General features: G+C 56.9%; 54 protein-coding genes and 1 pseudogene (1 of these 55 only partly in view). 30 read left to right on the top strand and 25 right to left on the bottom strand.

Annotation, left to right across the window (positions count from 1 at the left end; all coding sequences use genetic code 11):
• Together JJN09_RS29735 and JJN09_RS19115 are read left to right on the top strand one after the other, a co-directional pair.
• Positions 1-325, top strand: partial view of a TniQ family protein gene (locus JJN09_RS29735; protein ID WP_368388964.1) — the 3' end only. Its footprint begins 797 nt before the window's first position; only the last 325 of its 1,122 coding nucleotides appear in the window; the start codon falls outside the window, past its left edge; its stop codon occupies positions 323-325.
• Positions 326-995: 670 nt separating this feature from the next.
• A complete protein-coding gene (locus tag JJN09_RS19115) occupies positions 996-1,757 on the top strand; it encodes a hypothetical protein (protein ID WP_249483067.1) in 762 nt (253 codons plus the stop codon).
• Positions 1,758-1,879: 122 nt separating this feature from the next.
• Here JJN09_RS19115 and JJN09_RS19110 read toward each other — a convergent pair whose 3' ends face one another.
• Both JJN09_RS19110 and JJN09_RS19105 read right to left on the bottom strand, forming a co-directional pair.
• Entirely contained in the window at positions 1,880-2,098 is a 219-nt protein-coding gene (locus tag JJN09_RS19110; RefSeq protein ID WP_249483066.1) for a hypothetical protein, read from the bottom strand.
• A gap of 92 nt (positions 2,099-2,190) precedes the next feature.
• A complete protein-coding gene (locus JJN09_RS19105; RefSeq protein WP_249483065.1) occupies positions 2,191-3,960 on the bottom strand; it encodes a hypothetical protein in 1,770 nt (589 codons plus the stop codon).
• Positions 3,961-4,380: 420 nt separating this feature from the next.
• Here JJN09_RS19105 and JJN09_RS19100 point away from each other — a divergent pair, with 420 nt between their 5' ends.
• The 6 genes from JJN09_RS19100 to JJN09_RS19075 all read left to right on the top strand — a co-directional run bounded on the left by JJN09_RS19100 (position 4,381) and on the right by JJN09_RS19075 (position 11,232).
• Positions 4,381-5,226: a GAF domain-containing protein gene (locus JJN09_RS19100; protein WP_249483064.1), complete on the top strand. Its 846-nt coding sequence runs from the start codon at positions 4,381-4,383 to the stop codon at positions 5,224-5,226.
• Complete coding sequence (locus JJN09_RS19095) at positions 5,226-5,657, top strand: hypothetical protein (RefSeq protein WP_249483063.1); 432 nt, start codon at positions 5,226-5,228, stop codon at positions 5,655-5,657. Before JJN09_RS19100 ends, JJN09_RS19095 begins: the two co-directional genes overlap by 1 nt.
• Before the next feature lie 1,079 nt (positions 5,658-6,736).
• A complete protein-coding gene (locus tag JJN09_RS19090; protein ID WP_249483062.1) occupies positions 6,737-8,947 on the top strand; it encodes an ATP-binding protein in 2,211 nt (736 codons plus the stop codon).
• Positions 8,944-10,140: a hypothetical protein gene (locus JJN09_RS19085; protein ID WP_249483061.1), complete on the top strand. Its 1,197-nt coding sequence runs from the start codon at positions 8,944-8,946 to the stop codon at positions 10,138-10,140. Before JJN09_RS19090 ends, JJN09_RS19085 begins: the two co-directional genes overlap by 4 nt.
• A 10-nt stretch (positions 10,141-10,150) precedes the next feature.
• Positions 10,151-10,813: a hypothetical protein gene (locus tag JJN09_RS19080; protein ID WP_249483060.1), complete on the top strand. Its 663-nt coding sequence runs from the start codon at positions 10,151-10,153 to the stop codon at positions 10,811-10,813.
• The gene (locus JJN09_RS19075) at positions 10,810-11,232 is read left to right on the top strand and encodes a very short patch repair endonuclease (protein WP_368388963.1); all 423 of its coding nucleotides are present in this window, start codon (positions 10,810-10,812) and stop codon (positions 11,230-11,232) included. The genes JJN09_RS19080 and JJN09_RS19075 overlap by 4 nt, the downstream gene beginning before the upstream one ends.
• Here JJN09_RS19075 and JJN09_RS19070 read toward each other — a convergent pair.
• Together JJN09_RS19070 and JJN09_RS19065 are read right to left on the bottom strand one after the other, a co-directional pair.
• Entirely contained in the window at positions 11,201-12,250 is a 1,050-nt protein-coding gene (locus JJN09_RS19070) for a DNA cytosine methyltransferase (RefSeq protein WP_249483058.1), read from the bottom strand. The two genes, JJN09_RS19075 and JJN09_RS19070, sit on opposite strands and share 32 nt — an antisense overlap.
• Positions 12,251-12,263: 13 nt before the next feature.
• Positions 12,264-12,623 (bottom strand): hypothetical protein, encoded by a 360-nt coding sequence (locus JJN09_RS19065; protein ID WP_249483057.1) that lies wholly within the window; start codon positions 12,621-12,623, stop codon positions 12,264-12,266.
• 635 nt (positions 12,624-13,258) lie between these two features.
• Here JJN09_RS19065 and JJN09_RS19060 point away from each other — a divergent pair.
• The 3 genes from JJN09_RS19060 (at position 13,259) to JJN09_RS19050 (ending at position 14,272) form a co-directional block, all read left to right on the top strand.
• The gene (locus tag JJN09_RS19060; protein ID WP_249483056.1) at positions 13,259-13,564 is read left to right on the top strand and encodes a hypothetical protein; all 306 of its coding nucleotides are present in this window, start codon (positions 13,259-13,261) and stop codon (positions 13,562-13,564) included.
• Positions 13,542-13,952, top strand: a complete 411-nt coding sequence (locus JJN09_RS19055; protein WP_249483055.1) for a type II toxin-antitoxin system PemK/MazF family toxin — start codon at positions 13,542-13,544, stop codon at positions 13,950-13,952. Before JJN09_RS19060 ends, JJN09_RS19055 begins: the two co-directional genes overlap by 23 nt.
• Positions 13,953-14,038: 86 nt before the next feature.
• The gene (locus JJN09_RS19050; RefSeq protein ID WP_249483054.1) at positions 14,039-14,272 is read left to right on the top strand and encodes a hypothetical protein; all 234 of its coding nucleotides are present in this window, start codon (positions 14,039-14,041) and stop codon (positions 14,270-14,272) included.
• A gap of 204 nt (positions 14,273-14,476) precedes the next feature.
• Here the strand turns inward: JJN09_RS19050 and JJN09_RS19045 are convergent, their stop codons facing one another.
• From JJN09_RS19045 to JJN09_RS19030, 4 genes and pseudogenes are all read right to left on the bottom strand, one after another.
• Positions 14,477-15,925 carry a hypothetical protein gene (locus JJN09_RS19045; protein ID WP_249483053.1) on the bottom strand — a complete coding sequence of 483 codons (1,449 nt, stop codon included), beginning with the start codon at positions 15,923-15,925 and terminating at the stop codon, positions 14,477-14,479.
• Positions 15,922-20,931 carry an AAA domain-containing protein gene (locus JJN09_RS19040; RefSeq protein WP_249483052.1) on the bottom strand — a complete coding sequence of 1,670 codons (5,010 nt, stop codon included), beginning with the start codon at positions 20,929-20,931 and terminating at the stop codon, positions 15,922-15,924. Before JJN09_RS19040 ends, JJN09_RS19045 begins: the two co-directional genes overlap by 4 nt.
• 304 nt (positions 20,932-21,235) lie before the next feature.
• Positions 21,236-22,078, bottom strand: a pseudogene (locus JJN09_RS19035) (YifB family Mg chelatase-like AAA ATPase); the annotation flags it as partial.
• Between the two features lie 757 nt (positions 22,079-22,835).
• The gene (locus JJN09_RS19030; RefSeq protein ID WP_249483051.1) at positions 22,836-23,096 is read right to left on the bottom strand and encodes an accessory factor UbiK family protein; all 261 of its coding nucleotides are present in this window, start codon (positions 23,094-23,096) and stop codon (positions 22,836-22,838) included.
• 413 nt (positions 23,097-23,509) lie between these two features.
• Here JJN09_RS19030 and glnK point away from each other — a divergent pair, with 413 nt between their 5' ends.
• From glnK to sutA, 4 genes are all read left to right on the top strand, one after another.
• Positions 23,510-23,848, top strand: a complete 339-nt coding sequence (gene glnK / locus JJN09_RS19025; protein WP_002555808.1) for a P-II family nitrogen regulator — start codon at positions 23,510-23,512, stop codon at positions 23,846-23,848.
• A gap of 37 nt (positions 23,849-23,885) precedes the next feature.
• Complete coding sequence (locus JJN09_RS19020) at positions 23,886-25,223, top strand: ammonium transporter (RefSeq protein WP_249483050.1); 1,338 nt, start codon at positions 23,886-23,888, stop codon at positions 25,221-25,223.
• A gap of 215 nt (positions 25,224-25,438) precedes the next feature.
• Positions 25,439-25,864 (top strand): secondary thiamine-phosphate synthase enzyme YjbQ, encoded by a 426-nt coding sequence (locus tag JJN09_RS19015; protein ID WP_119426781.1) that lies wholly within the window; start codon positions 25,439-25,441, stop codon positions 25,862-25,864.
• A 101-nt stretch (positions 25,865-25,965) separates the two neighbouring features.
• Positions 25,966-26,295 (top strand): transcriptional regulator SutA, encoded by a 330-nt coding sequence (sutA, locus tag JJN09_RS19010; RefSeq protein WP_249483049.1) that lies wholly within the window; start codon positions 25,966-25,968, stop codon positions 26,293-26,295.
• 65 nt (positions 26,296-26,360) lie between these two features.
• On the opposite strand, the gene JJN09_RS19005 is transcribed toward sutA, so the two are convergent.
• From JJN09_RS19005 to JJN09_RS18980, 6 genes are read right to left on the bottom strand one after another with little or no spacing between them, the layout of a single operon-like run.
• The gene (locus JJN09_RS19005) at positions 26,361-27,065 is read right to left on the bottom strand and encodes an HAD family hydrolase (RefSeq protein ID WP_249483048.1); all 705 of its coding nucleotides are present in this window, start codon (positions 27,063-27,065) and stop codon (positions 26,361-26,363) included.
• Positions 27,062-27,961 (bottom strand): tyrosine recombinase XerC, encoded by a 900-nt coding sequence (gene xerC / locus JJN09_RS19000; RefSeq protein WP_085708922.1) that lies wholly within the window; start codon positions 27,959-27,961, stop codon positions 27,062-27,064. The genes JJN09_RS19005 and xerC overlap by 4 nt, the downstream gene beginning before the upstream one ends.
• A gap of 2 nt (positions 27,962-27,963) precedes the next feature.
• Positions 27,964-28,689 carry a DUF484 family protein gene (locus JJN09_RS18995; RefSeq protein WP_114886291.1) on the bottom strand — a complete coding sequence of 242 codons (726 nt, stop codon included), beginning with the start codon at positions 28,687-28,689 and terminating at the stop codon, positions 27,964-27,966.
• A gap of 13 nt (positions 28,690-28,702) precedes the next feature.
• Positions 28,703-29,533: a diaminopimelate epimerase gene (gene dapF / locus JJN09_RS18990; RefSeq protein ID WP_249483047.1), complete on the bottom strand. Its 831-nt coding sequence runs from the start codon at positions 29,531-29,533 to the stop codon at positions 28,703-28,705.
• 4 nt (positions 29,534-29,537) lie between these two features.
• Complete coding sequence (gene lysA, locus JJN09_RS18985) at positions 29,538-30,785, bottom strand: diaminopimelate decarboxylase (RefSeq protein ID WP_249483046.1); 1,248 nt, start codon at positions 30,783-30,785, stop codon at positions 29,538-29,540.
• Positions 30,786-30,794: 9 nt separating this feature from the next.
• Positions 30,795-30,974: a lipoprotein gene (locus tag JJN09_RS18980; RefSeq protein WP_249483045.1), complete on the bottom strand. Its 180-nt coding sequence runs from the start codon at positions 30,972-30,974 to the stop codon at positions 30,795-30,797.
• Between the two features lie 239 nt (positions 30,975-31,213).
• Between JJN09_RS18980 and cyaY the strand changes: the two genes are divergently transcribed.
• The 3 genes from cyaY (at position 31,214) to rnk (ending at position 32,314) form a co-directional block, all read left to right on the top strand.
• Entirely contained in the window at positions 31,214-31,546 is a 333-nt protein-coding gene (gene cyaY / locus JJN09_RS18975; protein ID WP_007951887.1) for an iron donor protein CyaY, read from the top strand.
• 4 nt (positions 31,547-31,550) lie between these two features.
• Positions 31,551-31,775 (top strand): DUF1289 domain-containing protein, encoded by a 225-nt coding sequence (locus tag JJN09_RS18970; RefSeq protein ID WP_249483044.1) that lies wholly within the window; start codon positions 31,551-31,553, stop codon positions 31,773-31,775.
• 128 nt (positions 31,776-31,903) lie between these two features.
• Entirely contained in the window at positions 31,904-32,314 is a 411-nt protein-coding gene (gene rnk / locus JJN09_RS18965) for a nucleoside diphosphate kinase regulator (RefSeq protein WP_065258140.1), read from the top strand.
• A 7-nt stretch (positions 32,315-32,321) separates the two neighbouring features.
• Here rnk and JJN09_RS18960 read toward each other — a convergent pair whose 3' ends face one another.
• From JJN09_RS18960 to JJN09_RS18950, 3 genes are all read right to left on the bottom strand, one after another.
• The gene (locus tag JJN09_RS18960) at positions 32,322-35,165 is read right to left on the bottom strand and encodes a class I adenylate cyclase (protein ID WP_249483043.1); all 2,844 of its coding nucleotides are present in this window, start codon (positions 35,163-35,165) and stop codon (positions 32,322-32,324) included.
• Between the two features lie 194 nt (positions 35,166-35,359).
• Positions 35,360-35,605 (bottom strand): TIGR02647 family protein, encoded by a 246-nt coding sequence (locus tag JJN09_RS18955; protein WP_249483042.1) that lies wholly within the window; start codon positions 35,603-35,605, stop codon positions 35,360-35,362.
• A gap of 191 nt (positions 35,606-35,796) precedes the next feature.
• On the bottom strand, positions 35,797-36,081 hold the full coding sequence (locus JJN09_RS18950; protein ID WP_249483041.1) for a hypothetical protein: 285 nt from the start codon (positions 36,079-36,081) through the stop codon (positions 35,797-35,799).
• 123 nt (positions 36,082-36,204) lie between these two features.
• On the opposite strand from JJN09_RS18950, the gene JJN09_RS18945 reads away from it, so the two are divergent.
• A complete protein-coding gene (locus tag JJN09_RS18945; protein WP_249483040.1) occupies positions 36,205-36,864 on the top strand; it encodes a glutathione S-transferase family protein in 660 nt (219 codons plus the stop codon).
• Positions 36,865-36,984: 120 nt separating this feature from the next.
• On the opposite strand, the gene argH is transcribed toward JJN09_RS18945, so the two are convergent.
• Entirely contained in the window at positions 36,985-38,379 is a 1,395-nt protein-coding gene (argH, locus tag JJN09_RS18940; RefSeq protein ID WP_249483039.1) for an argininosuccinate lyase, read from the bottom strand.
• A gap of 471 nt (positions 38,380-38,850) precedes the next feature.
• Here argH and JJN09_RS18935 point away from each other — a divergent pair, with 471 nt between their 5' ends.
• From JJN09_RS18935 to rsd, 7 genes are all read left to right on the top strand, one after another.
• Positions 38,851-39,597, top strand: coding sequence for a LytTR family DNA-binding domain-containing protein (locus JJN09_RS18935; protein WP_096817349.1), 747 nt, complete (start codon positions 38,851-38,853; stop codon positions 39,595-39,597).
• A 138-nt stretch (positions 39,598-39,735) separates the two neighbouring features.
• On the top strand, positions 39,736-40,677 hold the full coding sequence (gene hemC / locus JJN09_RS18930; protein ID WP_249483038.1) for a hydroxymethylbilane synthase: 942 nt from the start codon (positions 39,736-39,738) through the stop codon (positions 40,675-40,677).
• The gene (locus JJN09_RS18925) at positions 40,674-41,441 is read left to right on the top strand and encodes a uroporphyrinogen-III synthase (RefSeq protein WP_249483037.1); all 768 of its coding nucleotides are present in this window, start codon (positions 40,674-40,676) and stop codon (positions 41,439-41,441) included. Before hemC ends, JJN09_RS18925 begins: the two co-directional genes overlap by 4 nt.
• 16 nt (positions 41,442-41,457) lie before the next feature.
• Positions 41,458-42,597: a uroporphyrinogen-III C-methyltransferase gene (locus JJN09_RS18920; protein WP_249483036.1), complete on the top strand. Its 1,140-nt coding sequence runs from the start codon at positions 41,458-41,460 to the stop codon at positions 42,595-42,597.
• The gene (locus JJN09_RS18915) at positions 42,594-43,832 is read left to right on the top strand and encodes a heme biosynthesis protein HemY (protein WP_249483035.1); all 1,239 of its coding nucleotides are present in this window, start codon (positions 42,594-42,596) and stop codon (positions 43,830-43,832) included. Before JJN09_RS18920 ends, JJN09_RS18915 begins: the two co-directional genes overlap by 4 nt.
• Before the next feature lie 217 nt (positions 43,833-44,049).
• Complete coding sequence (locus tag JJN09_RS18910) at positions 44,050-44,601, top strand: disulfide bond formation protein B (RefSeq protein WP_249483034.1); 552 nt, start codon at positions 44,050-44,052, stop codon at positions 44,599-44,601.
• Between the two features lie 185 nt (positions 44,602-44,786).
• A complete protein-coding gene (rsd, locus tag JJN09_RS18905) occupies positions 44,787-45,245 on the top strand; it encodes a sigma D regulator (protein ID WP_249490827.1) in 459 nt (152 codons plus the stop codon).
• Between the two features lie 59 nt (positions 45,246-45,304).
• Here the strand turns inward: rsd and JJN09_RS18900 are convergent, their stop codons facing one another.
• Positions 45,305-45,970 (bottom strand): FKBP-type peptidyl-prolyl cis-trans isomerase, encoded by a 666-nt coding sequence (locus JJN09_RS18900; RefSeq protein WP_249483033.1) that lies wholly within the window; start codon positions 45,968-45,970, stop codon positions 45,305-45,307.
• 192 nt (positions 45,971-46,162) lie between these two features.
• Between JJN09_RS18900 and JJN09_RS18895 the strand changes: the two genes are divergently transcribed.
• Complete coding sequence (locus JJN09_RS18895; RefSeq protein ID WP_249483032.1) at positions 46,163-47,338, top strand: AlgP family protein; 1,176 nt, start codon at positions 46,163-46,165, stop codon at positions 47,336-47,338.
• Here JJN09_RS18895 and JJN09_RS18890 read toward each other — a convergent pair.
• The gene (locus tag JJN09_RS18890; RefSeq protein ID WP_249483031.1) at positions 47,335-47,796 is read right to left on the bottom strand and encodes a TIGR02444 family protein; all 462 of its coding nucleotides are present in this window, start codon (positions 47,794-47,796) and stop codon (positions 47,335-47,337) included. The genes JJN09_RS18895 and JJN09_RS18890 overlap by 4 nt on opposite strands.
• A 50-nt stretch (positions 47,797-47,846) precedes the next feature.
• On the opposite strand from JJN09_RS18890, the gene JJN09_RS18885 reads away from it, so the two are divergent.
• The 3 genes from JJN09_RS18885 to JJN09_RS18875 all read left to right on the top strand — a co-directional run bounded on the left by JJN09_RS18885 (position 47,847) and on the right by JJN09_RS18875 (position 51,085).
• The gene (locus JJN09_RS18885) at positions 47,847-49,757 is read left to right on the top strand and encodes an ATP-binding cassette domain-containing protein (RefSeq protein ID WP_249483030.1); all 1,911 of its coding nucleotides are present in this window, start codon (positions 47,847-47,849) and stop codon (positions 49,755-49,757) included.
• Positions 49,757-50,338, top strand: a complete 582-nt coding sequence (locus JJN09_RS18880) for a mechanosensitive ion channel family protein (protein WP_096817368.1) — start codon at positions 49,757-49,759, stop codon at positions 50,336-50,338. Before JJN09_RS18885 ends, JJN09_RS18880 begins: the two co-directional genes overlap by 1 nt.
• A 114-nt stretch (positions 50,339-50,452) precedes the next feature.
• Positions 50,453-51,085: a LysE family transporter gene (locus tag JJN09_RS18875; protein WP_249483029.1), complete on the top strand. Its 633-nt coding sequence runs from the start codon at positions 50,453-50,455 to the stop codon at positions 51,083-51,085.
• Between the two features lie 60 nt (positions 51,086-51,145).
• On the opposite strand, the gene JJN09_RS18870 is transcribed toward JJN09_RS18875, so the two are convergent.
• From JJN09_RS18870 to JJN09_RS18850, 5 genes are all read right to left on the bottom strand, one after another.
• Positions 51,146-51,889: a penicillin-binding protein activator LpoB gene (locus JJN09_RS18870; protein WP_249483028.1), complete on the bottom strand. Its 744-nt coding sequence runs from the start codon at positions 51,887-51,889 to the stop codon at positions 51,146-51,148.
• Positions 51,890-51,892: 3 nt separating this feature from the next.
• The gene (gene lpoB, locus JJN09_RS18865; RefSeq protein ID WP_249483027.1) at positions 51,893-52,480 is read right to left on the bottom strand and encodes a penicillin-binding protein activator LpoB; all 588 of its coding nucleotides are present in this window, start codon (positions 52,478-52,480) and stop codon (positions 51,893-51,895) included.
• 36 nt (positions 52,481-52,516) lie between these two features.
• Positions 52,517-52,891, bottom strand: a complete 375-nt coding sequence (locus JJN09_RS18860) for a YcfL family protein (protein ID WP_249483026.1) — start codon at positions 52,889-52,891, stop codon at positions 52,517-52,519.
• A 15-nt stretch (positions 52,892-52,906) separates the two neighbouring features.
• Positions 52,907-54,301: a COG3014 family protein gene (locus tag JJN09_RS18855; RefSeq protein ID WP_249483025.1), complete on the bottom strand. Its 1,395-nt coding sequence runs from the start codon at positions 54,299-54,301 to the stop codon at positions 52,907-52,909.
• A 206-nt stretch (positions 54,302-54,507) separates the two neighbouring features.
• The gene (locus JJN09_RS18850) at positions 54,508-55,908 is read right to left on the bottom strand and encodes a COG3014 family protein (protein ID WP_249490826.1); all 1,401 of its coding nucleotides are present in this window, start codon (positions 55,906-55,908) and stop codon (positions 54,508-54,510) included.
• Positions 55,909-55,947: the final 39 nt, after the last annotated feature.

The raw sequence follows: 55,947 nt of genomic DNA, 5'->3' as shown, positions 1-55,947 counted from the left end.
TCTCCAGCCGATTCCGTTGGGGTTGCCTCTTGAATACCTCTCTCCCGCTGATCGCTCTGTGCTGCTCAGTATGGCGTGGGTAATAATGTCGGCTGGGCCAGAAAAATTTATCGAAGCGGCACGACATGAGTTGCTTCCAGCCTCGACTCTGCACTTTTCCCCCAATAGTGCGCCTCCAGTTCTGCTGGATTTGGTCGCAGCACTCCAGTCGCCTAGGCATCACTTGGTAAGTGGTGTTGGCCGTCAACATTCCAGTAGCCCCGCGCAGACGCTGCGTATGTGGCTACGACTGAAGCGAAAGGTCAGACGACGTGGCATCCGTTGAACATTTGGATCGCTGTGAATGCGACGGCTGCGGCCGTGTCGTAGCGCAGCCCAAAAGGGTTTACCAAGAAAAGCGCTATTGCGGGAACTGCTATCCACGACTGTTCAAGCGTCGACTCTGTCCTGGCTGCGGCAATTTCTCCAGGCTCCCGACATTTGACAAGGCCGCGCGCTGCAGTGCCTGCTTAAGGAGTGGACCATGCGCCCGATGCAACAAAGTCGATTTCAAAGTCGGGCGCATCACCCCCTATGGGCCTGTGTGCAAACCCTGCGCAGTGCACTTTCGTGAGCCAGCAATCTGCGAATCCTGCGGGACGCATTCACAGCGAACAACGAGGAACACGCTGACTGGCAAATTGCTCTGCCCAAAATGCAGTGGTCCTGCTGCCGAGACATGCCCTGACTGCCGGCGACATCGCGTGCTGATTGCGAGATCTGATGGTCGCCGGCGCTGCAAGGTCTGCATCACAGCAGGTGTGCATGCGTGTGTGACTTGTGGTGTCAGTACACCAGCCGGGCGTGGCGAAGAATGTGAGCAATGCTATTGGGAGAGAACCTTCCACAAGCGCTTGGCAATTAACCTTGCCGGATTGAGCGTTCAATCCATGGCGCAGCGGTTTCAGCGATTCGGAAGTTGGACTTTGCTTGAGCTTGGGCCCAAGGCGGGAGCCTTGAAGATCAACACTTATTACGAGTTCTTCAAAGAGCTCGAAAACGTCTGGCAGGATGTGCCTCCGTACGTTCAACTGCTGCGGCATTTCTCGGCTGAAGGATTGCGCCGTGCCCGCGTTCCGATGCGTTGGCTGAGCGAGGTCGACGGTTTGATGGTATGCGCGCAGGCCCGCGAAACAGATTCTGAGCAGCGACGTGTGCAGGGCATCATGGAGCAACCCCGAGAACCCTGGAACCAGCAATTGATTGTCGGTTATTACCGCATGCTGCAAAGCCGCTTGGCGGCCGGTGACATTAGCCTAAGATCAACCAGGCTCGCCTTACGATCTGCCTCTGATTTGCTGGGACACTCGCGGCTGAAGGCCGCCGCCATGGTTGACCAGAAAGCGCTCGATAGTTATTGGCGTAAGTCGCCGGGGACGGTGGCAAGTGTCACCGGCTTCATCGGGTACTTGAACAAGGTTTACAGCGCGGGACTGAACTCTCGTCCGGATGCGAATTGGGCAAGACAACAGAAACTAGCGAAACGCGAGCGAGAGCTTGTCGAGTTGCTGCCACAACGCGATGAGACAAGTGATTTTGAGTCTCGATGGATTGTTAAGGCTTTGGCCTATTTCCATGGTCTCGGCAGGATCAGTCGCAAGGCACTCGTCTATGTTCCGGCAACGTATCAGGGGACTGCAGGATTCAACATTGAATGCCCACGAGGGGTGCTGTGGGTGCCATCAGCGGGTACCTATGAGCGAACCATCGTCGATTAACGGGTATCCATGGACTTGGCCATCTCTCTGCATTCTACCTGCATCACGCTGCGCGGCCGCAGCCTGCGGAAAGTGTCCCATTGAGGTAAGTCATCTAGGACTTTAGAGTCCCGTGTGGTTATCTAGCACTGCCGTAGTTGCATGATCGCGTCTGCAATCGCTTTTGAATTTGCATCCAGGGTTTCCATGGCTGCCACTGCATTGGCTGCAACACCCTCTACACCTTTCTCTGAGAGCCACTTGGTGATTTCTTCGATCGCCGCGCTTAGGGCATGCTGGTTGTACAGGAGCAGTGTTAGAGCATCAGCCATGGCGATCTTGCAGTCTGAGTAGTCAGTCATGACGGTCGTCCTTGGAAAGAGCTTCCGGAAGCCTAGTTCACCTCGCCGGCCACAGCGGGACGCTTCACTAGGGAGTCGGTAAAGCTCCAAGATTAGACAAGCGCTAGATCAAGCTCACCGAATTTGTTGATGAGGATGTTCCGGTAAAGAATTTCCTTGTCATGTTTGCCATGGTTAAAGGTGACGTATTCTTCTGGGTACAGCTTCTTGAGTTTGCTGAACACTCCTCTGTAGCCGGGAATCCTTCGGCATAGCTCGTTGACGAAATGCTTGAATGCCTCTTCATCTCCGCTGAACGTCATCAACAGTCCTGCAGATCCCGGAGGGATTTCACCTTTTTTCCCGTCTTTTCGCTGAACCTCGAAGCAAAAGAAATTGCCCCTGGTCGTCTTGATGCGGATGATCAATATTCCCCGCCGCAGTCCGGCGCTTCGGTCGATATACAGCCAGGATCGCACATCTGGTGGAAGTTCCTCTTCGTTTTCGACTACGAGCTCAACGACACCAAGTGGCGGCTTACTGCTGAATCGTGCCACGGGCGTATACCAGTCAACGCGCAGGATCTTTTCCGGATTGTCAGCGGCGATTGATTTGAGTGCATTCCAGATGTCCATGAAAAAGCCTTGAGTTTCCAGCACCAGGTCAGGCGCTTTCTCATGCTCTTCATCCGACACGGTCTCAAGCTTGCCGACGTTCTTTCCACTTCCGGTGCCAGTACCTGCAGAAACTCCATCTGCCTCAGGTGGTGCTGGGCCAAGTGGACTTTTATTGGCTTTCACGACAGATTTTGATTTCTTCACTGGCCGTTTTTCGCCAAGCACTTTGAACGGCGCGGCTTTGGCCTCATAAATTTCGGCATGTCGATCGGGCTCAATCGTGGAGCGTTCTTGGAGGAAGTCCTCAAGGGCAGCACTTTTGATCGGACGCGGCAGCACGATTCTTCCCAGACCATCCAAGCCTTCGCTACTGTCGAACTTCAGTTTTTGAAATTCAACTTCAGGACCTTTGGGCATGTTTGTTCCCATCAGATCCAAGCACAAAAAAGTTTTCCCGCCATTCAGCCATTTGCCCCGACCGAGGATCTCACCATGACCTTCGAACCATGGTTCGCATTTGAGGAGCATGGGCTTGCCCGGTGCTTGGGACATGAATTGCGAATTCACCCTTTTTACAACGCTAGCCGTGTGCGGGTCGTAGAGAATATGAGCCAGGAACACTGCGTCGAAGAAGCGCATTCTAGGACCCGGGCGAACTAGCCAAACGGGCAGATTACGCTCTGCTTTCGGGTTTTGATAAAGAACATTAAAAACATCGTCCCAACGCAAATTAGCAAGGGCCCTGCAGATCTCCATGTTTCTGGCATAGGCACGTACGAAGTACTCTGTGCAGGGGATCAGTAGGTTTTTATCATCACCCAACGAAAAGTCGAGAACCTTGCAGGCATCTTCGTTTCCCCTGAGTAGCGGATACTCGTCATCTGCGAAGAGTTTCCCTTTATCTGCGGCGATGAGCTCTCTGCGTGAAGTAATCCGCCGTTTTTCTGTGCTGAAGTTTACCGCGAGCCTTGCGGTAGCGAGCTCGGTGTCTGAGATGCAGTGACCATTGCGCCAGATTGTGCCGACTCTGTAATGGGGGAGGCTGGTGAAGGGGACGTGGGCCACCTTAAAGTCGCCAGGGACGTTATCATCCAGTTTGCGGAACAGAACGGCCGCAAGGGGGATAGACATCGCCCTGTTATTACGCATCACAGGGCCGTACCACCAGACGATGTAGTCGCCTACCCAGTTTTGAGTTTTGCTATCAGGATTCCTGAGTTCAGGCCTTCGGTATGCAAAATTGCAACGCGTCACTGCTTCGGTCACCGACCATTCTCTCCTGACTTGCAGTTCAACCCATTTCCCGCTTCACCGGCACCGCCGATGTGCTACTTATTTGCCATCACTTGCCGGTGGCAGTGTACTCAGTCGTTTTGTTTGATGCGATGAAAATTGGCGCCGACTTTCGGCCTGGCTGCGGGCTCCTTCAAATCACGTGCGACAGGCGGCTTATCCACTGAAACCTTATCCAATACAGCAATCACCCCCTTCGTCGGTAAAGGTGGCAGTTCGGCGTCAGCGGAAACTATGCCCCCGGCATCACCGTTGATGGAGGCTTCGGGTTTCGCACTACAGGCCCGGTGTGATATGAATTTGCGATTACCGCATCATCATCATTAAAGAGCTTGGCGCATCAGATGCCGCGCGATTGGATTACCGTTAGAAAGCTGGCAGGAAGATATCAAGATGTTGCGGACGGGACCGAAACGAAAAGCGATTTACGCCATTTCTGGCCATATCTACGTCATCGCCGGCTTGATGTCCTCAGGGACAATCTGGCTGATGGATGTTGAAAAGGACGACAAATGGATCACCCAGAGACCGGTGGTCTGGACGCTCGTCGACAGCTTCCAGGAGGTGGCAATATGGGTACTACTGGCTATCGCGGCGGTGGTCGTTGCCATGGCCGTTATCAAGCATATGGCAGACCCGTGGGTCGTTGAAAAGCTGCAGTTCATCCTCGATGAATACCAAGGGAAGGTATTCAAAGATCTCAATGTACCCAAGGATCACAATAGGGTCACTCTATTCAAATACCGCAAAGGGCTGTTCTTTCGCCGTCATTGGCACGAGGAGAGTAAGGATGGCTGGTGGCCCTTCAAAACTCGACGGCTCTATGGGAATTATCTGGTTCCGTACATGCGGTCCGGCCATCTGACACTGAAAACCAAGACGCTATTTTTCATCGACAATGAAAACAGCGCACGCACTCAAGGGCTTGCCGGCCTCGCTTGGTCGACTCGCCAGGTTGCCTTGCTGTCTGACCTCCCTGAGATCAAACCGGGGACGGGCGCTGCCAAAAAAGAGAGTTATGCTAAGGTGACCAAGTCGTCAGTGAGGTTTGTGGAGAGGTACCTTGCTGAAGGAAGGACGCTCCCACGCTCCATGGCTGCCGTGCCAGTGGAGTGCAATGGCAAGCTTTGGGGGGTAGTCGTCTTGGACAGTTTGACGTCCTTGGCGGTGACACAAGAGTCCGTTGAGCATTACACGCTCACGGTCGCTCTAATAGGTCACTTATTGGAGAGAGCCTGATGCGTACATCACTTGAAGAGTGGATTTCGGTCTCCCAGCATGATCTCAACGAAGTGGAATCCAGAGAGCAGCGTGGCCTGAAGGTTCAGTTCATGGTGGCTCCGTCCGACCTGCCGAGTGCGTGGAGAGTCGTCCACGAGAAGGCAGACTCTGTCGAGGTCGAGTTCAAATACCTGGGTGGTAACGAGCCGAAACAGCTTGAGCATTGCTCGAATAACATCACATTGGAAGTCGGCAAAAACAGCAAGCGGATCTACAAAATCACCTTGGATGTGCGGAGCGTGCCTACTTCGGGTGAGCTGATGATCTCCCGTGCTGCGGACGTCGTCGAACATGGTTCTGGACTAAACAAGGGCAATTCGGAAGTCATCCACCGGTTTCTGACTTCCAAGCGATCGAAACCCGAGATCTTAGAGCGTATGGCTCCCTAAGTGCACTGCTGAGCACGTCCGGGCTCATGCTCGTTCGGCATAGCACCTGAGTTGCTCCATCGGATGACTCAAAGGCCTAGTCGTTACTTATTGGGCCACGCAAATCAGCATGCCTTGGTCGCGCATCGATATCCACATCACGATACCGCTGCTCACTAAATGGATAATTGCACTGAGTAGATCGGGCATTCGATCTGACCAACCAGTTGCATAAGACCTGACCAATACCATTTGGGACAGTGACTAGATGAGATCCAATCCCGACGTCGCCCAGTGATTGGCTGCTGGAAGAGCAAATTGTAAGGCTCAGGGAGTCGTGATCGAAAAACCCTACAGCAGCGGGCCAAGCCGGCGACGCCGCTGGCTGGGATCTCTGTTGCGCATAACCTCTTTGAGACGTTCAGTTGCTTCCGCGAAGACCGCAGGGTCTGCCTCTCGGATAGCTTTCATTAGATCTTCGCGTCGACGAGCCTTGCCCTCAATGATCTCGGCAAAGTTGCTATCTGATTTATGAGAACTACTCATTTGGGCTGCCTCGTGAATCGGGCGGTGTGTTCTGAGCGTACCACACGGATAGCTGGATGAGACGGTGGGTTTGCAAGGGCCTGGGCGATGGCGCCATGACTCAGACATCAATGTACGCTCTCACCATTCGGTTGGTCATAACTTGAGGAGATTAGTAACCAAGGTGGCCATTCGATATCTCGGCGTTGTGCAGCCGATTATTACTGATGTAGATTGAACCGTATTTGATCAACCCAGCTCGGAATCATTGAAGATGAAAGAGTCGGGTACTGGCCAGCTTCCCTACGCGTCTGAGGGTAAGCACAAGGACTGAGTTTAAAAGCCTCTACCTCGCTGCAAGATAATCGTGGATGAGGGTTAAAGCAAAAAAATGGGGCTCAATGGTAGGTGCTCGTAGGGAGATTCTATGGCGTTATCGTAAAGTGCCGTAGCACAACGCCCTTCGCTCCGAAGACGTTGCGGGCATGAATGAGCCAACGCCCGTTTCAATAGACATCGTCTGGGTAGAAAAAATGCTATGTCTCAAGCCAGTCGCTGCCCCAAGGATGAGCTAAATGTCTAACAATCTCCAAAAAACTAACGGCCCGGAGCTCGGAGAGCCAAATTTCGAGCGCTTTACAGTTGATGCGGCTTTGTTGAGGGAGCTAGGTGAGCGGCTGGTTGGCAAGCCCCACATCGCATTGGCTGAGCTGGTGAAGAATAGCTACGACGCGGATGCCACGAAGGTTACGATACGGTTTGGAAAGGATTCTATCTCTGTAATTGATAATGGTGACGGTATGTCGCCGCTTGAATTCAAGAATTTCTGGCTTCGTATTGGTACAACGCACAAGCAGGCAAGCTTCCGAACTGAGAGAAATCGTCAGGTCACTGGTTCTAAAGGGGTGGGTCGACTGTCGGTGCAGTTCCTTGGCGACAAGGTAGATATAGTTTCTCGTAGTAAAGACACTGGGCAGGCGTTCAGTGCTTCTGTGGATTGGACGGGAGCTAGGCAGGCAGGGGAGTTAGTAGAAGCTGGCGCCTTAGTCAGAGCAGCACCTAATATCACTTCGATCGACGATCAATACGGGCATGGTACCGTCGTAACCATCAGCCTGCTAAAGAAGGTCTGGTACAACACCGACCTTCAAGAGCTTGCCAAAGAATTATGGTTTCTGAAACCTCCCTCTGATCTTCTAAATAGTGAAAACGCATCAGAGATCCCGGATGTTTTCGACGTGACTCTAGACGGTGTCACCGAGAGTGCTGAAGGGACCTTTACTGAGCAGATGAACCAGGCTCTTGAGAACTGGATCGCAGTGATTGAAGGGAAGCTAAATGATGGTCGTCAAGGTGGTCCGAATGAAGTAAAACTTACATTTAGGGATGGAGACAGTTATCCGGCCACCTTTCCAACACGTTCACAAGCGTTGGATAAAGCAAATTTTAAAATATACATATTTAAACTGTCCGGGAAGCAAACTGGCGGTGTGCAAGTCGGTGCAGCACGTGAGTATTTCAAAAAATTTGGCGGCGTGCATATCTATGACAACAGTTTCAGGCTTCCATTCTATGGTGGGGACGAACAAGACTGGCTGCAGTTGGAGATCGCTCACTCTCATCGCCTGAATAAATCCTATCTGCTTCCTTCGAACCTTCAAGTTCAAAGCGGATTGAACGATCTGCCAACCAACTCTCGTATTTTCGGAATCGTTAACATCTCGACCTCCCACGAGCGCATTGCTGCCGGAAAGGATGAGATAGATAAGGGGCGATATCTTAACGTTCAGGTTACTCGTGATCGGCTCATAGATAACGACGCTTTCGAAGAGCTGCAGCACTCCGTTCGATGGGCAATGGATTTTTATGCTATGCGCTCTTACGAGCGCAGGCAGAGAACGATCGCGTCTCATCGTCTTGATATGCCGGACACGCAGGAGAAAGTTTCCGAAATTCGAGAAGAGCTTTTCCAGATCTCATTAAGTGCCCCATCTGAACTCGCGCAAAGATTAGAGGCGGTATCAAGCCACTTCGAGGAGCTAGAGGCGCTAGAAGCCCAGCGAAAATCAGCGTTCGAGGAGGAGCGAGTTTTGCTGGCTGCGCTAGCGACGACAGGCATGGCGGCTATCGCTATGGAGCACGAGATGCATAAGGAGCTCACTATCCTTAATGATATCCGGCGACGGCTGAATGAGGGTGGAAGCGTGCTAAACGAACCGGTACTTCTTGAAACTCTAAATTCTTGGGCAGAACGCACCGCAAACGCACGAAAGCTATTTTCACCACTTATGCATGAGTCGGATCGTGAAAAGCGGAATTCCTATAATGGTAAGAAACTTTTAGCGAAGATTGTTGATAACTCTGAAGTTTTATTGCGGGGCGTGCATATTGTTAATGCTGTCCCTGAAGGCGTGAAATTACCGTCCGCAACTTTGGCAGCTTGGAATGCAGTATTTCAGAATGTATTGATTAACGCTGTCAATGCGATGTTGGAAGTTGAAGTAAGAAGTATAAGGTGTTCTGGAGAATTCAATGATCTTGGAGGCGCCATCTATATTTCTGACACTGGCGTTGGGGTGCGGCTGAAGGATAGTGATGATCTGTTCAAACCTTTCATTCGGCGATTAGAAATTCCTGAAGAAAGGAAGGCACTTGGGATGGGTGGGATGGGGATTGGATTAACAATTGTGAAAATGGTGGCCGACTCAGTTGACTGTAAGGTTCATTTTATTGAGCCGCATTTGGGTTACAAAACCACTTTCAAAATCGAATGGAGCGAGTTATGAAAATCCTTATTTTAGACGATGAGACCAAACGGGCGAAACTCTGGAAAGAGTCCTTGGATAAATTTGTAAAGGGTGAGGTTGTAGTTTACCAGCCTAATGAAGTGTCGAGTCTCATCGGTGAGTTACATAAATCTCGCCTAGCTTCTCGTGGCGAAAAATTTGTTCCTGTAGAAGCTTTAAATGGGTTCGACCTAGTCATAATTGACTATGATTTACTAGGTTTAGAAATGGAGTCTCCTGCTGCTTGGGCTACTGGCGCTGAGCTCGCCTATAGCATCCGCCTTATGTCGGAGGTCGGTCCAGTCATCGTAGTCAATCAATTTGGAACCAATGCTTTCGACCTTACTATGCGCAGAAGTGTTTCATCTTATGCTGACGTAGATGTAGGAAGTGCGCAGATACAGTCACCGGGACTTTGGTTGTCTAGCGGATTCGAATTATATCGGCCATGGCACTGGCCTAATCTGAACGAAGAGATAAAAAGGTTCGAGTTGATTCAGAGGTATATTTTGCAAAAACTGGACGAGCCTGTTATGGCTACGTTAGGTTTTGAGCTGGAGGATACTGAAGCTTCGAATTATATCAGCTATGAAGTAGCAGCGTTTCTAGGCTCCAGTCCTGGGAAAAAGGATATGACATTTCGAGATATTGTCGTTAGTAATGACGGTCTAAGGCTTTTCAATATTCTCGAAAAAGATGTGAAGGTTATCGAGAATTTTTCAGTCGAGCAGACTGCTCGCGTATGTACCGCGATCCTAATTCATTGGCTGGAAAAGGTAGTGCTGCCATCACAGGAAGTGGTTGCTGATGCTCCTCACTTAAGCGGGCAGTTGCCTTGGATTGTATCTGATGCCCGGAGTCTTGAAGCTTGGAATAACTTATGTCGTCTAGATGCGGTGAACGTTCCAGAAGCGCTCGCACCATTCGCTGTAGTGCCTGATTTTTTATTCTCCCGTCCGGTTTTTTGGGCTGAAAAGGCACGTCGTGAGATTGCATGTCCAGAAGGTTTCGCTTTTGCAGAGTTGCAGCCTCTCCAGTTTTGTGAGGATAGCTCAAGCTTTGTTCTTGAGGATGATGCATCAAGTTTTCCAAGTGATGTTATTGCATTCGACAAGAAACGCTGGGTCAAAGTTGTTAAAAATAGTGCTCTTCCCACGATAAATTATGAGCCTCAATCTTATCTTTTGATGTAATGGTGCGGTCATGGACGAAAATCGAGCTAAGAAATTTGCGGATTTTTTAACAAATTTACATATCGCGAACTCTAAGAAGATCCAAGCGAAGCAGGCACTACGTAAATTTCAAGCCATTCAAGAGTCTCCACGCGGGAGGAACGCGTGTGCTATTAACTATTCCAGTGATGTTGCATCTATTTTGAAGGGGAATCTGGTTAAATTTTTATCCCAGCCTCGAGGGTGCTCGGCTGTACTAGTACTTAGCGTTGACGAGAAACATGACTGGATTCGTCTAATTCGTTTCGTAGCCAGGGGGGGAGACGAGTTCAACGCTGAAACTATTTCGTTAACTGGAAAAGGGGTGCCTGGCTATAATGGATTTGGCTATCGTTATGAGCATCCTGAAGATGAAGGAGACGAGCATAATTTCTTTCACGTTCAACCGATCGTCACTACGTCCGCAGGAGAGTCTATCCCTGGCGCCCCTGAATGGTTATCGCATCGTTTTCCGACATTCTATATGCAAGCCGAAAATTCATATGAGCTCGGGATTTATGCGGTAAGTTCAGTCTGCAGTTGGAATGACCTACAAAAGTATCAGTCGGCCTCCTACGAAGATTGTTGGTTGTTGAGCCATCTTATCTCTAAAGGTAGGGATGCGAAGGCCAGAAACGCTACAACAGTTACATGACGCCCTCTGAGGTAAGAACAAAGATAATGCGCTCGGTGTCTCGTGGAGACACTAGGCCAGAAATATTGGTTCGGTCGCTGTTGCATCAATTAGGATTTCGTTTCCGGCTTCACCAGAAATCTCTCCCAGGGACACCTGATATTGTGCTTCCAAAGTATCATACAGTGGTATTCGTCCACGGTTGCTTTTGGCACAGACATCCCGCTTGTAGGTATGCCAGTACGCCTAAAACTAGACAAGATTATTGGCTGCCTAAATTTGAAGCGAATGTAATGCGAGATGCCAGAAAAGAAGCCCAACTGCATGAGTTGGGCTGGAGGGTTTTGGTTGTTTGGGAGTGTGAAACGCGCGCGGTTTCCGATTTAAGAGACCGTCTTAAGCAGGAGCTCACTGAAGTGCATGTTGCTCGTGGCTCCTGACATGCTGCATCAGGCTTTCGCCGATTATTTCGCCGAGGCGTACTGGGACGGCGTTACCAATCATCCGGCCTACTGCTTTGAATGTAATTTGATCCGGTGGCATGAATTCATAGTCTCGAGGAAATGACTGAAGAATCGCAGCCTCGCGTAAAGAAAGCGCTCGAGCTTGCTCATAGTGACCAAAGCGGCCATTGCCAAATCCATAACATAGCGTAGTCATAGTCGGGCTTGGCTCATTCCTGTTCATTCTGCCATAAACGCTAGCATAGGTCTTACCAGTGTCCTTCCGGTGACAATCCGCAATCAGGTGAGGAGGCCAATCCCTCCAAGTACCACCTTCACGGGAGTTCATGATTCGTTGCAAGTTGATAGGGGTCAGCGTGGCTGCTCTATGCATGGGATCGTTTGGGTCGCAGCCGCCAGCAGAAAGTTGCGGTAAGTCGCCAATCATCTGCTTTACGGTCACAGGCGAGTCTAAATGGGTAGGCTCAATCAGCTCAATTGGGCCTAGCTTGGACGCTAACAAAACATGCCGTCTACGGCGCTGAGGCAATCCGTATTCGACGCAAGCGACACGTTTAGCCCAGACTTTGTACCCCTGATCCTCCAAATTTTTCACAAAGTCGCCATAAACTTCGTGTTTTGTCACATCAGGTACATTTTCCATTGTTACGAGCTCAGGCTGAAGCTCTCGAATTAGGCGTGCAAAGTGATACAACAACGGCCATTTGCTGTCACTGCTGGTGTCTCGTCCTTGGTTATAGGTTGAGAAGGGCTGGCATGGTGCACAGCCCGCGAGTAGGCGATAGCGCCCATTTACTCGGGGGTACCATTCTTCAAGCTGAGTTTTGGTCAGACTTTTAACGTCTTGAGCTACGAATACCGCGTTATTGTTCACCTCATAGGCATGCTTGCACTGGGATTCAATGTCATAGCCCGCATGCACGTCGATTCCGGCGAGTCGCATGCCCGCGGTTAGGCCGCCAGCACCACAAAAGAGGTCAACTGCATCAATCATGAATAGGTCTTCTTTAAACTAAGCGCATTTTGGAAGCTGAAGGGCGCTGGGGGTCGGTTTCGTTTGGATACGCCCAGCCATCTTGGATGCGAAACATGACTTCTTCTTTGAGAAGCACTCCATCTGGATAGGCGGTGAGCGCGTAGCCTATGAAGCTGGTAACACCTTTCTTCAGATATTCGATGATCTCCACTTCCCAAGTAAAATCACCATGTGGCGTCGCGATTCCGAACGGTATGATGCTTTTCGCCCAGTCGTCGCCAGAGCGGGCGCCGTCGTAACTTCCATGAATTTCAATGTCGTTCGCCTGTAGGGAGTATTCAACCCCTTCTGAAACATAGCTCCCGTCATTACAGATCTCTATCCAATACATTCTCACACCTTCCCTGTGCCTTGATGTGAGGATGATCGATCACGCAGAGCGTCTCGTCAATCGTTGATCGCTTCACGTGTGCCGCAATCCCGTGCATACGGGTGCGGAGCGGTCTGCTGAGGCTTGCTTCCGCCCAACACACCTTGCGTGATTAAACGGGCGCTCACGTTTGCTGCAACAGCTCGGTGAGCTCGCAAGCTACGTCGGAAGGGCGTGCAAGAGCATTCCTCAGTACGCACACGAATCATGAGGCGTAGATTTCTGCCTTGGCACCCATGGTGGGAGACTCTGACGCCAAAACTCAAGGTCCAAAATTTACTAGATCTTTCCTATGCAGTAATCCTGAAAGGCTAGCTCCGAGGTTCGTGGGCGAAGGCCTCCTCTTGGAGATACTCGAAAGAAAAGCCCACTATCCGATGGGCTTTTTTTGTATCACATACAAAATGTCTCACTCTTTTTGGATGCCATACGCAGTGTTTTTTGGAGGATAGATATTTGCTACTGGGATTTGTTGATATACAATCTATATCACCTCCTGTCAGGAGGCGTCGGCACCCGACCTGGGAGCCCTCAGCACACTACCTATCGATACATACCGAGTCTTTCAGATTCTTACCACCTACGTGGAGTTACACATGACCCTCATCGCCGAAAAAACTGAAAGCGTCCTCCTGCGCCTTCGCAGAAAGGATACGCCAACAGGGGTAAGCAGTCAGACAGTGGATCTGCTTGCCCAACAAACCGGCCTGAGCAAAACGGAAGTTATTCATCTTGCTCTGCGCCAGCTAGCTGATCGCTGCCTGCCTAAGTACGAGTTGGACGACGGACCACTAACCGATGCGCAATTATCGGCGATCCGTGCAGCGAGCCCCGCTACTCAGATTCCGATCGAGCGCTTTACACAAGGCCTCTTTGAAAATGAACGAAATATTAATCTATAACCCTCTACCTGCTTGCGGCGATTTCGTCTGGGTGAAATTTCCGCAAGCAGAACGTCCTGGGGTCCCAGGATTAAAGCCACGACCGGCTTTAGTCCTATTTATTTCTCCCACTGATAACGCGGTGATCGTCGCGTACGGCACCAGCCAGCGGACCGAAAAATTTTTTCCTGGCGAATTTGTTTTAGACCCTAACGACCCTGGGTTTTCGCTCTCCGGCCTCAGTGTGCGCACAAAATTTGATGTGTCTCGTACTGTTCAGTTGCCTTTCAATTCGGACTGGTTCGATCCAGCACCTGGTGTTCACATCAGCAGCCCTCTCCCTAAGATGGGCACGCTGCACCCAAGCTACATGGTTGTAGTGAATGAAGCGCGTAAGCAGTCGATTTAAATCGTTCAGGGCCTGGCGATTGCGCGCCAGGCATCCTGATGCATCACCCAGTTTTCTGACCAAACGTGTTCAGAAGGAGTTTCAAAATGAGTGATAGCTGGACTAGCCCTGTGTGGGACGGTTTCCAATGGCTCTACGGAGCTGCCGCACGCGAATACCGAATTAAGAAGGCGGGAGGGGTGGACACCATCATTTTCAACGCCGCGACTGCGGCAGTAAAAAACGCATTTTCTGCTGTAGAGCAGCTTACGAATAGCTCTGCAAAGGCAAAGAACAACGTCGTGGGGATTCGCCGCATTGCCCGTTCAAAGACGCGGTAATTGCATCAAATGTTGGACGGTAGTCGTAGACAACCGAGCGAATGGCGGCGAGTGTTGTTTGGCTGCCTTCGCGATGCACCCCTTTAACCATAGCCGCCAGTCGAGGGACGCAGAGGAGTGATGTGTCCCTTCGAAGCTAAGGCTATTAGTGAGTTCCTCACCCCTATGGGAGTGATATTTCTGGATTAAAGCAGCGCATGGACGCTAGCCTCGTTGCTTCGGACGGGGCGTACCCCGAGGTAGTACTCCGAGATACCGAGGTACGTTGCCAGTGGTGTATTCCGCAAGCGTGTCCTCCAGAACTGTTTCAATTCGTCGCATCATTGCTTTGTCTTCAGTAATAAATCCGAAGGGTATTGGCACCGGATGGCGATCTGGCTGGACTAGGTGATATACGACTATCGCAAATGAGTCGACAAGGCTTACAATTTCAAGTCCGGATAAGACTTCACTCTCAATAAAGCCGTGTAAGTATGCTTCAGCTTCTTTACATTCATTGAAAGCTTGGCGCATTGCAAAATTATCAAACTGATTGGCTAATGGGATAAGAACTTTCGGATTGAAAACTGACTTTTCCTTTCCACTGATCGTGACCGTGGCAGAACAAACAAATGCACTCAACGCTTGACCATGGCGCGAGGACTTGCCCCATAAACCATGTGTGGAAGGTGCCAGCCAGGTCATCGCGACTGGTGGCTTATCATGTTCGGCTGCCAATCGTTTTCCATATTTAGAAAGAAGGGCCTCTACTTTATCCCAGTTATGAGTGAGTTGGAGGGCCCCGTATATAGGCTCAATTTTTATTTGACTAGGCCTAGTAGTTGCCTGAGCCTGCGCTGCCTTACGGGGGTCAAAGATGCCGTCCGCTAGAAAGGTAAGGGTGTGGGTGTCATTTATTTTTTCAGCAAAAGATATTAGTGTGTATGTGTTGGGTTGCCCTATTAGGCTGGCCAACTGCTGACTACGTTGACTGATGTACGCGTTTTCTTGCGGCAAGCCGGCTCGTTCCGAGAAGCTGTAACTAAGCGTGTCTAATTCAAAGCAATAGGATTCGGCAAATCGAATGAACCCATCCTTTTTCTTAATTACTTCACTTATCTTATATAACTCAGGGGGCTGAGCTTCTTCTGGCTTGCCAGTTAGCTCGCCTGAACGATAAATCTTGGACAGGTTGATCTGAAATGCTTGCTCAGCTTCAATCGTGGAGTCAGCACGTTTAGAGGGATCGGTACTCAAAGTTACAGAGCATTTTGACGACTCAAGACGATGCTTTGCATGTTCAGTAAATGAATATGCAAGTAGATCGAACGTAAATACCCGGCGGTACTCCATGCGGCCCTTAACGACTGGGGTGTCGTCGTCACCGCTAAACATCCTCAGCCCTTTTTCTGTAAGTGTCACTCGCCCATCCTGCGCGATTTTCACTTCGCCCTGCTGTAGAAACATTAGTAGAGCGGTACTGACCTCTTTCAGGGTGAATCCAAAAAAACGTGCAATGTCTGCAGGTGTTAACGCTGATACCTTCAGAAGTCTGAGTAGATACTCAGGAATCAAAGGCAGACCACCTTTCTCAACTAGGGTGTACTCGATACGAAATTGCTGTGCCGGCACACTGAAGTCTACTTCAAAAAGAGTTTGCTCCTTGAGTATCATTTCGCGACTCCTTTGGCCGGTATGATTCCATAGCCGATTTCATGTTGACGCTGTCTTATGAACGTAGACACCCTTCCAAGAGGAAGCTGCGCATTCTTCCCAGCCCACATTCGCATATCGCCAACCACAACGAGGCGATCCATTGCCCTAGATAACGCGACGTTCACCCGATTGGACGAGCCGAGAAATCCTGGATTCAGATCTGGCCAAGAGCGAGTAAGGGATATGATCACAATGCGGTTTTCCTTGCCTTGATAGCTGTCCACCGTGTCGATTTTAACCAGTCGCCTGAACGCATCTGGCCAGTTCTGCTCGGCGAACTTCCTCCGAACCAGTTTTTTCTGCTCACCGTACATGCAGATAATGCCAATGGCGGGTTCCTGGGTACGGCCCATCTCATCAATCAGCTCATCGGAAAATTTACTGTTTTGTTCGATCTCTTTGAGTATTTGGATGATTGCGTCGGCTTCAGCGTGGTTGATCAGGCTCGTATTACCTTTAGGTAACTGGTGATGAGCCTTATCCCCGAGAGCACCGGTGTCTAGCCAAGTGCATACATGTTTCAGACAATCAGGTGCGTGATCAAAATGCGCTGGTATAGGTCGCTTTCCAGTTTCCAAGACACCGTCGTAGAACACCTCCGAGACCATGTCTCCAATAGCAGGCTGCATTCGATATTGAGTTTTCAAAGTCGCACTGGCCAACTGACCATAGGGAGACTCAAACGCGCGCTCAAAGTCGCTGCGCATTATATTTTGGAACTCTTTGGAGGCGGTGCTGAGTTCAAGCGCCCTGGCAATCGCCTTTCTGTGGTCAGCATCGTAAAACGGAGGTAGTTGCCTGTGGTCGCCCACCAGAAGAACTCGGCGGCCGACTTGCATTGCGATCGCCAGTTCGGTTGGTGAGGAGCGGGCGGCCTCATCTATAATTACCCAATCAAACCTACTTTCGGCGAGGTTCAAATGCTTGACGCCGATGCCCACACAGGTTCCGCATACCAACGTACGGGACCGGAGTAAGAACTCATCATAATTGGCTCTGTCGCTCCCCATCCGCTCAATCATGTCACCTGAGAGTGCGATGAGTGCCAAACAGCGTTTTTGTTCGTGCAGACGGATCCCAAAGTCGGTGGCGATCTTATTTTGAACCTGTTCTAGCCAACTGGAGGGTGTTTCGTCTACATCAACATCGATCGCGTAGTCATTGCGTAGCAAACTCAAGAGCTCTGCACGCATTTCGTTCACAGCATCCGACGTAACACCATCTATGTCTTCTCGCTCGTCCCTGCTATTCATGTCGGCTGTTAATCGTGCGATGCCCTTTACAAGTCCGCCGACTTTCTGTTGAACCGTGATTAGCTGTGCAAGGAATGCAGCGCTGACTCCAAGTGAAGGAGCCATGAGGCTCAACCGGTGTGTCATTTCTGCGCGGAATGACTCGCGCTGCTGGCTTACGATAGAACGAGAGTAGACATCTCGAAGCTCATCAGAAACGGCCTGTTCACTATTGCTGAACCGAACCATATCTAGGTCGGTGTCCAGCTTTCTGCAATGGGAGCGGATACGCTCTGCTGCAGTATTCACCGCTTCATGAGATTGGCTGGTCAGGAGAATGTTACGAGCGCCCACTACACTGACTAGATAATGACAGAACGCTGCGATGAATTCGGTTTTCCCTGTGCCGGGAGGGCCTTGTAGAAGTCCCAGTGGACCATGACTGACTAATCGTGAAAAGGCCTTTTTTTGAGCGTCATTAAGGCCAATTACTGATCCATCAGCGGCGGGCCGCTCATACATTTTAAAGTGTTGCTCGGTCGGGAGTTCATGGATGCGCTCAGGTATTGCATCACAGTCCTCATCGAAATAGTCGACCAGATTCGGGACAACGGCTAAGCGATCCAGCAGTCGTTCGGTTGCGCGTTTGCGGCGGGAGAACGAGGTACGTGCTGCTTGGGATTGCATAAACAGTTGGTCGTCAACTTTAATTCCCTGAGCTCGCGTCGACAAAGTTAAGTATAGCTCTGCTAGTGTGCTTTTTCGAATGTTAATAATACCCAAATTAGTAGTAATGCCATCTTTTCGCTTCGAGAGGAAAACAGCGTCATCTGGGTCAAAGGACTCTAAAATATCCCGCTCCGCCGAATACGGAATCAGTAAGCCGAGGCGATCCTTGTGCATCTTCGGGGTATCGGCAACTTCAATACTTGGCAATGCTTCGGGCTCGGTCTCTAGAATTGCTTTCCATACTTTAGCGACCGGATATGAATTGGATGGTGACTCAGGGGAAGTCGGAACTAGGTCTGCTGTTCGGTTTAAGTCAACCAGTTGTAAGACCGCCTCCCGATCGTCTGATCCTGGAGTGATAGACTTTTCGTTGAAGATACTAGCAGCAAGCTCGCCGAAGCCCACCTGTTGCGCCATGCATTCAGTCAGTGCGCCCAAATTAGAGTAGTAAGCTTTAGAAACTTTGATGTTCATGTCGACTTCAAAGTCCGCGTTGTGGATTTCGCGAGGCCTGACACTGTCCTGAAACCTAGGTGCGAAGGCCTTGATGAAGCTCCTTGCTTTAGGATCATAGGTCGCACGGAACGCTCCACCCACTCCATCAAAGCTTACGACCAGAAGTGTTTTGTCTTGCCGATCCTGATCAATTTTAATGTAAAGTCGGCCATTGTCCGGGTAGATAGTGAACTCTCCTTGTTCATCCCGGCTTGCGATGTCTATAGCAATCGTTGGCCGTGCCTTGGGTGGGTTGCACGCCTGCTCAAAGGCCTCCTTGAATCGATCTAGGGAAAGAAAGCCCGACTCGCTTTGCTGTTCGTGGCTGATGGCTGCCCTGAGTGCGGGGACATCGTCATCACCGACATCCTCCCAGTCCATTCCCAGCAGCTCGACCACCATGCGCATTACTGCGAAGTTGTCTCGTTCAATATCGGTGCAGTTCTCAATGAGAGGGCTGTACTGATAATTGCACGGCTGAATGCCTGAAGCGCATATGTCGGGCATGTCCAGCAGATACAAAAGTGAGGCGGCCGTATCTTCACTGTTGAGACTTACCCTCACGTTTTGAGGGTGCAGGTCACCATGGACTATTTGCTGCTCGTGAAGACATTCCACAGCGGCAATAAGCTTTCGAGCTATAACATAAGCGGTATCTCGCCCGACGGGAGGCAGTTCATTCCAATCGCTACCGTCAACATGGCGTTGGATAATGAATGGAGTACCGCTTCTGCCATATCCAAAATTTTCTATTATCGGTAGAAATTCGTAACTGCTTTTTTGCAGTAATTCGATCCGCTCAAAAAAACCGAGCAGTAAAGGGCCTTCGCCTCCAGAAACAGAGGTGGCGTCAAGGTTTGGCCACATCTTGACGATATGAGAGCCTGATCGATAAACGTCCTTGCTCTCTGAGTCGACAAGCTGCTCCTCTACTGGAAAAGCTTTGTAGGGGACAAAGCCGGCTGACGCGAAGCGCTCCAAAACGCTGTGATCAAACTCAAATTCGGCTTCAGTTTTTGGCGTGTGCTGGTTCAGAGCTTCGAGCAGGGTACTGGCGTCCTCGTAGCGATCGGTAGGATCGGTTTCAATAGCCTTCAGCAAAACTTCAGAATACCAATTATCTGAGCTCATTAGCTTGTGACGTACATCGGCTATATGTGAGCTTTCAAATTTGAGAGGAAGCGCGTTTGCGGTGATGAGATGCCAGCACATTAGACCGAGAGCGAATACGTCTCGCTGAAATGGTGTACCTCGATGCGTGTCCGGACTCGCATCTTCAGGCATGCAGATGGCACCGATGCTTAGCTGGTCGCGATGTGGGCCGACGGTTCCAGCTGGCTGATGATAGGCTGCAATGAAGTTGGATAACGCTATATTGCTGTCGGGAGAGAACCAGATGCTATGGTCGCCGAGATCTCGGTGTGCCACTTTGAACCCGTGCATGGTACCAAACTGCGAGACCATCACTTTGGCCAGGCGTACTCGGCCGGCTTGATCGAATTGCTCGACAAAACGGTTGATGAATTCATTGAGCCGGTAGTGTTCCGAAGGCAACTCACAAAGTTCAGAATACTCCTGAGTCACAGAGTCCTTGGACGGATTCTTCATTGGCCTTAGGCAACGTCTGCTTAAGTCCAAGTCTCGATTGCTTAAGTAGACCAGTACTTCGCGTTCGCGGGAAAGAATCTTGAAACGTCCTTCCGGCGTTTTTGCATCAATGTCGTCCAGTTTGGAAAAGTCCCAAAGGCGGAGTAGCGCGCGCTCGTGCTTATTGTTGTCATTTTTTGCTTGGTGTTCGACATACACTTTGCCGGGATGCTCAAAAATAAGGTCTTGGGCCCGGAAGCCATCAACGACCAATTCTTTGGGCTTTGTGTTTCCTCTGCTAAACAAACGATCAAACACATCGAAGTGCCCATTCAGACCTTGTGCGCTTGGATGCGGTCGGAACCTCTTGTTGTAAATTCCTTCATTAGCAAGTTTTAGAAAATCTGAGAGCGTTATAACATGCTTTAGGTCGCTGTCTGGTAAGCTAGAGAAGGTGCAGTCTCCAGATAGCACAACACAAAATTGAACATTTGGAATGCGGCCTTCAGGAAGGCGCTTTTTTACTGTCTGGAGCTTTCTTTGGAGCAAAAATGATTTGTTTTGAGTTACGGCAACAGGCGAGCGCCCTCTCTCATCACCATTTTGGAACCACTTTCCACCGTTGGAAGTGATCTCACCATTCCAATGCTTAAGTTCAACAATCAGTACGTTCTTGTGAGTAACAATTACCAGATCAAACTCGCCCTCTGAACCGCGCGCATCAGCAAAGCGGAATCCTGCATATCCGCGCCAAGGCCACATGCCTCCAGCCCCGGCGGTGAGCGCCTTTAATTGCTCGGCCATACCTCCTTTGAGAGAAACATTGCCCGCAGGTTCAGGGCTCTTGAAGGCATTCACCATGGCTTCGATGGCACAAACTTCGTGGCGTAGCAGACCACCTTCCCAGTACAGAACATCCATTCCATGATCTCCAAAGCTAACGCCACGCAGGTAAGGCGGGTTCAATTGCTCAAAATGGAATGGACTGTATCAGCGAAAATATGTGGCATTCAAACCAGCATTTTACGCTTGTCTAATTCTTCACACCCTACCAGACCATTTTCTGCTCGCAAGGCGCAACCCGGCCAGAATATTGAACGTCTGCTTAGGGGCTTGTAGCCAGCTTTCAGCGTGATTTGAATTTCTTTAGCAAAGTAGATGCGATAAAAAATTCTGAGTCGCATTAATTTCGAAAAGCTCGCATTAATTTCGAAAACCGACAACTGCCACCGACCAGTGCCGGCCCGGAGGCCGAATGATGGGGTTGGCGGAACGGGCGCTGTGGCCAGTGGGTCAACGGTGCACCGCTGGCGACGGACTGAATCGCCGCCACTTCCAGCGCCTCACTCTCGGCCAGTGGGGGCAGCAACCCCGGTAAACGGCTGGCCAGCAACGTCTTGCCCGTCCCCGGCGGCCCGCTGAACAGCAGGTTGTGGGCGCCGGCAGCGGCAATCAGCAGCGCCCGTTTGGCGGCCAGTTGGCCCTGCACTTCATTCAGGTCGGGATAGGGTTTGGCGGCATGGATCAGCCCGTCCGAGACATAAGGCTCGACCGGTGTATGCCCATTGAAATGCGCCACTGCCTCGAGCAGATGATCCACTGCGATCACCCTCAGTCCCGAGGCCAGACAAGCCTCCTCGGCATTTGCCCGCGGCACCACCAGCGTCCGCCCGGCCTTGCGCGCCGCCAGCGCCGCCGGCAAGACACCGCGCACCGCCCGCACTGCGCCGGATAACGCCAGCTCACCCAGGCATTCCACATCATCCAGCGTCAACGTCGGCACCTGCACACTCGCCGACAGAATCCCCAGCGCAATCGCCAGATCGAACCGCCCGCCATCCTTGGGTAAATCTGCTGGGGCCAGATTCAAGGTGATCCGCCGCGCCGGAAACTGCAGCCCGGAATTGATGATCGCACTGCGCACCCGGTCCTTGCTCTCCTTCACCGCCGCTTCGGGCAGGCCGACCATGGTCAGCGAGGGCAAACCATTGGCCAGATGGACTTCGACGGTGACGGCGGGGGCATCCACGCCAATCTGGGCGCGACTGTGGACAATGGCGAGGGACATGGTCGTTCCTTGAGTTGAATCAGGGGCCGCTTCCTGCGGTTTTTTAAGGGTAGTCGGGGAGGAAGGTGTTGGAGGGATGGTTGTATGAGCAAACCTTCACTGGATGTTGCGGGCGATAGTCGCACTTTTCTCAAAGCGAAAAAAAACCGCCTTGAGGAGACGGTTTTTAGTTGCAGGCTTCGGTGAGGCCAAGGCCTGCGCATCCTTAGTGGACACACTCGCGTATCCCGAGGTTATGCATGTTTGATCGTTGGCGCAAGCATCAGCGAAATTTCGCAAACTGATTGTGGTCTGGAATGAGGCGTAACCATCCTTTTTCCAGCGCTCGATTAATGGCTTGATACAACTTGTTTAAGTTGCATTCTGAGGGCTGCAATACCATCCGCTGCGACGATGCCCACTCATCGAGTGTCCGCAAAGGGTGGTCGGGAACATAACGATTTTCATGTTCCTCGACACGGTGTGAGACCCGTGCCGGTGCTGTTTTGGGGGACCCACACCCGGCCGCCTTGGTGGGCACACTCGTGTGTAGTCCCGAAGGTGTTCGTACGCCGGAAAGAGCATCGGAGGTTTGGCCCCACGCAAGGAGGGCCAAAATATGTCTAAGTTTCTTAAACATATGTGGCGCCTCGTCAGGATCGCGCTATGGGCTTTTCGCCTGTACGAGACTCTGCGAGACCGTTGGAATAATTCGCTGTAAGAATTGAACCGACGGAAACCGCTCCTGCCCCGGCAGGAGCGGTTTTAGCTTCTTGTCTCACTCAGCCGGCAGCGTCACCTTCGCTTCCATCTCCGCCACCTTCGCCTCAAGGCTCTCAAGCCGGGCGCGAGTCCGCGCCAGCACCACCATCTGACTATCAAACTCTTCCCGGCTCACCAGATCCAGTTTGCTGAAGGCACTTTGCAGCAGCATCTTGAACTGGCTTTCGATTTCGGCTTTTGGCAATGGCGTGTCGCCGCTGAACAGGCGGGAGGCGGTGCCGCTCAGGGCGTCGAGGAAGTCTTTGGGCGCGAGCATGGGATATGTCCTGGAAACTATGGCCGGCAGTGTATCACGCAGTGTCTATAGTCATTTGCGTTGGCCGGGATGCACGCTTTTCGCGCAAAAGGACGAACGGCTGCGCACCGTTGTTGTGCGTATCCCGTGTGCCATTTCGGTGATGGCATCTGCGGCTGCGGCCAAGGGATTGAAATCAGGGGATTTTGGCGAGATGGCAAGCTTTCTGCTTAGTCGGTAGTGACCCATGCACTGATGCAGTCGCTGTGACGAATGCAGTGCGCCGGACGGGACGGGGAGTTTCGTCGGGAGCGGTTAGCTGGCGTCAGTCGGGCAGGTAGGGCCGACGATGCGTTACAAAGCCAGGCACTGCGCTTAGACTTGAGTCGGGTTTGTTTTCCTGGGGCAAGTCCACCAATTCGGGAGAGAGTTTCATGAAGCTAGTCACTGCCATCATCAAGCCGTTCAAGTTGGACGACGTGCGCGAGTCGCTGTCCGAAATCGGCGTGCAGGGCATTACCGTTACTGAAGTCAAAGGCTTCGGGCGGCAGAAGGGTCACACCGAGCTGTATCGCGGCGCGGAGTACGTGGTCGATTTTCTGCCCAAGGTGAAAATCGACGTTGCCATCGACGACAAGGATCTGGATCGGGTTATCGAGGCGATAACCAAGGCTGCCAACACCGGCAAGATCGGTGACGGCAAGATCTTCGTGGTCAATCTGGAACAGGCGATTCGCATCCGTACCGGCGAAACCGATACCGACGCGATTTAAACGCCGCCACAAACCCAACGCCCCAGGAGAAAACAATATGACTCTGCGTAAATTCGCAGGGCTAGGCGCCCTGTTGTCCATCGTAATGCCCGGCCTGGCTTTGGCGGCAGATCCGGTGGCGCCTCCAGTCCTCAATTCCGGCGATACTGCCTGGATGCTGACCTCGACGGCCCTCGTGCTGTTCATGACCATTCCTGGCCTCGCGCTGTTCTACGGCGGCATGGTTCGGTCGAAAAACATTCTTTCCGTGATGATGCAGTGCTTCGCCATTACCGGCCTGGTCACCATCCTGTGGTTCCTTTATGGCTACAGCATGGCGTTCGACACCACCGGGATGGAAGCTAACGTCGTCAACTTCAACTCCTTCGTCGGTGGCTTCGGCAAGGCCTTCCTCGCGGGCATCACGCCTGCCAGCATCACTGGCCCGGCGGCGCTGTTCCCTGAAGCCGTGTTCGTCACTTACCAGATGACGTTCGCCATCATCACCCCGGCGCTGATCGTCGGTGCCTTCGCCGAGCGGATGAAGTTCTCCGCGATGCTGGTGTTCATGGGCATCTGGTTCACCGTGGTGTATGCGCCAATTGCGCACATGGTCTGGAGCGGTCCGGGTTCGCTGCTGGGTGACTGGGGCGTGCTCGACTTCGCCGGCGGCACCGTGGTGCACATCAATGCCGGTATCGCCGGTCTGGTGGCGTGCCTGGTACTGGGCAAGCGCAAAGGTTTCCCGACCACCCCGATGGCGCCACACAACCTCGGTTACACCCTGATGGGTGCCGCCATGCTGTGGGTAGGCTGGTTCGGCTTCAACGCCGGTTCCGCCGCCGCCGCCAACGGCACGGCCGGCATGGCGATGCTGGTCACCCAGATCGCCACCGCTGCCGCTGCACTGGGCTGGATGTTCGCCGAGTGGATCACCCACGGCAAACCTAGCGCACTGGGTATCGCATCGGGCGTGGTTGCAGGTCTAGTGGCAATCACTCCGGCGGCCGGCACTGTGGGCCCGATGGGTTCGCTGATCATCGGTCTGGCCGCCGGCGTGGTGTGCTTCTTCTGCGCCACCACCCTGAAACGCAAACTCGGTTATGACGATTCCCTGGACGCCTTCGGCGTGCACGGTATCGGCGGTATCCTCGGTGCGATCCTGACCGGCGTGTTCGCCGCTCCTGCGCTGGGTGGCTTCGGCACCGTCACCGACATTGCCGCGCAAGTCTGGATTCAATGCAAAGGCGTCGGCTTCACGGTGATCTACACCGCGATCGTCACCTTCATCATCCTCAAGGTACTGGATGCGGTAATGGGTCTGCGCGCTACTGAGGAAGAAGAATCGGTGGGCCTGGACCTGGCACAACACAACGAGCGCGGCTACAACCTGTAAGTACGCGCCCCAAAAAACTTGCCCGGTTCGCCGGGCATTTTTTTGTCCGGAATTTGTCATCCTTGATACAGCTGAAAGGATTTTTCGTACTGCTTTGGTCGTGTTTACGACGGGTGATTTTCTACGGCCAATGGCTTACATCATTGAAGGAATATTAGGGCCTTTGTTTTTTTTCAGAGCGCGCTAGAATGCGCCCCGAACGTGCGGAGAACTGTATGTGGCAACAGACTCTGATAACCCTGCGGGCACGGCCCCGGGGCTTTCATCTGGTAACGGAAGAGTTGCTCGCCGGACTGCCTGAACTCAAGGCATGCCGGGTCGGTCTGTTGCATTTGTGGCTGCAGCATACCTCGGCGTCGTTGACCATCAACGAGAACGCCGATCCGGCGGTACGTCGCGACTTCGAACGATTTTTCAATCGTCTGATCCCACAAGGCACAGACGGCTATGAGCATAACGACGAAGGCCTGGACGACCTCCCGGCGCACTTCAAGGCCAGCGTGCTGGGCTGCCAGATCAGTTTGCCGGTAACGGCGGGTCGATTGGCACTGGGCACCTGGCAAGGCGTTTATCTGGGCGAGCACCGTGATCATGGCGGTGCCCGAAAAGTCCTCGCCACCCTGCACGGTGAAGAGGCATAACCGCTGGTCAGCAGCGGCGAACGATTTTTTAACGGCGACTTTCGACAGTTGCCAAAGCTGGTCTATAACTAATCTGCTTTTCGCAAGTCATGAGGTAGAACATGAGCGACGATGATCTGGAAAACGACGACCTCGAAGTAGGCGACGAAGACGAGGCCGAGGAAGGCCTGGAAGCAGCAGCGGAAGACGTTGCTGACGACGATGGCGGCGACGATGCGCCGGCCACACCGACTGCCAAAGGCAAAGCCAAGGCTGCGGTGTCGGTCGATGAGTTGCCGAGCATTGAAGCCAAGAACAAGGAGCGCGATGCCTTGGCCAAGGCCATGGAAGAGTTCCTGTCGCGAGGCGGAAAAGTGCAGGAAGTGGAGGCCAATGTGGTCGCCGATCCGCCCAAGAAGCCGGACAACAAGTACGGTAGCCGCCCTATCTGAGGCGTGCCGCTTGCTTGCTGAGGAAGCCCGCCGTCGCTGCGGGCTTTTTCATGGGTGAAAGAAAGCTAGCCGCGGCTGTTCCAGCGGGCGAGCACGGCGGGCAGATCGGTCAGGCTGTGAATCTCGGCATCCGGCAAGCGCTCCGCTTCCCAGACCTTGCCCGCCGGGTTGAACCAGATGGCGCGCAACCCGGCCTGCTGTGCCCCGGCAATGTCATCCCCCGGATGATCGCCGATATGCACCGCCGCCTCGGCACTCACACCACCGCGCTGCAGCGCTTCATGGAACAGGCGCGCATCCGGCTTGGCGATGCCGATGTCTTCGGCGCACAGCGCAAACTTGAAGTAGTCCGCCAGCCCGAGGCGGCGTACATCGGCGTTGCCGTTGGTGATCACGCCGAGGGCATAGTGTTTGGCGAGGGTTTCCAGGATCGGCTCGACTTCCGGGAACACTTCGATCTGATGCCGGGCATGCAGAAACACTTCGAAACTCTTGTCCGCCAGCGCCGAGGCTTCGCCGTGGGCATAACCGGCTTCCTCCAGCGCATGGAACAGCACCCGTCGGCGCAACGCACTGATGCGGTGCTTGAGTCCCGGCTCGCTGGCCAGCACCCGTTCGCGGATCGCCCACAGATGTTCCACCGGCACCGCGCCCAGATTCGGCGCATGTTCGCTCAGCCATTCGCGCAAAACCGCTTCGGCGCTGACGATCACCGGGGCGGTGTCCCACAGGGTGTCGTCGAGGTCGAAGGTGATCAACTGGATACTCATGAATCGTCGCCTTTCATGCGTTTGGCCCGTGGATGGGCACTGTCGTAGACCGCCGCCAGGTGCTGGAAGTCCAGGTGGGTGTAGATCTGGGTGGTCTTGATGTCCGAATGGCCGAGCAATTCCTGCACCGCACGCAGGTCCTGGGAGGACTCCAGCAAGTGGCTGGCGAAGGAGTGTCGCAGCATATGCGGGTGCAGGTTCTGCCCCAGTTCGCGCTCGCCGGCCAGTTTGACCCGTACCTGAATCGCTCGCGGACCGAGGCGCCGGCCTTGCTGGCTGACGAATACCGCGTCGTCCGCCGGGTTGGTCAGCGCCCGCAGCGGCAGCCATTGCTCCAGTGCTTCCCGGGCCTTTTTGCCCACGGGTAACAGGCGTGTCTTGCTGCCTTTGCCGAGCACCTGAACCATGCCGTCAGCAAGGTCCAGTTGATCGAGATTGAGCCCGGTCAGCTCCGACAGGCGCAGGCCGGAGGAGTAGAACAACTCCAGAATCGCTTGATCGCGACGGGCCAGAAAATCGTCTTCCACAGCGCCTTCGAGTAGCTGCAGGGCGCGATCGGTGTCGAGGGTTTTCGGCAGACGGCGTTCGCCTTTTGGCGGTGCCAGGCCGGTGGCCGGGTCGTGATCGCAGAGACCTTCGCGATTCAGGTAATGATAGAGCCCGCGAACCGCCGACAGCAGGCGCGCCAGGCTGCGCGAGGACTGGCCTTGCGCATGCAGGCGGGCGATCAGGCTGCGCAGGCGCTGGATGTCCAGGGCCTGCCAGCTGCCGACGTTCTGTTTGTTGCACCAGCCGAGGACTTTATCGAGGTCGCGCCGGTAAGCCGACAGCGTATGCGGCGACACCTGCCGCTCACTGCGCAGGTGTTCGCAGTAAGCGTCCAGTTGTCGTTCCATGGTCAGCGTACCGAGCGCAGGGAGCTGTTGACCCGTGGCAGCACGCGGCCCATGACTTCGGCGATGTAACTCAGGAACAACGTGCCGACCGAGCTCTTGTAGTGCTGCGGATCACGGCTGGCGATGGCCAGAATCCCGTGGATGCCCTGGTGGCTGACAGCAACCACGGCGGTGGAACCGATCTGCTTGCGCTGCTCTTCGCCGAACAGGAAGTCCAGTTCGTGTTCGCGCAGGCTGCCGCTGACGCTCTTGCCTTCGGTGAGCAGGCCGCCGATGGCGGTTTGCGCGTCGGCGTGGGTCACCCAGCGGCCGACCGGGGCCGGGTTGTCGCCGAGCAGGATCAGGCTGACGAAGGGCACCTGGAAGTCCTGGCGCAAGCTGTCTTCGACGCTGATCACCACGTCTTCCAGAGTCGCAGCGTCCATCAGGGCGAGAATCAGGCGACGGGTCTTGTCGAACAGGCGATCATTGTCCCGGGCCACGTCCATCAAGTGCGAGAGGCGGTGACGCATCTCAATGTTGCGGTCGCGCAGAATGGACATCTGGCGCTCGACCAGCGACACGGTGTCGCCGCGACGATGGGGGATGCGCAGGGACGGCAGCAGTTCTTCATGTTCGACGAAGAAGTCCGGATGAGCCTCAAGGTACGCGGCAACCGCTGCCGCCTCCAGGCTCTCGGACGCTGTTTCACCGGACTGTCGGGCGGGTACCTGAGGCTTATCGGTCATGGCTTCTGCTCACTCAAAGACGGACTTGTCCTTCGTATACACGCACTGCCGGACCGGTCATCAGCACCGGTTGGCCAGGGCCTGCCCATTCGATGGACAGGCGCCCGCCCGGCAGGTCGATCAACAGTGGCGAATCCATCCACCCCTGGCTGATCGCAGCTACAGCAGCAGCGCAGGCGCCGGTGCCGCAGGCCTGGGTTTCCCCGGCGCCGCGTTCCCAGACGCGCAGTTGTGCGCGATTACGGTCGATGACCTGGATAAAACCGACGTTGACCCGCGCCGGAAAGCGCGGGTGGTGTTCAATCTTCGGCCCCAGCTCATGCACCGGTGCGGTGTTGATGTCTTCCACGCGCAGCACGGCGTGGGGGTTGCCCATCGACACCGCTGCAAGGTCGACCGTTGTACCGTCGACGTCGACCTGATAGCTCAGAGCCTGCTCGGTCGCCTGGAACGGAATATCCGCCGGCACCTGACGTGGGGCGCCCATGTTCACGCCGATCTGGCCGTCGTTACGCACGTCCAGTTCGATGATGCCGCCCTTGGTCTCGACGCGAATCAGACGCTTGGCGGTCAGGCGCTTGTCGAGCACGAAGCGTGCAAAGCAGCGCGCACCGTTTCCGCACTGTTCCACTTCGGAGCCGTCGGAGTTGAAGATCCGGTAACGGAAATCCACGTCCGGATTGCTCGGTGCCTCGACGATCAGCAACTGGTCGAAACCGATGCCGGTGTGCCGGTCGCCCCACATTTTTGCGTGCTTGGGCTGAATGTGCGCGTGCTGGCTGACCAGGTCGAGGACCATGAAGTCGTTGCCCAGGCCGTGCATCTTGGTAAAACGCAGCAGCATGGGGTTACTCCGGCAGCAGGCTTTCGCCGGCAAACAGCTCGGCCACGGTCTCGCGGCGACGCACTTCAAATGCCTGATCGCCATCTACCAGCACTTCGGCGGCACGGCCGCGAGTGTTGTAGTTGGAGCTCATCACAAAACCATAGGCACCGGCCGAATGCACGGCCAGCAGGTCGCCTTCTTCCAGCGCCAGTTCGCGATCCTTGGCGAGGAAATCGCCGGTTTCGCAGATCGGGCCGACCACGTCGTACTTGCGTGCGGCGGTGTCGCGCGGCTTGATCGCGGTCACGTCCATCCACGCCTGGTAAAGGGCCGGGCGGATCAGGTCGTTCATGGCGGCATCGACGATGGCGAAGTCTTTGTGCTCAGTGTGCTTGAGGTACTCGACCTGAGTCAGCAGCACGCCGGCGTTGGCGACGATGAAGCGACCCGGCTCGAACACCAGCGCCAGGTCACGACCGTCGAGACGCTCGCGCACGGCCTTGATGTAGTCGGCAGCCAGCGGCGGCTCTTCATCGCGATAACGCACACCCAAGCCACCACCGAGATCGATGTGGCGCAGATGGATGCCGCAATCGCCCAGACGATCCACCAGATCCAGCAGGCGATCGAGGGCATCGAGGAACGGTGGCAGGGTGGTCAGTTGCGAGCCGATGTGGCAATCGACGCCAACCACTTCCAGGTTCGGCAGGTGCGCGGCACGCACGTACACGTCTTCGGCGTCGGCGATGGCGATGCCGAACTTGTTCTCTTTGAGACCGGTGGAAATGTACGGATGGGTGCCGGCATCGACGTCCGGGTTCACGCGCAGCGAGATCGGCGCAACGACGCCCAGTTCGGCGGCGACCACTTGCAGACGTTCCAGCTCGTCGGTGGATTCGACGTTGAAGCAATGCACGCCGACTTCCAGCGCGCGACGCATGTCGTCACGGGTCTTGCCGACACCGGAGAACACGATCTTGTCAGGGCTGCCACCGGCGGCCAGGACACGTTCCAGCTCGCCACGCGATACGATGTCGAAACCGGCGCCGATACGGGCCAGGACATTCAGAACGCCGAGGTTGGAGTTGGCCTTGACCGCAAAGCACACCAGGTGCGGCATGCCGGCCAGCGCATCGGCGTAGGCCAGATACTGGGCCTCGATGTGGGCGCGGGAGTAGACGTAGGTCGGTGTGCCGAAGCGGTCGGCGATGGCGGACAGCGCCACACCTTCCGCGAACAGCTCCCCGCCACGGTAGTTAAAAGCGTCCATGGCGATCCCTTAGTAAGAAGAACTGGCGTCGTGCTGGTGCGCTTTTGGCGGCAGTTTCTGTGACGACTTGGCTTGTTCGACAGGGTCCTGATCTTCATCGGGCAGGTACAGCGGGCCTTTTTGACCACAGGCCGATACAAGGCAGGCAACCGCGACGAGCGCAGCAAGGGAAGAGATCAGGCGCTTCATGGCGAAATCCTTGAAAATGCGTTAATTGCGCCGGAGTATACCGGCCACCCGGCAGCTTGCCTATGCGACGGAACTCCCGTCTGGCGGGGCTCGGGCTGCGGCGAGGAAACTTTTCCCGCGTGACGGGTGCATATTTCGTCGCCGGGCAGGGCGCTTGGTCGTTATCCTTTGCAATCGGCTGGCAGCGACCGTATCTTGCGGCGCTTGAGCCTGATCAGACATTTTTTGAGGTTGCCGCAATGAGTTTGTCCGAAGCCCGTTTCCACGATCTGGTCGATGAAACCCAGGAAAAACTGGAAGACATCTTCGACGACAGCGACCTGGACATCGACATGGAGAACTCGGCCGGTGTGCTGACCGTCAAGTTCGAGAACGGCACCCAGCTGATCTTCAGTCGTCAGGAACCGCTGCGTCAGCTGTGGCTGGCCGCTGTGTCCGGTGGTTTCCACTTCGACTACGACGAAGAAAGCGAACGCTGGATGTGCGACAAGAGCGAAGAGCAGTTGGGCGAGATGCTCGAGCGCATCGTCAAGCAGCAGGCCGGCACCGAATTCGATTTCGAAGGCCTGTGATTTCGTGACTGACACCGCTCCCGTTCGTCCGCCGAAGCCGCTCTACAGCAACGTCAGCCCGGCCGTGCCTTCGCCGTGCACCGGTGTGTGTCGGCTGGACGAGCAGAAGGTCTGTCTCGGCTGCATGCGCCATGTCGAAGACATCCGTGAATGGCGCTCGGCCGATGACGAGCGTCGCCGGGTGATTTGCGCGCAGGCGATGCAACGCCGGCAGCTCGCCGGAGCGTAGCTTGTATATTTTTTGAGCTGTGATAGTGTCCGGAAACGCCTCAACCCATCGAGGCCTGGTGAAAACCCCGTCTTTTTTGGCGGGGTTTTGCTTTTTTTGTGTGCAGAAGAAAGGAGTCTGCCCGGATCATGACCGCACCTTCCATCACCCTTACCCGTCTGGACGTGCAACGTCTGGAGCGCCTGATCGACAGCCTGGATGACACGCTGCCGGGCGTGATCGCGCTGCAAACCGAACTGGACCGCGCCGATACACTGGTCGGCCACGATGAAGTGCCCGCCGATGTCGTGACGATGAATTCCCGTGTGCACTGTCGAGAAGAAGGCAGTGGCAAGGACTATCACCTGACTCTGGTTTATCCGAAGCACGCCAACGCCGACGAAGGCAAAATCTCGATCCTGGCCCCGGTCGGCAGCGCGCTGCTGGGCCTGAAAGTCGGCCAGCACATCGACTGGCCGGCACCGGGCGGCAAGACCCTGAAACTGACATTGCTGGAAGTCGAATCGCAGCCTGCCAACGGCGGCGACTTCCCGGAATAACCCCGCCTCAGACCTGCTCGAGCGCCTCATTCAGAGAGCGTTCCAGGTCGGCCTTGTAGCGTAGATACAGATTGCTCGAACTCTGCCCGTCACCGATCACGCCCGAGAGATCGAGGTCGGTGATATAGCAGCGGTAGCGCTCGGTTTCCCGGCGCTGCCCGACAATCTCCCGGGCGACCACGCTGAACAACTGGTCGCCATGTTCCAGCTCGCTGAATTCCCGTTGATTGCAATACAGCGTGACCTGCACCTGTCCCGGTGCGGCTTTGCCGACGATTGCCTGTACGTCATAGAACGGTTTGTTGACTGGCGTCTGTGGTGCCGGGCGCATCTCTACCCGTCGCGCGCGTCCCGGTCCTGAGGGCAATAACTGGTAATACAAGATTTCAAGGCTGGCGGCGTGGTTCGAGTCCATCGGCAGCAGTGCTTCGCGCCTGAACTGGATCGATTGCAGGAACCGTTGCAATGGCACCAGCAGACTTTGCTCGTCGTGATAGGGCAAGTGTTGTTGCCACAGTGCATTGAATTCGTCGAGCACGTACAGCTCGGCGGTTTGCTCGGTGATCCGATAGAACACCTGAATGCATTCGGGCTGGCCCATCGGCAGGATCAGCGCGAGGTCGTGGTCTTCCAGCGCCATCGGGTCCAGATGCAAAGGGCTGTAACGCGGTTGCTCCTCGCCCAGGTAGTCGAGTAGCGCCGGCAGGGTGGCGAGGGCAACATGGCTGACTTGGCCCGGCACCAGTTCCAGTACGTGATAGTGCTGCTGCACCTGAATCAGGTAGCGATGATTCAAGTCGCTAAGCAACAGGTTTTGCGCGGTATCGACGATCTCTTCCACCCGGCGAGCGATGAATTGCGCGCGGTTGTGGCAGAAGCAACGTACCCGCAGCGATGGCTGTTGCGGGCCGCGCGGCAAGTTGTTGAGGTAGTCGCGCAGGCAGTCGAGCAGCGCATGCGGGCCGTCGAAGCGATTGACCAGCACTTCGTTCCAGCTGTTGAGCGTGACCTGATCGAGGGTCAGCACCAGGTTCTCGCGCACGCCGGCATAGCTCAAGGAGTCCGTGCGCTCAGTGGTCATCAGGATGTTCAGGTCGCGGTGATGTTTGAGTGGGTCGACCCCGATATTCACCAGTATCAGTACTTCGCTCGGCACGCTGGCGCGCAACAGCGGCGCTTCGGCGACGGTCGGCAGGGGCAGGGCGATGCTCTGCTGCAGGCTGCCGAGCAGGTTGAACAGCTCGAACTCGCTCAGGTCGCTGGTGCCGGGGTGCAGGGCCAGTCGTGTGCTGCTGTCGATCACGCCGTTGCGGTGACACCAGGTCAGCAGTTCCAGCAACTGGCGGCTGCGCTTGATCGGTGCGAAGTGTTCCCACTCCAGCGCCGTGAGGCTGCCGTTGTACAGACCCCAGTGGGTTTGCCCAGGCTCCTTTTTGTTGGGTGACTGCACCAGGGTCAGGGTGTCTTCGGCCAGATCCGGAGCGATGCCGGGGTTGATGAACTCGACCTTGTCCGCCTTGCGCTCGAACGCGGCGTACAGGCGTCGGCCGAGAACGTTGAGATCGCGTTTGTTGATCAGGCTGACAGTCTGCTCGGTGCGGGCAAACTGGGTCAGGAAGCGGTAGCTGTAGTTCAGCTCGTTGACCAAGGCTCGGCGCTCGGCGCTGACCTGACGGACTTTCCACTGGCTGCGGCTGTCGAGCAGCGCCAGTTGGCGCTGATCCCAGTGCCATTCGCTGGCCAGTCTTTCCAGCAGCGAGCGCTGCCAGCTCTGGGTGCGGCTGTTACCGGTGAGCTTGCGGTTGACCTTGAGGTACAGCGCGCGACGCACCAGCTCAAGCCGTTCCGGTTCGTTGCGTGCTGTGAGGTATTCCTCGATCCGGCGGTAAACCACCATGTACGGATCCAGCTCGTCGAGGTCCAGACGGTTGGCGAACACCGCTTGTTTGAAGCGCAGACTCAGGCACTGCACCTGCGGGTGTTCGCTGGCGTAGACCTCGATCAGCAGCAGCTTGAGCACCGACTTGTAGGGCGACTCGATGCCCTTGAACAACTGCCACAGCCCGGCACCCACGAACTCGCCCGGCGGAATGTGCGCCAGTGGCCCCAGATCGAGGGTTTCATCGTTGCGGATGAAGCGCTTGGACAGCAGCGTGTGGGTGTACTGGTCGTAAGACCGTTCTTCGTAGACCGGCACCAGCCACCAGATCGGCGTGCGCCCGGCCAGCCAGATCGCGGTGCGGTAGAACTCGTCCAGCAGCAAATAATGCTGGGTGGTGCCGCAATCCTCGGAGCTGAGCTGGGTGTCGCGCTCGCCTTTGACGAAGCGCACCGGGTCGATCAGGAAGAAATGCGCCTCGGCCCCCTGGCTCGCGGCCCAGGCTTCGAGCATCTGGCATTTCTTGCGCAGCTCGGCGAGTTCGCTGTCGCTCAGGTCGGGGGCGTGGCACACCCACACGTCCATGTCGCTCTGGTCGGCCTGGGCCAGGGTGCCGAGGCTGCCCATCAGGAACAAGCCATGAATCGGTCGCGGCGGATTGCTGCCGTGGCGCGGTTTGTAGGAAAAAGAACGTGTCAGGCGCTGGGCTTCGGCGAGTGTGTCGGCGTCCGGTTCGTAATTCGACAGTCCGGCCGGCGTGCTGCCCGAGACATAGCCGGGCAACAGCGGATGATTGACGTGGAAAAACAGCGGCAGCAAGGTCAGTACGCTTTGCTGGCGCGTCGACAGGCCTTCCAGCGCCCGGCTCAGGCGGCCTTCGTTGAGTTTCAGAAAGCGTGCGCGCAGCTGGCTGAGTACCTTGCGGTCGATTCCCTCGTCCAGGTCGGGGCGGATTTCATGGGTGCGGGTCATGTCGACTCTAACCGGCTCGCAGGGCTCGGAGGCAGAAGGTCACGGAATGCGGGGGAGTTTAGCGCCTGTGCAGCGCGAGCATTAAGCTGAATTTGTTTTTTGACGTCAGTTTTCCACCGCGCGGCGATGGCTTGCAGTGGGGCTGGCCCGCGGAAATCCCCTGGCAGAGGTTTCCGTGGGCGATAAAAGGCGATTCAGGCGGTTTCTTGAACGCTCAGAATGGTCAGAACGGTTTGGATACTTTGCGCAGCGTCACGACCAAGGCTGGTCAAATAGCCGCCATCGGCTTGGTCGATCAGTTCTTTTTCAAAGAGGCGTTGGGCAGCAGCTATGTGCTTCGGGGCAGCGGTCTGATGAATTTTCAGACCTTCCTGGGAACTGTCCAGGTTGAAGAGTGCGAGGACTTCCAGTTCGGCAACCAACTCAGGGGTAAGCGACATAAGGACTCCAGACTTTCTAGGAATTGGACGACAGCGCCCCTAAGGTGAACCTGCCGGCGCGGCCTGTCCAGTGTGCGTCGGGGTTTTTGTCTCGGGGGTGGATTCCAGTGTAGTCAGGGGCCGGGAGAAGGCCGCAGAGATGGGTGACAAATTGTGTGGGAGCAGAGCTGCTCCCACATCGGGCTGCGCGGTTACGGCTTTTCCGGCGGCAGCTCAGGCAATGCACGAAGGGCCGTTTCGTACCATTCGGTATCGAATGCGCGGTCGTCATCGAGCATGGCGTCGATCTCGTAAGCCAGCACGTGAGCCATCAGGTTCAGGATGTCCTCACGTTCGTAGCCAACCAGGGTCAGCTTGTTGAACGTCGCCTTGGCCGCTGGCGGGTTGTCGCTTTCGATCTGGTTTTCGATGGCTTCGATCAAAGTGCTCTCGGTGAACTCTTCTTCGTCGTTATCGATATCTGTCGGCTCGCTCATGGCAGGCTCCTCAAGGAAAGGCGCCAGTTTACCCGCATTCAGCGGCGTGATGCTGCTGGCAGGATTCCCCGGAGCGATCTATAAACAGGCACTGCCCACCCCGCACGGCCTGGAGGCTATGTGATGTTCAAGCTCTACGGATTCTCAGTCAGCAACTACTACAACATGGTCAAACTGGCGCTGCTGGAAAAAGGCCTGCCGTTCGAGGAAGTCACGTTCTACCCGACGCCAACTCCGGAGTCTCTGGCCATCAGCCCGCGCGGCAAGGTACCGGTGCTGGGGGCCGAAGGTGGCTACATCAACGAAACGATGGTGATGCTCGAATACCTAGAAAGCACCCAGAAGGGTGTCCCGCTGCTGCCAAGCGATCCGTTCGCGCGCGCTCAAGTGCTGGCGGTGGCCAAGGAAATCGAGTTGTACATCGAGTTGCCGGCCCGTGCCTGTTACGGCGAAGCGTTTTTCGGCGCGGCGCTGCCGGAGGCGATCAAGGAGAAGACCAAGGCTGAATTGCTGCTGGGGTTTGCGGCGCTGGGACGCCACGGCAAGTTCGCCCCGTATGTGGCGGGCGATAGCCTGAGCATCGCTGACCTGTACTTCCTCTACAGCGTGCCGCTGGCGGCTGCGGTGGGGCACAAGCTGTTCGGTCTGGATCTGCTGGCGGACATGCCAAAGGCCAAGGCGCTGCTGGAGCGACTTGAGCAGAATCCTCATGTGCAGAAGATCGCTGCTGACAAGGAAGCGGCGATGCCGACGTTTTTGGCGATGATCGCGGCCAAAAAGTAGAAATTTGTAGCGTTCTGAAATCAGTCATCGCGGGCAAGCCCGCTCCCACAGGATTTTGTGTTGAAACACTATTGTGTGTTCAGCGGGAAACCTGTGGGAGCTGGCTTGCCAGCGATGCTTTTAGCGGCTGGCGATCAGCGCCTGACCGCGAACCACGGCAGCCTTGACCTGCGCCGGCGCAGTGCCGCCGATGTGGTTACGGGCATTCACCGAGCCTTCCAGGGTCAGCACGGCAAACACGTCCTGCTCGATCTGGTCGCTGAACTGACGCAGTTCTTCCAGGCTCATTTCCGCCAGATCCTTGCCGGTATCGACGCCGTACTTCACGGCGTGGCCGACGATTTCGTGGCAGTCACGGAACGGCAGGCCGCGGCGCACCAGGTAGTCAGCGAGATCGGTGGCGGTGGAGAAACCGCGCAGCGCCGCTTCACGCATGATCGCGTGTTTCGGTTTGATCGCCGGGATCATGTCGGCAAAGGCACGCAGCGAATCGCGCAGGGTGTCGGCGGCGTCGAACAGCGGTTCCTTGTCTTCCTGGTTGTCCTTGTTGTAGGCCAGCGGCTGACCTTTCATCAGGGTCAGCAGGCCCATCAGGGCGCCGAACACACGGCCGGTCTTGCCACGTACCAGCTCCGGCACGTCGGGGTTTTTCTTTTGCGGCATGATCGAGCTGCCGGTGCAGAAGCGGTCCGGCAGATCGATGAACTGGAACTGCGCGCTGGTCCACAGCACCAACTCTTCGGAGAAACGCGACAGGTGCATCATCGCGATGCTCGCGGCCGAGCAGAATTCGATGGCGAAGTCGCGGTCGGACACGTTGTCCAGCGAGTTGCCGCCGACAGCGTCGAAGCCCAGCAGTTGTGCGGTGTATTCGCGGTCGATCGGGTAGGTGGTGCCCGCCAGCGCGGCGCTGCCCAGCGGCATGCGGTTGGTGCGTTTGCGGCAGTCGACCAGGCGCTCGTAGTCGCGGCTGAGCATTTCGAACCAGGCCAGCATGTGGTGCCCGAAGGTCACAGGCTGAGCAGTCTGCAGGTGAGTGAAGCCCGGCATGATGCTGCCGGCTTCGCGCTCGGCCTGCTCCAGCAGACCTTTTTGCAGGCGGGTGATCTCGGCCAGGATCAGGTCGATCTCGTCGCGCAGCCACAGGCGGATGTCGGTGGCAACCTGGTCGTTGCGGCTGCGGCCGGTGTGCAGCTTTTTGCCGGTGACGCCGATGCGGTCGGTCAGGCGTGCCTCGATGTTCATGTGCACGTCTTCGAGGTCGACGCGCCAGTCGAACTGGCCGGCCTCGATTTCACCCTGGATGGTCTTCAGGCCATCAATGATGCTGTCGCGCTCGGCATCCGTCAGCACGCCGACCTTGGCCAGCATGGTGGCGTGGGCGATCGAGCCCATGATGTCGTGGCGATACAGGCGCTGGTCGAAAGTGACGGAGGCGGTGAAGCGGGCGACGAAGGCGTCGACGGGTTCACTGAAGCGGCCGCCCCAGGACTGATTGGTCTTGTCAGTGCTCATGAATTCGCTCGTATCGGCTTGAAGAAAGTAGGCGTGAAACGCTGGCGGGGATAATAACAGGGTTGCCAATCCTGTCGCTGACACTGGGCGATACGTTTTTTTCTCATGTCGGCGTTCATAGTCGCCGCCGGTTCCGGGGGATTTGCTCAAGGATATTTTCCGATTGAGCAATATCGGCCCGGCGAGCGTCTACAGTAGGACTAAGGGTCGGCGCGACTGTGGATCGCGCAAAGGTCTGGTCGCCGACTATAAGAAGAGAGGGGTGGGTGTATTGACCATCGGCATACCCTGCGTAAAACGCAGACAGCGGCGAGCTTTGGGCGGTGCGTCTCGGGTGTCGGCAAATATTGCCGGCCGACGTACGGCACTTTTTGGCGCTCGCGCTAGTCTTAGCGTGGATCGCGGTGACGGACGTCACTCCACTTGTCTACGCTATCCTTGTGCGAGACTCACGCAGGAATCCAGCGCAATATGAATGTCCTGATCGTTGATGACGAACCACTGGCCCGCGAGCGCCTCGCCCGAATGGTGAGCGAGCTCGAGGGCTACACAGTCCTGGAGCCCAGCGCCACCAATGGCGAAGAGGCGTTGGCACTGATCGACAGCCACAAGCCGGATATCGTGCTGCTCGATATCCGCATGCCAGGCCTCGATGGCCTGCAAGTGGCTGCCCGCCTGTGCGAACGCGAAACCCCGCCCGCCGTGGTGTTTTGCTCCGGTATCGATGAATTTGCCTTGGAGGCCCTGCAGGCCAGTGCCGTGGGCCATGTGGTGAAACCCGTGCGAACCGAACATCTGCAGGAAGCCCTGAAAAGGGCTGAACGTCCGAATCGGGCTCAGCTTTCGGCCCTGACTCGTCCCGCCGCCGAAAGCGGCACCGGCCCGCGCAGTCACATCAGCGCGAGGACCCGCAAAGGCATCGAGCTGATCCCGCTGGATCAGGTGGTGTACTTCATTGCCGACCACAAATACGTGACCTTGCGCCATGAAACCGGTGAAGTCCTGCTGGACGAGCCACTCAAGGCCCTCGAAGACGAATTTGGTGAACGCTTCGTGCGGATTCATCGCAACGCGCTGGTGGCTCGTGACCGCATCGAGCGACTTCAACGCACACCACTGGGGCACTTCCAGCTGTTCCTCAAAGGCCTGAACGGTGACGCGCTGATCGTCAGCCGCCGGCATGTGGCGGGCGTGCGCAAGATGATGCAAGGGCTTTAGCCCGCAGAGATCGGACGGTTTACTATTCTCTTCACCAGGCATTGCCGGCCAGGGAGGCCACGCCGTTTCTGATTCAAGTCAAAGTGGATTTGACTGAGCTGTTATTATCCGCCGTATCTATTCAGTACGGATTGATCCATGTCCTCTCGCGAAATCCGCATCGCCACCCGCAAAAGTGCACTGGCCCTCTGGCAGGCCGAATACGTCAAAGCCCGTCTGGAAACAGCCCACCCCGGACTGCTGGTGACGCTGGTGCCCATGGTCAGTCGCGGCGACAAGCTGCTCGATTCCCCCCTGTCGAAAATCGGCGGCAAGGGCCTGTTCGTCAAGGAACTGGAAACCGCGCTGCTGGAAAACGAAGCCGATATCGCTGTCCACTCGATGAAAGACGTGCCGATGGACTTCCCCGAAGGTCTCGGTCTGTTCTGCATCTGCGAGCGTGAAGATCCGCGTGATGCCTTTGTCTCCAATACGTATTCCAGCCTCGATGCATTGCCTGCCGGCAGCATCGTCGGCACCTCCAGCCTGCGTCGCCAGGCGCAGTTGCTGACGCGCCGACCGGATCTCGAAATCCGCTTCCTGCGCGGCAACGTCAATACCCGTCTGGCCAAACTCGATGCCGGCGAGTACGACGCGATCATCCTTGCGGCGGCGGGTCTGATCCGTCTCGGTTTCGAAGATCGCATCACCTCGGCAATCAGTGTCGACGACAGCCTGCCGGCCGGTGGCCAGGGGGCGGTGGGCATCGAATGCCGCAGTGCCGACACTGAAATCCACGCCTTGCTCGCGCCTTTGCATCACGCCGATACGGCTGACCGTGTGAGCGCCGAACGTGCCCTCAACAAACACTTGAATGGCGGCTGCCAGGTGCCGATCGCCTGCTACGCCGTGCTTGAAGGCGAGCAATTGTGGCTGCGTGGTCTGGTCGGCGAGCCGAGCGGCGGCAAGCTGCTGAGCGCCGAAGCCCGTGCGCCACGCGCTGCCGCTGAAACGCTGGGCGTGCAAGTCGCTGAAGACTTGCTCCGCCAGGGTGCCGCCGACATTCTCAAGGCTGTCTACGGCGAGGCAGGTCACGAGTGACGGCCTGGCGCCTGCTGCTGACGCGCCCCGCTGACGATTGCGAGGCGCTGGCCGAGGTGCTGGCCGGGCAGGGGATTTTCAGCAGTTGCCTGCCGCTTTTGGAAATCGCGCCGCTGCCAGTCTCTGACACAATGCGCCAGACGTTTGCCCGGTTGTCGTGCTACAGCGCGGTGATCGTGGTCAGCAAACCGGCGGCGCGTATCGCTGTGCAATTGATGGATGCCGATGGGGCGTCGCTGCCGGCCATGCCCTGGTTCAGCGTTGGCGCGGCGACGGCGCAGATTCTTCGGGATCGGGGTCTCGATGCGAACTCCCCGGACGAGGGTGATGACAGCGAAGCCTTGCTGCAATTGCCACGTCTGCTCGACGCCGTCGCACAGCCCGGCGCGGCGGTGTTGATCCTGCGCGGAGAGGGCGGTCGCGAGCTGCTGGCCGAGCGCCTGCGCGCGCTTGGTGCTAGTGTCGAGTATCTGGAACTGTACCGCCGTGACCTGCCGGACTATCCGCCGCAGGAGCTGCCCCGCAGGATTGCAGCGGAACGCCTGAACGGGCTGGTGGTCAGCAGTGGACAGGGTTTTGAGCACCTGCGCCAATTGGCTGGCGACACTTGGCCAGTGCTTGCGCAGTTGCCGTTGTTTGTTCCAAGCCCAAGAGTCGCCGAGCAGGCGCATGCCGCCGGGGCTCGAACAGTTGTGGATTGTCGCGGCGCCAGTGCCGCGGCTTTGCTGACGGCGTTACGGGAGCATCCCGAACCCGTTCTCTAATGCAAAGGATGGATACGTGAGCGAAACAGCCTTGCCTAAAGATGACGTTCAACCTGTGATCGATGCACCGGTTGAAGCACCGCCACCGGCCGCCGAAGCGCGCCGAGGCAACGGATTGGCCATTCTCGCGCTGCTGCTCGGCGCCGCCGGTGTTGCGGTGGGTGGCTGGGGGGTCTGGCAGGTGCGACACCTGCAAGCCAACACTCAGGAGCAATTGAGCCAGGTACAGGCGTTGAGCGATCAGGCCCAGACCCTGAAACTCAACGATCAGCGTCTGACCGAGCGTCTCGGGCAGCTGCCGGGCGCTGACGAACTCGCCGACCGCCAGCGTCTGGTGACGCAACTCCAGGGCGATCAGCAGCGCCTCAATCAGCGTCTGGAAACCGTCCTCGGTGCCAGCCGCAAGGACTGGCGCCTGGCCGAGGCCGAGCATTTGCTGCGTCTGGCCAGCCTGCGTCTTTCCGCCCTGCAGGACATCAGCAGCGCTCAGGCGCTGGTGCAGGGTGCCGACGAGATCCTGCGCGAACAGAACGACCCGGGTTCGTTTGCCGCTCGTGAGCAAGTGGCGAAAACCCTGGTGGCGCTGCGCAGTACTGCGCAGCCGGATCGTACCGGTCTGTTTCTGAGACTGGGTGCGTTGCGCGATCAGGTCATCGAGCTCACCGAGCTGGCACCTGAGTACAAGGATCGCGGTGACTCGTTGCTGGGCCTGACCGCCGATGGTGACGGTGCCAGTCGCTGGTCGCAGTGGTGGGATCACATCTCGCGCTACATCCGCATCGATTTCAATGCAGACAAAAACGTTCGTCCGCTGCTTGCCGGCCAGAGCCTGAGCCAGGTGCGTCTGGCCTTGAGCCTTTCGCTCGAGCAGGCGCAATGGGCCGCGCTCAACGGCCAGGCGCCGGTGTACACCCAGGCCCTGGCTGAGGCGCGGGATGTGCTCAAGGGCAATTTCAACCCGGACAATCCGCAAAGTAAAATCATGCTCGAGCAAGTAGCGGAGCTGAGCAAGCAACCGGTCACGGTGGTCACCCCGGATTTGACGGGCACTCTTAGCGCGGTGCAGGGCTATCTCGAGCGGCGTAACGTCAACGCTGAAGACTCGGTGAAACCGTTTGCCAAACCTGCTGCCACTGCGCAGGAGATCACGCCATGAAACGCCTGTATGTCATCGTGTTTTTGGTGATCGCAGCGACGGCCGCCCTCGGTCTGGCGATCGCCGAACATTCCGGTTACGTGCTGGTTGCCTACAAAAGCTTCCGCTATGAATCGAGCCTGTGGGCAACCCTGGGGTTGGTCGCAGTGCTATGGCTGCTGATCTGGGGTATCAAGGCGCTCGTCGAACTGGTGCTGACCTCGGGTGGCGTGGTCAATCCCTGGTCGCGCCGTAACCGCAGCCGTCGCGTACAAGTGGCTATCGAACACGGTCAACTGGATCTGGCCGAAGGTCGCTGGGCCAGCGCCCAGCGTCATCTTTACCGGGCCGCCGAGGCCGAGCGCCAACCGTTGCTGTATTACCTTGGCGCCGCCCGGGCCGCCAACGAGCAAGGCAATTACGAGGAAAGTGATCGTCTGCTGGAGCGCGCCCTCGAACGTCAGCCTCAGGCTGAGCTGGCGATTGCCTTGAGTCATGCGCAGCTGCAAACCGACCGTGGCGATACCGAAGGTGCGCTGGTCACTTTGCAGGCCATGCGCGAGCGTCATCCGCACAACGTGCAGACCCTGCGTCAGTTGCAGCGCCTGCATCAGCAGCGGGGTGACTGGTCCGCAGTGATCCGCATGCTGCCCGAGTTGCGCAAGGACAAGGTCCTGCCTCCTGCCGAACTGGCCGAGCTGGAACGTCGTGCCTGGGGTGAGAACCTGTCGCTGGCGGCGCATCGCGAGGAAGATGGCGCGGTGGGTCTGCAGTCGCTCAATCGTGCCTGGCAGCAACTGACTTCGTCGCAGCGTCAGGAATCGCCGCTGGTGCTTGCCTACGCCGAGCAACTGCGTCAGCTCGGAGCTCAGGTCGAAGCGGAAGAGGTGTTGCGCAGCGCTCTCAAGCGCAAGTACGACAGTCACCTGGCACGACTTTATGGCCTGGTGCGTGGTAGCGATCCGGCGCGTCAATTACAAACGGCGGAAGGCTGGCTCAAGGATCACCCCGCTGACCCGAGTCTGTTGCTGACGCTCGGTCGACTGTGCCTGCAAGCCAGTCTATGGGGTAAGGCGAGGGACTATCTGGAAAGTAGTCTGCGCACGCAGCGCAACCCGGAAGCCTGTGCGGAGTTGGCGCGACTGTTGGCCCGGCTCGGCGATACCGAGCGCAGCAACCAGTTGTTCCAGGAAGGCCTGGGGTTGTTGGATGAGCGTTTGCTGGCAGCGCCTTTGCCGGTACAGGCTCACGCCTGAATGGGTGAGGGAGTTCGCTCCCTCTCTCATGTTCTCGACTGAATAGTTACCGCTATTTCGTTTCTGAGGCAAAGTCCTACAGAGGCCTACATCCTTTCCTCTCAAGCCTGTCGGGATTTCCCTACACTTCTGGTGAAGTGTCGTCAGCGGCTCGCCTTGAAAGGCCGAGTCCCTTTCCTCTACCGTAACTGCCTGTCTTTATCGTTACGGATAACCCATGTCGCTGACCTGCTCACGCTCCCTGTTTTTTATGGCTTTCACGGCGGGAACACTGGCGCTGGGAGCTTCCTATTACCTTGAGTACGCGGTCGGTCTGGTACCTTGCAGTCTGTGCCTGGTGCAACGACTTTTTCTGAGCATCCTCACCGCCTGCTGTGGTGTGGCGGCTGTGCATGGACCAAGGCATTCCGGTGTGTCGCTTTACTGGTTTGTCGCTTTGTCAGCCGCTCTCGGTGGAACAATGGCAGCCTGGCGACAAGTGCTGCTGCAAGGCGATTCGATGCATCAGCTGGCGCAATGCGCGCCCAACCCGGAGGAGTTGCTCGGCCATCTGCCCTGGCTCTGCGCTCTGGCACGGATGTTCAACGACAGCGAGGATTGTGCGCAACTGTCCTGGACGCTGTTCGATCTGAGCATTCCGGAGTGGAGCCTGCTGTTCTTCGTCGCGATGTCGATCCTGGCTGTTTATCAATTGCTGCGGCTGGCCTGGAGCGCTCTGCAACGACCGCTCAGCGGCGAACCGTCGCACCAGGCGCTTGTCAGGGATTAAACACTTGTATGAACTTTCTCTCCTGCGTACCTTGAAGCCATAGGCGTGCGGGCATAATCTGGCCCGCACGTATCATTGGATTTGTGTTGCTCGATGACGCTCTGCCTGGCCGCCTCTCAAAGCAATACCCACAAGAAGGGGCGCGGGAGTAGGGCAGCATGACCCACAAGGGAAGAGAGATCGCCATGCTCGAAAGTTGTCAGAATGCTCAGGAACGTTGGGGTGGAGTTCATCTGCTGATAGACCGCTGGCTCCAGGAACGTGAGGAACTGATCGCTGCCTACGACAGGTTGGGCGCAGAACCTCAATCACTCTCCGTGGATCGAAAGCCCTTGCAGGAGTTCTGCGGCGTGCTGGTCGATTACGTGTCGGCCGGGCATTTCGAAATCTACGAACAGCTGACGGGCGAGGCCAAGGCCTTTAACGACAAGCGCGGCCTGGAGCTGGCCGAGACGATTTATCCGCGCATCGATGTCATCACGGAAAAACTGCTGGCCTTCAACGATCTTTGCGATGAAGGCAAGTGCGTTGCCGAGAAATTCAAGGAGCTGGGTGGGCTGCTCCACGAGCGCTTCGAACTGGAAGACTGCCTGATCGAAGTGCTGCATACCGCCCACAAGGAAGAGGATTCGGTTCAGGCCTGAACCGACCCTGCAAGACACAAAAACGGTGCGCCAACAGCGCACCGTTTTTTATTGGGCGATCAACTGGTCGCGCCGCGCAATTCGACTTCGAACACCAACGGTGTGAAAGGCGCGATCAAGTCGCCGGCACCGTCGGCGCCGTAAGCCTGATCCGATGGAATCACCAATCGCCACTTCGCACCCACCGGCATGTTTTGCAACGCGGTGCGCCATCCGGCGATCACGCTGTCGAGATTGAACCACTGCGGCTGAGTGTTCTGATCGAACACGGTGCCGTCCGGCAGTCGACCGATATACAGCACCTGCACCTTTCCGTCGGGGCCGGCCTTGGTGCCATTCCCTGGTGTCAGTTCGGTCAGCAGGATACCGTCAGCCAATTCTTTCACACCCGGTTTGGCTTTTTCGGCGGTAAGAAAACGTCGCTCGTTTTCCATTGCGGCTTCCGTTGACGGCATGGCCGCATGCTCGGCCGTCTGCGATTCGTGATCGGCCAGGATCTGCTCGATACGTGCCTCGCTCAGAGCCAGCGGCTTGCCTTGATAGGCCTGTTGCAGGCCTTCGATCAGGGCCTGAATCTGTAGCTGCGGCACTTCTTGACGCAGCCGTTCACCAAGGCTCGCGCCAAGACTGTAAGCCAGATCATGCGCATCGTTCGCGGTGTTTTTTTCGTCGGCCTGCACCGCCGAAAAAATCATGCAGAGGGATAAAAAAAGGTAGCGCGACATGGGCACTCTCCGTCCTGAATTGCGGTGGATTATGCCAGCGTGAACGTCTGCAACGGTGAACTGCTTTGAGCAATGCGCAGAAGTTTTTCGCAAGCCTGCAACCGAGTGCTTTCGATACTGTCAACATGCCCTAGCGGCGGTAGCAGCAGAGGTCTAGTATGAGCCGCACTCACGTCAGCCAGGAGGTAAACCATGTCGGCCACCAAGAAGCCTGTAAATACTCCGTTGCACTTACTCCAACAGCTCTCGGGCAGCCTGCTCGAACATTTGGAAAACGCTTGCTCCCAAGCCTTGGCTGATGCTGAAAAACTGCTCGCCAAACTGGAAAAGCAACGCGGCAAGGCACAAGAAAAACTGCACAAATCCCGCACCAAATTGCAGGACGCAGCCGCAGCCGGTAAAGCCAAGGCGCAGACCAAGGCCAAGGGTGCCGTGAAGGAACTCGAAGACCTGTTGGATGCGCTGAAGGATCGTCAATCCGACACTCGCAGCTACATTCTGCAACTCAAGCGCGATGCCCAGGAAAGCCTGAAACTGGCCCAGGGTGTTGGTCGCGTTCAAGAAGCCGTCGGCAAGGCGTTGTCCCTGCGCTCGGCCAAGCCGGCAGCGGCACCTGCGAAAAAAGCGGCCGCAAAACCTGCTGCAAAAGCACCGGCCAAGGCACCTGCCAAAGCCCCGGCAAAAGCGCCAGTGAAAGCCGCCGCAAAACCTGCAGCGAAGAAACCCGCAGCCGCAAGCGCTGCAAAACCTGCGACTAAAACCATCGCTGCAAAACCAGCTGCCGCCAAGCCTGCTGCTGCAAAACCAGCCGCTAAACCAGCGGCGAGAACCGCTGCTGCGAAAGCTGCTCCGGCGAAAAACGCAGCTGCCAAACCGGCTGCAAAACCAGCCGCCAGAACTGCCGCTAAACCGGCTGCAAAACCTGTGGCCAAAACTGCTGCTGCCAAGCCTGCGGCCAAAACCGCTGCCAAACCGGTTGCAGCCAAACCTGCCGCCAAAGCTGCAGCGAAACCAGCTGCCAAGCCTGCGGTAAAAGCAGTGGCTAAACCTGCTGCTGCCAAGCCTGCTGCGAAACCAGCCGCAAAACCTGCTGCCGCTGCCAAGCCTGCAACTGCCGCGGCAAAACCTGCTGCTACCGCCGCCAAGCCAGCAGCGAAACCCACCGCAAAACCTGCCGTGAAAAAACCTGCCGCTGCCAAACCAGCTGCAGCGAAACCGGCTACTGCACCTGCTGCCAAGCCAGCCGCGTCGGCCACTCCGGCAACGACCGCAGCACCTGCAACCGCCGCCACTACCTCGACCACCGCAACCACGCCATCCCCGGCACCGGTGTCGAGCGTCGCCAGCAACCCGACCAGCGCTTCCTAAGCACCGGTCGCCGCGACGCGCAGCACTTGCAGCGCGTCGCGGTTCAGGTTGGCCGCATTGCCGGCCAGAACCTCCAGCCAGTCACTCGACTCCTTCGAATTACGCTTCCAACCCTGCGCTGCGCCTTCAAGTCGCGACAGTAAAGCGCGCTCCGCCTCCAGCTCCAGACCCTTGATCTGCTCGCGCATACCTTTGAGCACCGGATCCGTCTCGGCCAACGTTTTCCACTGCAAGCGCATCGCCCGCAGCGGTTGAATCACCTCTTTGTCCCAAGGTCCGGTCAGCTCTTGGAGCTGTCGCGCACGCACCTCGTCGCAGGTCACGTCGCGCTGTTCCAGCCACAAACCGCACAGCATCAGGCACACATTGGCTCCCGCCGATTGCAGGCGCAGGCAGGCATCCTCCACGCCGGGACGGGCGTAGACGGCAAGGGCAAAGCTCCACAGGTCAGAGGACATCGTGCTACTCGCGCCAGTTGTGAGCGAAGCTGGTAGACTCCGCCGCCATTATGATCCGACTTCAGAACCTGACTTTACAGCGTGGCCCGCAACGTCTGCTAGAAGACGCCGAGCTGACCCTGCACGCCGGCCACAAAGCCGGCCTCATCGGTGCCAACGGCGCCGGCAAATCCAGCCTGTTCGCCTTGCTGCGCGGTGAGTTGCACCCGGACTCGGGCGACTGCCTGCTGCCGGCCGACTGGCGTATCGCCCACATGCGCCAGGAAGTCGACACGCTCGAACGCCTGGCGGTCGACTATGTGCTCGACGGCGACCTGCGCCTGCGCGAAGTGCAGCGTGAGCTCGCGGCAGCCGAAGAGGCCCACGACGGCACCGCGCTGGCCCGCCTGCACATCGAACTCGACAGCGCCGACGGCTACACCGCCGATGCGCGAGCGCGCAAGTTGCTGGCCGGTCTCGGTTTCACCAATGAGCAGATGGATCGTCAGGTAGGAGATTTCTCCGGTGGCTGGCGGATGCGTCTGAACCTTGCGCAGGCTTTGATGTGCCCATCGGACCTGCTGCTGCTCGACGAACCGACCAACCACTTGGACCTCGATGCCATAATCTGGCTCGAAGAGTGGCTGAAAAGTTACCCCGGCACGTTGTTGCTGATTTCCCACGACCGGGATTTCCTCGATGAAGTCGTCGATCATGTGGCCCACGTCGATCAGCGCAAGCTGACGCTCTACCGTGGCGGCTACACCGCGTTCGAACGCGCCCGTGCCGAACGTCTGGCCCAGCAGCAACAGGCCTACGAGAAGCAGCAGGCGCAGCGCGCGCACATGGAAAGCTACATTGCCCGGTTCAAGGCCCAGGCCACCAAGGCCCGTCAGGCCCAGAGCCGGATCAAGGCGCTGGAGCGGATGGACGAGCTGTCGGCGGCCCACGTCGATTCGCCGTTCGACTTCGTGTTCCGTGAATCGACCAAGATTTCCAGCACGCTGATCGACCTGTCCGATGCGAACCTGGGTTACGGCGACAGAACCGTGCTGGAGAAGGTCAAGCTGCAACTGACCCCTGGCGCGCGGATCGGCTTGCTCGGCCCTAACGGTGCAGGCAAGTCGACGCTGATCAAGAACCTCGCCGGCGAACTCGAACCGCTGGCCGGACGCCTGACCCGTGGCGAGAACACCGTGGTCGGCTACTTCGCCCAGCATCAGCTCGACTCGCTGGACGCCAAGGCCAGCCCGTTGCTGCACTTGCAGCGTCTGGCACCGACCGAGCGCGAGCAGACGTTGCGCGACTTCCTCGGTGGTTTCGACTTCCGTGGTGCGCGACTCGACGAGCCGGTACTGAATTTCTCCGGTGGTGAAAAAGCCCGTCTGGCCCTGGCGTTGATCGCCTGGGAACGGCCGAACCTGTTGCTGCTCGACGAACCGACCAACCACCTCGACCTGGAAATGCGCCTGGCGCTGACCATGGCGCTGCAGGAATTCAGCGGCGCGGTACTGGTGGTTTCCCACGATCGGCACCTGCTCAAGAGCACCACCGACAACTTCTACCTGGTCGCGGACGGCAAGGTCGAAGAGTTCGATGGCGACCTCGAAGACTATGCACGTTGGCTGGTGGAATACCGCCAGCGCAACGCCCCGGTCAGCAACACGCCGGTCAACCCGGACAAGACCGACAAGAAGGCCCAGCGTCAGGCTGCGGCTGCGTTGCGTCAGCAACTGGCGCCGCACAAGCGCGAAGCCGACAAGCTCGAAGCCGAGCTGGGCAAGCTGCACGAAAAACTCGCCAAGGTCGATGCCAGCCTCGGTGACAGCGACATTTACGAGCCGGCACGCAAGAACGAATTGCGCGACCTGCTGGCCGAACAGGCCAAGCTGAAAGTGCGCGAAGGCGAGCTTGAAGAGGCGTGGATGCAAGCGCTGGAAACCCTGGAAAGCATGCAGTCGGAGCTGGAGGCGCTGTCCTGATGGACGCGTTCAAGCTGCCGCTGCCGGCGGTGTGGATCGAACCGATCTGGCTCGGTGTGCAGATTCTGCTGATCCTGCTGGCCGGTTACTTCGCCCAGCGTGTCGTCGCCCGATTCCTGACCCGCCTGGGCGAGAAGTATCCGTTCCCGCCGCAGTTGCTGATGCCGCTGCGCGGCGGCTTGCGCTGGCTGATCATGGGCAGCGCACTGATCTTCGTGCTGGAGCGCCTCGGGGTTTCTGCCACGGTGCTGTGGACGGCGTTGTCCGGTTTCGTCGCAGTTGCGGCGGTGGCGTTCTTCGCCATGTGGAGCGTGCTGTCGAACCTGCTCTGCGCGATTCTGATCTTCACCGTCGGCCCGTTCCGTCTCGGCGATGTGGTGGAACTGGTGGACACCACCGACAAACCCGGCGTCAAAGGCCGGGTGGTGGCGATCAATCTGCTCTACACCACGCTGATCGAAGCCGAAGAACTCGGCACCGGCAGCGCCATGGTGCAGGTGCCAAACAGTTTGTTCTTCCAACGCTCCGTGCGACGCTGGCGCGGGTCGGATGTGTTCCCTTCCAGTGGTTTTGAAAAGTGATCGGGCGCCGGCCACGTTGGTCGGCAGCCGCAACATCCTGAAAAAAATCGGTAGTCATCCAGCCTGAATCGCATTAGCTTGGACGTTTGTCACGAGTCTGAGTCGAGGTGTGCGATGGAGCTTCAAACATGGCTGGCGTTTTTTGCCGCCTGCTGGGTGATCAGCCTTTCTCCTGGTGCCGGCGCGATTGCGTCGATGTCCAGCGGTCTGCAATACGGTTTCTGGCGCGGTTACTGGAACGCCCTGGGCCTGCAACTGGGTCTGGCCCTGCAGATTGCCATCGTCGGTGCTGGTGTCGGCGCCATCCTCACCGCTTCGGCCACCGCGTTCCATGCGATCAAATGGTTCGGTGTCGCGTACCTGGTTTATCTGGCGATCAAGCAATGGCGCGCATTGCCGATGGACATGAGCGATGACGCGACGGTACGCCCGATCGGTCGGCCGATGGCGCTGGTGTTCCGTGGCTTCCTGGTCAACATCAGCAACCCCAAGGCCCTGGTGTTCATGCTGGCGGTGCTGCCGCAGTTCATCAATCCTCACGCACCGCTGCTGATCCAGTACGTGGTGATCGGCGTGACCATGATCTGCGTCGACCTGATCGTCATGGCCGGCTACACCGGTCTGGCGTCGAAAGTGCTGCGTCTGCTGCGCACTCCGACCCAGCAGAAGCGCATGAACCGCACGTTTGCCGGGCTGTTCATCGGCGCGGCGGCGTTCATGGCGACGTTGCGCAAAGCTGCCGCCTGAAACGGGCAGGCATAAAAAAGGCGACCTTTTCAGGTCGCCTTTTTCGTTTCCGGCAGTCGGTCAGTGCAGAATCACCGGCGCCGTATCACGCGGCAGATTGTTGCGCTGTTGCGGTTCACGCGGTTGCTCGTAGCCGCTACCGCCGAGCTGCATGCTCAGCTGTCCGGCGACGTCTTCGCCCAGCGCTTTCGAGACATCACGCACCACCCGTGGGCGGTTGAGTGAGATCTTGATGTCGCGGTGGTTCACCAGTTTGGTGTCCTGCGCTTCACCCATCGCCGTGAAGGCCGAGGTGATTTCGTAGGTCTTGGTGTTGATCAGGCTGAAATCCGCCACCAGCGTCAGGCCCAGTACGGCTGAATAGCTGTCGGTGTTCGCCAGCTCGTTCATGTCCTGGGTGAAGTCGATGTCAGACACCGTGCCGAACAGCACGTAGTCGGCGCCCTTGAAGTTGCCGGCCTTGATCCGCTTGATCACATCGTAGATGTCACCCTTGGACGAAGCGGTGTACGGCGTGCCCTGGATCAACTGGAACATGCCGGTGCGCAGGATTTCACCCTTGATGTCGCCGGTGAATTTGCGCAGCTCGGCCTGCTCGATGTAACTGGTGTTGGCTTCGAATTCGTTGTAGCTCGAAGAACCGCTGGAGCTGTAGTAACCCTCGCGGTAATTGCTCTTCGACGAAACGATATGGATGTATTGCTCCACACGTTCCTGATACGCCAGATCCGTTACCGCGACTTTCGGGGCCGCTTGCGCGCTGAACGCGCAAGCCAGGGCCATCATGCCAATCCATGCGCGCATCGATTAACGCTCCGTGGTTTTGCGGATCTCTTTCTCGTCCATCCACTCGGCCAGACCGCTTTCAACGTCGATCAGTTGCAGGCTGAATTTGTAGAAGACGTCCTTGTAGTCGCTGCTGCGCTTGACGATCGAGCTGATCGAGCCTTCAAGACGGTATTTGGCGGCGATCATGTTGCCGGTCTTGGCCACGGTGTTCTTCTTGTACAGGCCGCTCTGGTTTTGCAGCTTGAGCTGGTCGACCTGGCTCTGCATCGCGGTGTTGTCGCTGGCGAAGCGGGCGGTGCCGGACTTCATCAGCTGAGTCTTGATGCTGGTGGTGATTTCGCGGGTGTCGATGTATTCGCTGGTCTTGTTCTTCACGTCGTAGACCTGCACCACAGGACGACCCTGCAGAATGCCGGACTGGGCCAGGGAGCGGGTCATCGACTCGGCGATCATCTGCAGGTCGGTCGAACCGAACTCGTTGGTCACGGTTTCAACGGCCTTGGTGTCGCCGTAGCTGATGTTCTTGCTGCCCAGGGTCGGCGAAGTGTTGGCGCAACCGGAGGCCAGCAGGGCGAGGACGGCGATGAAGGAAAAGCGTGCAAACATGGGAATGCTCTCTGAATCGGGAATAGGGTGTCGGGCTTAAGGCGTCTTGAGTTCGAGACGGAAATCCACGGCTTTCGGCGTCGGTGCAACGCCCTGAATGAAGCTGGTCTGGGCGCCGTACATCATCTGGCTCTTCCAGACTTCTTCTTCGGCAATCGGAAAGCCTTCCGGGCCGAGCCAGGCGAAGCGGTAGTAGAACGTCTTGTTGCTGTTGAGGGTGTTGGTCAACTGCACATTGACGGTCATGAAACCGTTCTCGCGGGCAACGCGCATGGCGCCGACCGCGATGTGTTTCTGCGGGCCCATGGCCACGACCTTGCTCGCGGCGCTGCCCGGCTCCGGTGGTGGCGGGGTGGCGCAGCCGCTCGCCAGCAGGGCGAGGGCGGCGACGGCGAAGAGTTTGAAACGCATGCAAAGACTCCGTTCTTAAGGTTGTTTGAGGCTGGCCACAGCAGTGGCATTGGCGCTCGGGATAACGTGAGCGGCGAGCCCGGCAGCAAACACCTGGTTGCCCACGGCGCGCAGGGTGATCACCTGATAACGCTGATCGACGGTGACCTTGACCACCGAACCGCCCACAGCGCTCGGCAGGGTAACCTGATGCTCACCCTTTTTCAGGCGCAGACGCACCACCTGGGTGGTGTCCGGCAAGGTACGCCACGTACGGGTATCGGCACCTTCGAGCACAGCTGAAGAGATACCGACGGCCAGGCCCGCCAGCGGGTTGGTTTCATTGATCTTCTTCTGCGCCACGCCTTTGGTGATCGCACGCACCATGGTGCGCAGGATGATCCCCGGCATGTCATCGCGCAGGGCGCGGCGGGACATGGCAGTGGTGCTGTTGAGGGCGGTCAGGTTCAGTTGCTGGCCGTCGACACCGATCTGCGCGAACGGCGCGGTCGAGGTATCAGGCTTGATGATCGGGAACGACAGCGGGGTGATCACCACGCTGTTGGAGATCGGCAGCGGCAGTGGCACACGGATCGAATCCCGGGCTGGTGCCAGACCGCTTTGCACCACGATCAGGATGTCGCTGTCATCGCTCTTGACCGGCTTGTCGAGGTTGACCAGTGCCTGCTCCAACAGCGGCGTGTTCGGGCGCAGCTCTGCCGCTTTGCGATAACCCGGTGCAGCCAGGTCTTTTTCATCCAGGGCTTCGTAGACGAAACCGGCCAGGTAATGGCTGAACGCACTCTGGTAGCTGTTCTTCAGACCGACCACTTCCGGGGCGTCGAGGCTGGCGACCGGGTAGCCTTGCAGGTCCTTGTACTGAGTCTTGATGCCTTCCTTCTCGGCTTCCTCTTCGCTCTTGAGGTATTCCTTGTCACGCAGGTCAGCGATCACGGCTTCACGTTCGTGAGTTTTCTTGATCGCGGTGCGGGCGCCATCGAAGTCGTTGACCGCCAGCAGGTTCAGGGCCATCTGCGTGGTCAGCATGACTTTTTCGTAGTCATAGCCTTCGTAGCGACGGACCTTGTCATTGACCAGGAAGCTGCCGAACTGGGCCAGGTATTTGTCGGTGTCGAGCTTGACCGAGTCTTCCCACTTGCCGACCACCTGGTCGGCGCTGGTCCAGGCGTTCTGGCTGCCGGACAGGTCGCCCTTGGCGCGCAGCAGTTCACCTTTCTCGAAGTAATAGAGCAGGTCTTTGTCCGGGCCGGTGTTGTTCTTTTCCAGCAGGGTCAGGGCGGCGTCAACGTTGCCGGTGGCCAGTTGCTGGTTGGTCTGGGCCAGTTCGGAGTCGTAGTTGCGAAACGCCGAACAGCCGGACAGCAGAGTGACTGCGCCAAGCGCGATCAGAGTGGGAGCGCGGAATGCCATGGGGTACTTCTTCCATGAGTAGCGACAGCCTCGGGTGCGGGTCGGGCTGCTGGGACCGATCGGCAGTGGCGTTGGCCTCCTGCCAATTCCTCATAAACAGAGGAGCTTTAATGCCGCATCGCAATAACGAGGGCGCGGCATTATAAGCGGGCGATGCTGGCTATGTAATAGCTTTTTAATTGCACTGGTTAGTTAGATGCCATTACTTATTTCAGGCCTGATACTACGCGGCTTTCCGGTGAAACGGAGGCCTGGAAAGCACTGCCGTTGGCATAGATTCTGTCGCCCAAGGCGCGCAGGCCGATGATCTGGCGATCCTGATCGATGCAGACTTTCAGCGGTGCGACACCGGGTGCCGTTGGCAGGCTGATCAAGTGTTCGCCTTTCTTCAGACGCAGGCGCAGTACTTGAGTGAGGTTGGGCAGGGTGCGCCAGGTACGGGTGTCTGCGTGCTCGAATCCATCGTAATGAGTCACGTAGGACGCCTTGGCGGGATTACGCCGGTTATCAGTACCTTGGACGTCTGCCGCCAGGAACGCGCGATACGTGGTGCGCTGAATGATCCCGGGCATGTCGTCACGCAGGGTGCGCAAAGACATGTCGGTGATGTTGTTGACCGTGATCAGCTTCTTTTGGCGGCCGTCGAGGCTGATCTGATTGAAAGGCTGGGTGGAGGTGTCGGGCACCATCACCGGAAACGATACATTGGCGACGATCACCTGGCCGTCCTCAAGCTTCACCGGATACGGCACGCGCACCGAACTGCGTGCCGGTGCCAGCCCGCTTTGCACGATGATCAGCACGTCGCTTTCACCGGCCTTGAGCCCGGGGCTGTCGAGGTCACGCAATGCCTGTTGGAAGAACGGCATGTCAGGGCGCAGTTCTATGGCCTGACGATAACCCGGTGCCGCCAGATCCTTTTCACCCAGGGCTTCATAAGTGAAGCCGGCCAGATAGTGGCTGAACGCACTTTGATAGCCGTTCTTCAGGGCAATGACTGCCGGCGAGTCCAGCATGACCACCGGGTAACCTTGCAAGTCCTTGTAATGCACACGGGCGCCCCGGGCCTTGGCGGCTTCTTCGACACGTTCGTATTCCAGCTCCCGTTGCCGGGCGATCAGTGTTTCGCGTTCGTGGGTTTTCTTGATGTCCGCACGGGCGCCGTCGAAGTCATTCACGGCCAACTGATTCAGGGCCATTTGTGTGGTCAGCATGACCTTTTCATAGTCGTAGCCATCGTAGCGACGAATCTTGTCGTTGATGATGCTGCCCCATTGATTGCCCAGGGCGGCCAGCAACTTGTCGCCAGTGGTTTCAATAACGTCTTGGCGCTGGATCACCATCTGCTCGGCACTGCGCCAGGCGACCTGACTCTGTGGCAACTCGCCGGCAGCGCTGAGTACCGCACCTTTCTCGAAGTAATACAGCAGGTCTTTTTCTTCATCCGGGTTATGCGCCTCGATCAGGGCCAGCGCACCGTCGGTGTTGCCTGCTTTCAACTGATCGGTTGTCTGTTCCAGTTCCAGGTCGTAATTGCGGTAGGCCCCGCAACCGCTCAGTTGCAGGAGCGCACTCAACAGCAAGGGAAACAGCAGGCAATGGCGCATGACCACGAGATCTTCCTTAATCGAAAGGGGCGAGAGGCG

It is taken from the genome of Pseudomonas sp. HS6, from assembly GCF_023375815.1.
Taxonomy (GTDB): Bacteria; Pseudomonadota; Gammaproteobacteria; order Pseudomonadales; family Pseudomonadaceae; genus Aquipseudomonas.
The sequence above is the reverse complement of the archived record's forward strand: the minus strand, read 5'-3'. Positions and strand labels throughout refer to the sequence as shown.

Excerpts from the sequence above, each read along its gene's own strand:
- JJN09_RS19110 (WP_249483066.1), bottom strand. The coding sequence starts at position 2,098 with ATGACTGACTACTCAGACTGCAAGATCGCCATGGCTGATGCTCTAACA.
- JJN09_RS19100 (WP_249483064.1), top strand. The coding sequence starts at position 4,381 with ATGTTGCGGACGGGACCGAAACGAAAAGCGATTTACGCCATTTCTGGC.
- JJN09_RS19095 (WP_249483063.1), top strand. The coding sequence starts at position 5,226 with ATGCGTACATCACTTGAAGAGTGGATTTCGGTCTCCCAGCATGATCTC.
- JJN09_RS19090 (WP_249483062.1), top strand. The coding sequence starts at position 6,737 with ATGTCTAACAATCTCCAAAAAACTAACGGCCCGGAGCTCGGAGAGCCA.
- JJN09_RS19085 (WP_249483061.1), top strand. The coding sequence starts at position 8,944 with ATGAAAATCCTTATTTTAGACGATGAGACCAAACGGGCGAAACTCTGG.
- JJN09_RS19080 (WP_249483060.1), top strand. The coding sequence starts at position 10,151 with ATGGACGAAAATCGAGCTAAGAAATTTGCGGATTTTTTAACAAATTTA.
- JJN09_RS19075 (WP_368388963.1), top strand. The coding sequence starts at position 10,810 with ATGACGCCCTCTGAGGTAAGAACAAAGATAATGCGCTCGGTGTCTCGT.
- JJN09_RS19070 (WP_249483058.1), bottom strand. The coding sequence starts at position 12,250 with ATGATTGATGCAGTTGACCTCTTTTGTGGTGCTGGCGGCCTAACCGCG.
- JJN09_RS19065 (WP_249483057.1), bottom strand. The coding sequence starts at position 12,623 with ATGTATTGGATAGAGATCTGTAATGACGGGAGCTATGTTTCAGAAGGG.
- JJN09_RS19060 (WP_249483056.1), top strand. The coding sequence starts at position 13,259 with ATGACCCTCATCGCCGAAAAAACTGAAAGCGTCCTCCTGCGCCTTCGC.
- JJN09_RS19055 (WP_249483055.1), top strand. The coding sequence starts at position 13,542 with ATGAACGAAATATTAATCTATAACCCTCTACCTGCTTGCGGCGATTTC.
- JJN09_RS19050 (WP_249483054.1), top strand. The coding sequence starts at position 14,039 with ATGAGTGATAGCTGGACTAGCCCTGTGTGGGACGGTTTCCAATGGCTC.
- JJN09_RS19045 (WP_249483053.1), bottom strand. The coding sequence starts at position 15,925 with ATGATACTCAAGGAGCAAACTCTTTTTGAAGTAGACTTCAGTGTGCCG.
- JJN09_RS19040 (WP_249483052.1), bottom strand. The coding sequence starts at position 20,931 with ATGGATGTTCTGTACTGGGAAGGTGGTCTGCTACGCCACGAAGTTTGT.
- JJN09_RS19030 (WP_249483051.1), bottom strand. The coding sequence starts at position 23,096 with ATGCTCGCGCCCAAAGACTTCCTCGACGCCCTGAGCGGCACCGCCTCC.
- glnK (WP_002555808.1), top strand. The coding sequence starts at position 23,510 with ATGAAGCTAGTCACTGCCATCATCAAGCCGTTCAAGTTGGACGACGTG.
- JJN09_RS19020 (WP_249483050.1), top strand. The coding sequence starts at position 23,886 with ATGACTCTGCGTAAATTCGCAGGGCTAGGCGCCCTGTTGTCCATCGTA.
- JJN09_RS19015 (WP_119426781.1), top strand. The coding sequence starts at position 25,439 with ATGTGGCAACAGACTCTGATAACCCTGCGGGCACGGCCCCGGGGCTTT.
- sutA (WP_249483049.1), top strand. The coding sequence starts at position 25,966 with ATGAGCGACGATGATCTGGAAAACGACGACCTCGAAGTAGGCGACGAA.
- JJN09_RS19005 (WP_249483048.1), bottom strand. The coding sequence starts at position 27,065 with ATGAGTATCCAGTTGATCACCTTCGACCTCGACGACACCCTGTGGGAC.
- xerC (WP_085708922.1), bottom strand. The coding sequence starts at position 27,961 with ATGGAACGACAACTGGACGCTTACTGCGAACACCTGCGCAGTGAGCGG.
- JJN09_RS18995 (WP_114886291.1), bottom strand. The coding sequence starts at position 28,689 with ATGACCGATAAGCCTCAGGTACCCGCCCGACAGTCCGGTGAAACAGCG.
- dapF (WP_249483047.1), bottom strand. The coding sequence starts at position 29,533 with ATGCTGCTGCGTTTTACCAAGATGCACGGCCTGGGCAACGACTTCATG.
- lysA (WP_249483046.1), bottom strand. The coding sequence starts at position 30,785 with ATGGACGCTTTTAACTACCGTGGCGGGGAGCTGTTCGCGGAAGGTGTG.
- JJN09_RS18980 (WP_249483045.1), bottom strand. The coding sequence starts at position 30,974 with ATGAAGCGCCTGATCTCTTCCCTTGCTGCGCTCGTCGCGGTTGCCTGC.
- cyaY (WP_007951887.1), top strand. The coding sequence starts at position 31,214 with ATGAGTTTGTCCGAAGCCCGTTTCCACGATCTGGTCGATGAAACCCAG.
- rnk (WP_065258140.1), top strand. The coding sequence starts at position 31,904 with ATGACCGCACCTTCCATCACCCTTACCCGTCTGGACGTGCAACGTCTG.
- JJN09_RS18960 (WP_249483043.1), bottom strand. The coding sequence starts at position 35,165 with ATGACCCGCACCCATGAAATCCGCCCCGACCTGGACGAGGGAATCGAC.
- JJN09_RS18955 (WP_249483042.1), bottom strand. The coding sequence starts at position 35,605 with ATGTCGCTTACCCCTGAGTTGGTTGCCGAACTGGAAGTCCTCGCACTC.
- JJN09_RS18950 (WP_249483041.1), bottom strand. The coding sequence starts at position 36,081 with ATGAGCGAGCCGACAGATATCGATAACGACGAAGAAGAGTTCACCGAG.
- JJN09_RS18945 (WP_249483040.1), top strand. The coding sequence starts at position 36,205 with ATGTTCAAGCTCTACGGATTCTCAGTCAGCAACTACTACAACATGGTC.
- argH (WP_249483039.1), bottom strand. The coding sequence starts at position 38,379 with ATGAGCACTGACAAGACCAATCAGTCCTGGGGCGGCCGCTTCAGTGAA.
- JJN09_RS18935 (WP_096817349.1), top strand. The coding sequence starts at position 38,851 with ATGAATGTCCTGATCGTTGATGACGAACCACTGGCCCGCGAGCGCCTC.
- hemC (WP_249483038.1), top strand. The coding sequence starts at position 39,736 with ATGTCCTCTCGCGAAATCCGCATCGCCACCCGCAAAAGTGCACTGGCC.
- JJN09_RS18915 (WP_249483035.1), top strand. The coding sequence starts at position 42,594 with ATGAAACGCCTGTATGTCATCGTGTTTTTGGTGATCGCAGCGACGGCC.
- JJN09_RS18910 (WP_249483034.1), top strand. The coding sequence starts at position 44,050 with ATGTCGCTGACCTGCTCACGCTCCCTGTTTTTTATGGCTTTCACGGCG.
- rsd (WP_249490827.1), top strand. The coding sequence starts at position 44,787 with ATGCTCGAAAGTTGTCAGAATGCTCAGGAACGTTGGGGTGGAGTTCAT.
- JJN09_RS18900 (WP_249483033.1), bottom strand. The coding sequence starts at position 45,970 with ATGTCGCGCTACCTTTTTTTATCCCTCTGCATGATTTTTTCGGCGGTG.
- JJN09_RS18895 (WP_249483032.1), top strand. The coding sequence starts at position 46,163 with ATGTCGGCCACCAAGAAGCCTGTAAATACTCCGTTGCACTTACTCCAA.
- JJN09_RS18890 (WP_249483031.1), bottom strand. The coding sequence starts at position 47,796 with ATGTCCTCTGACCTGTGGAGCTTTGCCCTTGCCGTCTACGCCCGTCCC.
- JJN09_RS18885 (WP_249483030.1), top strand. The coding sequence starts at position 47,847 with ATGATCCGACTTCAGAACCTGACTTTACAGCGTGGCCCGCAACGTCTG.
- JJN09_RS18880 (WP_096817368.1), top strand. The coding sequence starts at position 49,757 with ATGGACGCGTTCAAGCTGCCGCTGCCGGCGGTGTGGATCGAACCGATC.
- JJN09_RS18875 (WP_249483029.1), top strand. The coding sequence starts at position 50,453 with ATGGAGCTTCAAACATGGCTGGCGTTTTTTGCCGCCTGCTGGGTGATC.
- JJN09_RS18870 (WP_249483028.1), bottom strand. The coding sequence starts at position 51,889 with ATGCGCGCATGGATTGGCATGATGGCCCTGGCTTGCGCGTTCAGCGCG.
- lpoB (WP_249483027.1), bottom strand. The coding sequence starts at position 52,480 with ATGTTTGCACGCTTTTCCTTCATCGCCGTCCTCGCCCTGCTGGCCTCC.
- JJN09_RS18860 (WP_249483026.1), bottom strand. The coding sequence starts at position 52,891 with ATGCGTTTCAAACTCTTCGCCGTCGCCGCCCTCGCCCTGCTGGCGAGC.
- JJN09_RS18855 (WP_249483025.1), bottom strand. The coding sequence starts at position 54,301 with ATGGCATTCCGCGCTCCCACTCTGATCGCGCTTGGCGCAGTCACTCTG.
- JJN09_RS18850 (WP_249490826.1), bottom strand. The coding sequence starts at position 55,908 with ATGCGCCATTGCCTGCTGTTTCCCTTGCTGTTGAGTGCGCTCCTGCAA.